This is a genomic window from Yoonia tamlensis (assembly GCF_900115105.1).
Lineage (GTDB): Bacteria > Pseudomonadota > Alphaproteobacteria > Rhodobacterales > Rhodobacteraceae > Yoonia > Yoonia tamlensis.
Genome location: NZ_FOYP01000002.1, coordinates 400743 through 458413 on the forward strand (window position 1 = coordinate 400743; position 57671 = coordinate 458413).

58 protein-coding genes and 1 tRNA gene (2 of these 59 cut by a window edge) are annotated in these 57671 nt (G+C 56.8%); 27 read left to right on the forward strand and 32 right to left on the reverse strand.

Translation table 11 applies throughout. The annotated features are described in order from the left end of the window. The 6 genes in view from lptB to BM320_RS13830 are tightly spaced (at most 56 nt apart) and all read right to left on the reverse strand, a layout consistent with a single transcriptional unit that may run on beyond the window. Positions 1–614: the 5' portion of an LPS export ABC transporter ATP-binding protein gene (gene lptB, locus BM320_RS13805; RefSeq protein ID WP_090201239.1), read on the reverse strand. 136 nt of this gene lie to the left of the window's left edge; the window shows 614 of its 750 coding nt (coding positions 1–614); the start codon lies at positions 612–614; the stop codon falls past the left edge of the window. Beyond that, positions 614–1099, reverse strand: a complete 486-nt coding sequence (gene lptA, locus BM320_RS13810; RefSeq protein WP_242651060.1) for a lipopolysaccharide transport periplasmic protein LptA — start codon at positions 1097–1099, stop codon at positions 614–616. Before lptA ends, lptB begins: the two co-directional genes overlap by 1 nt. A gap of 26 nt (positions 1100–1125) precedes the next feature. Beyond that, positions 1126–1725: a hypothetical protein gene (locus tag BM320_RS13815; protein WP_090201240.1), complete on the reverse strand. Its 600-nt coding sequence runs from the start codon at positions 1723–1725 to the stop codon at positions 1126–1128. Between the two features lies 1 nt (position 1726). Beyond that, on the reverse strand, positions 1727–2695 hold the full coding sequence (locus BM320_RS13820) for a KpsF/GutQ family sugar-phosphate isomerase (protein ID WP_090201242.1): 969 nt from the start codon (positions 2693–2695) through the stop codon (positions 1727–1729). Further along, positions 2695–3306, reverse strand: coding sequence for a ribonuclease D (locus BM320_RS13825; RefSeq protein ID WP_090201243.1), 612 nt, complete (start codon positions 3304–3306; stop codon positions 2695–2697). Before BM320_RS13825 ends, BM320_RS13820 begins: the two co-directional genes overlap by 1 nt. A 56-nt stretch (positions 3307–3362) precedes the next feature. After that, positions 3363–5414: a putative bifunctional diguanylate cyclase/phosphodiesterase gene (locus BM320_RS13830; RefSeq protein WP_090201245.1), complete on the reverse strand. Its 2052-nt coding sequence runs from the start codon at positions 5412–5414 to the stop codon at positions 3363–3365. Between the two features lie 149 nt (positions 5415–5563). On the opposite strand from BM320_RS13830, the gene BM320_RS13835 reads away from it, so the two are divergent. Then, the gene (locus BM320_RS13835) at positions 5564–6907 is read left to right on the forward strand and encodes a polysaccharide biosynthesis/export family protein (RefSeq protein WP_242651061.1); all 1344 of its coding nucleotides are present in this window, start codon (positions 5564–5566) and stop codon (positions 6905–6907) included. On the opposite strand, the gene BM320_RS13840 is transcribed toward BM320_RS13835, so the two are convergent. Further along, a complete protein-coding gene (locus BM320_RS13840) occupies positions 6904–7494 on the reverse strand; it encodes an HD domain-containing protein (protein WP_165615062.1) in 591 nt (196 codons plus the stop codon). The genes BM320_RS13835 and BM320_RS13840 overlap by 4 nt on opposite strands. 110 nt (positions 7495–7604) lie before the next feature. Here BM320_RS13840 and ahcY point away from each other — a divergent pair, with 110 nt between their 5' ends. From ahcY to BM320_RS13855, 3 genes are all read left to right on the forward strand, one after another. Then, positions 7605–8993, forward strand: a complete 1389-nt coding sequence (ahcY, locus tag BM320_RS13845) for an adenosylhomocysteinase (RefSeq protein WP_090201574.1) — start codon at positions 7605–7607, stop codon at positions 8991–8993. 6 nt (positions 8994–8999) lie between these two features. Then, the gene (locus tag BM320_RS13850; RefSeq protein WP_090201248.1) at positions 9000–9770 is read left to right on the forward strand and encodes an extensin-like domain-containing protein; all 771 of its coding nucleotides are present in this window, start codon (positions 9000–9002) and stop codon (positions 9768–9770) included. A gap of 127 nt (positions 9771–9897) precedes the next feature. Continuing rightward, a complete protein-coding gene (locus BM320_RS13855) occupies positions 9898–10239 on the forward strand; it encodes a DUF2853 family protein (protein ID WP_090201250.1) in 342 nt (113 codons plus the stop codon). Between the two features lie 212 nt (positions 10240–10451). Here the strand turns inward: BM320_RS13855 and BM320_RS13860 are convergent, their stop codons facing one another. From BM320_RS13860 to tsaD, 5 genes are read right to left on the reverse strand one after another with little or no spacing between them, the layout of a single operon-like run. Then, positions 10452–10847, reverse strand: coding sequence for a DUF1761 domain-containing protein (locus BM320_RS13860; protein WP_090201252.1), 396 nt, complete (start codon positions 10845–10847; stop codon positions 10452–10454). A 49-nt stretch (positions 10848–10896) separates the two neighbouring features. Continuing rightward, positions 10897–11316 (reverse strand): EVE domain-containing protein, encoded by a 420-nt coding sequence (locus BM320_RS13865; RefSeq protein ID WP_090201254.1) that lies wholly within the window; start codon positions 11314–11316, stop codon positions 10897–10899. Continuing rightward, positions 11316–11588: a YciI family protein gene (locus BM320_RS13870; protein WP_090201256.1), complete on the reverse strand. Its 273-nt coding sequence runs from the start codon at positions 11586–11588 to the stop codon at positions 11316–11318. Before BM320_RS13870 ends, BM320_RS13865 begins: the two co-directional genes overlap by 1 nt. Further along, complete coding sequence (locus BM320_RS13875) at positions 11589–12551, reverse strand: NAD(P)H-dependent glycerol-3-phosphate dehydrogenase (protein ID WP_090201258.1); 963 nt, start codon at positions 12549–12551, stop codon at positions 11589–11591. Continuing rightward, on the reverse strand, positions 12548–13624 hold the full coding sequence (gene tsaD / locus BM320_RS13880) for a tRNA (adenosine(37)-N6)-threonylcarbamoyltransferase complex transferase subunit TsaD (RefSeq protein WP_090201260.1): 1077 nt from the start codon (positions 13622–13624) through the stop codon (positions 12548–12550). The genes BM320_RS13875 and tsaD overlap by 4 nt, the downstream gene beginning before the upstream one ends. 67 nt (positions 13625–13691) lie before the next feature. Here tsaD and BM320_RS13885 point away from each other — a divergent pair, with 67 nt between their 5' ends. The 3 genes from BM320_RS13885 (at position 13692) to BM320_RS13895 (ending at position 17122) form a co-directional block, all read left to right on the forward strand. Continuing rightward, on the forward strand, positions 13692–14405 hold the full coding sequence (locus BM320_RS13885; protein WP_207496927.1) for a uroporphyrinogen-III synthase: 714 nt from the start codon (positions 13692–13694) through the stop codon (positions 14403–14405). Positions 14406–14480: 75 nt separating this feature from the next. Further along, a complete protein-coding gene (locus BM320_RS13890) occupies positions 14481–15653 on the forward strand; it encodes a COG4223 family protein (protein ID WP_090201263.1) in 1173 nt (390 codons plus the stop codon). An 11-nt stretch (positions 15654–15664) separates the two neighbouring features. Beyond that, the gene (locus tag BM320_RS13895; RefSeq protein ID WP_090201265.1) at positions 15665–17122 is read left to right on the forward strand and encodes a heme biosynthesis protein HemY; all 1458 of its coding nucleotides are present in this window, start codon (positions 15665–15667) and stop codon (positions 17120–17122) included. A 6-nt stretch (positions 17123–17128) separates the two neighbouring features. On the opposite strand, the gene BM320_RS13900 is transcribed toward BM320_RS13895, so the two are convergent. Next, positions 17129–18046: a sugar kinase gene (locus BM320_RS13900; RefSeq protein ID WP_242651062.1), complete on the reverse strand. Its 918-nt coding sequence runs from the start codon at positions 18044–18046 to the stop codon at positions 17129–17131. Continuing rightward, complete coding sequence (locus BM320_RS13905; RefSeq protein ID WP_090201267.1) at positions 18047–18739, reverse strand: FCD domain-containing protein; 693 nt, start codon at positions 18737–18739, stop codon at positions 18047–18049. Between the two features lie 261 nt (positions 18740–19000). On the opposite strand from BM320_RS13905, the gene BM320_RS13915 reads away from it, so the two are divergent. The 7 genes from BM320_RS13915 to BM320_RS13945 all read left to right on the forward strand — a co-directional run bounded on the left by BM320_RS13915 (position 19001) and on the right by BM320_RS13945 (position 27624). Next, entirely contained in the window at positions 19001–20023 is a 1023-nt protein-coding gene (locus tag BM320_RS13915) for a LacI family DNA-binding transcriptional regulator (protein ID WP_090201270.1), read from the forward strand. Between the two features lie 98 nt (positions 20024–20121). Then, positions 20122–21417, forward strand: coding sequence for an ABC transporter substrate-binding protein (locus tag BM320_RS13920; RefSeq protein WP_090201272.1), 1296 nt, complete (start codon positions 20122–20124; stop codon positions 21415–21417). 249 nt (positions 21418–21666) lie between these two features. Next, positions 21667–22524, forward strand: coding sequence for a carbohydrate ABC transporter permease (locus BM320_RS13925; protein ID WP_242651063.1), 858 nt, complete (start codon positions 21667–21669; stop codon positions 22522–22524). A gap of 11 nt (positions 22525–22535) precedes the next feature. Next, complete coding sequence (locus BM320_RS13930) at positions 22536–23372, forward strand: carbohydrate ABC transporter permease (protein WP_090201276.1); 837 nt, start codon at positions 22536–22538, stop codon at positions 23370–23372. Then, entirely contained in the window at positions 23372–24793 is a 1422-nt protein-coding gene (locus BM320_RS13935) for a mannitol dehydrogenase family protein (protein ID WP_090201278.1), read from the forward strand. The genes BM320_RS13930 and BM320_RS13935 overlap by 1 nt, the downstream gene beginning before the upstream one ends. Further along, positions 24781–25815 (forward strand): ABC transporter ATP-binding protein, encoded by a 1035-nt coding sequence (locus BM320_RS13940; protein ID WP_090201280.1) that lies wholly within the window; start codon positions 24781–24783, stop codon positions 25813–25815. Before BM320_RS13935 ends, BM320_RS13940 begins: the two co-directional genes overlap by 13 nt. A 177-nt stretch (positions 25816–25992) precedes the next feature. After that, positions 25993–27624: an alpha-D-glucose phosphate-specific phosphoglucomutase gene (locus BM320_RS13945; RefSeq protein ID WP_090201282.1), complete on the forward strand. Its 1632-nt coding sequence runs from the start codon at positions 25993–25995 to the stop codon at positions 27622–27624. A gap of 8 nt (positions 27625–27632) precedes the next feature. On the opposite strand, the gene BM320_RS13950 is transcribed toward BM320_RS13945, so the two are convergent. Beyond that, a tRNA-Arg gene (locus tag BM320_RS13950) sits at positions 27633–27709 on the reverse strand. Between the two features lie 89 nt (positions 27710–27798). Here BM320_RS13950 and BM320_RS13955 point away from each other — a divergent pair. Further along, a complete protein-coding gene (locus BM320_RS13955; protein ID WP_090201284.1) occupies positions 27799–28827 on the forward strand; it encodes a LacI family DNA-binding transcriptional regulator in 1029 nt (342 codons plus the stop codon). 88 nt (positions 28828–28915) lie between these two features. Further along, on the forward strand, positions 28916–29482 hold the full coding sequence (locus BM320_RS13960; RefSeq protein ID WP_311135503.1) for a hemerythrin domain-containing protein: 567 nt from the start codon (positions 28916–28918) through the stop codon (positions 29480–29482). A 50-nt stretch (positions 29483–29532) separates the two neighbouring features. Here the strand turns inward: BM320_RS13960 and BM320_RS13965 are convergent, their stop codons facing one another. The 4 genes from BM320_RS13965 to BM320_RS13980 all read right to left on the reverse strand — a co-directional run bounded on the left by BM320_RS13965 (position 29533) and on the right by BM320_RS13980 (position 33426). Then, entirely contained in the window at positions 29533–30447 is a 915-nt protein-coding gene (locus BM320_RS13965) for a type IV pili methyl-accepting chemotaxis transducer N-terminal domain-containing protein (RefSeq protein WP_165615064.1), read from the reverse strand. Positions 30448–30613: 166 nt separating this feature from the next. Then, positions 30614–32191, reverse strand: coding sequence for a phosphate ABC transporter substrate-binding/OmpA family protein (locus BM320_RS13970; protein WP_090201289.1), 1578 nt, complete (start codon positions 32189–32191; stop codon positions 30614–30616). Positions 32192–32468: 277 nt separating this feature from the next. Next, positions 32469–33167 carry a winged helix-turn-helix domain-containing protein gene (locus tag BM320_RS13975; protein ID WP_207496929.1) on the reverse strand — a complete coding sequence of 233 codons (699 nt, stop codon included), beginning with the start codon at positions 33165–33167 and terminating at the stop codon, positions 32469–32471. After that, entirely contained in the window at positions 33145–33426 is a 282-nt protein-coding gene (locus BM320_RS13980; RefSeq protein WP_090201290.1) for a hypothetical protein, read from the reverse strand. The genes BM320_RS13975 and BM320_RS13980 overlap by 23 nt, the downstream gene beginning before the upstream one ends. A gap of 168 nt (positions 33427–33594) precedes the next feature. Here BM320_RS13980 and BM320_RS13985 point away from each other — a divergent pair, with 168 nt between their 5' ends. The 3 genes from BM320_RS13985 to BM320_RS13995 all read left to right on the forward strand — a co-directional run bounded on the left by BM320_RS13985 (position 33595) and on the right by BM320_RS13995 (position 35972). Beyond that, on the forward strand, positions 33595–34020 hold the full coding sequence (locus BM320_RS13985) for a hypothetical protein (RefSeq protein ID WP_131802425.1): 426 nt from the start codon (positions 33595–33597) through the stop codon (positions 34018–34020). 120 nt (positions 34021–34140) lie between these two features. Further along, positions 34141–34758, forward strand: coding sequence for a ribonuclease HII (gene rnhB, locus BM320_RS13990; protein WP_090201294.1), 618 nt, complete (start codon positions 34141–34143; stop codon positions 34756–34758). Between the two features lie 104 nt (positions 34759–34862). Continuing rightward, positions 34863–35972, forward strand: a complete 1110-nt coding sequence (locus BM320_RS13995) for a site-specific DNA-methyltransferase (protein WP_090201295.1) — start codon at positions 34863–34865, stop codon at positions 35970–35972. 151 nt (positions 35973–36123) lie between these two features. On the opposite strand, the gene BM320_RS14000 is transcribed toward BM320_RS13995, so the two are convergent. Further along, on the reverse strand, positions 36124–37245 hold the full coding sequence (locus BM320_RS14000; protein WP_090201297.1) for an alkane 1-monooxygenase: 1122 nt from the start codon (positions 37243–37245) through the stop codon (positions 36124–36126). Between the two features lie 48 nt (positions 37246–37293). Beyond that, positions 37294–38346, reverse strand: a complete 1053-nt coding sequence (mutY, locus tag BM320_RS14005; protein ID WP_090201298.1) for an A/G-specific adenine glycosylase — start codon at positions 38344–38346, stop codon at positions 37294–37296. A 68-nt stretch (positions 38347–38414) separates the two neighbouring features. Here mutY and BM320_RS14010 point away from each other — a divergent pair, with 68 nt between their 5' ends. After that, positions 38415–38948 (forward strand): DUF721 domain-containing protein, encoded by a 534-nt coding sequence (locus BM320_RS14010; protein ID WP_090201300.1) that lies wholly within the window; start codon positions 38415–38417, stop codon positions 38946–38948. Beyond that, positions 38938–39603 carry a DsbA family protein gene (locus tag BM320_RS14015; protein WP_090201301.1) on the forward strand — a complete coding sequence of 222 codons (666 nt, stop codon included), beginning with the start codon at positions 38938–38940 and terminating at the stop codon, positions 39601–39603. Before BM320_RS14010 ends, BM320_RS14015 begins: the two co-directional genes overlap by 11 nt. Before the next feature lie 48 nt (positions 39604–39651). On the opposite strand, the gene lpxK is transcribed toward BM320_RS14015, so the two are convergent. The 8 genes from lpxK to BM320_RS14055 all read right to left on the reverse strand — a co-directional run bounded on the left by lpxK (position 39652) and on the right by BM320_RS14055 (position 49015). Then, a complete protein-coding gene (lpxK, locus tag BM320_RS14020; protein WP_090201303.1) occupies positions 39652–40638 on the reverse strand; it encodes a tetraacyldisaccharide 4'-kinase in 987 nt (328 codons plus the stop codon). Next, complete coding sequence (locus BM320_RS14025) at positions 40639–41835, reverse strand: 3-deoxy-D-manno-octulosonic acid transferase (RefSeq protein ID WP_090201305.1); 1197 nt, start codon at positions 41833–41835, stop codon at positions 40639–40641. A gap of 17 nt (positions 41836–41852) precedes the next feature. Continuing rightward, complete coding sequence (locus BM320_RS14030; protein WP_090201307.1) at positions 41853–42098, reverse strand: DUF4170 domain-containing protein; 246 nt, start codon at positions 42096–42098, stop codon at positions 41853–41855. Positions 42099–42134: 36 nt separating this feature from the next. Beyond that, on the reverse strand, positions 42135–42926 hold the full coding sequence (locus tag BM320_RS14035; RefSeq protein WP_090201308.1) for a 3'(2'),5'-bisphosphate nucleotidase CysQ: 792 nt from the start codon (positions 42924–42926) through the stop codon (positions 42135–42137). After that, entirely contained in the window at positions 42913–44259 is a 1347-nt protein-coding gene (locus BM320_RS14040) for a TldD/PmbA family protein (RefSeq protein ID WP_090201577.1), read from the reverse strand. Before BM320_RS14040 ends, BM320_RS14035 begins: the two co-directional genes overlap by 14 nt. Positions 44260–44311: 52 nt before the next feature. Next, positions 44312–45835 (reverse strand): hypothetical protein, encoded by a 1524-nt coding sequence (locus tag BM320_RS14045; RefSeq protein WP_131802427.1) that lies wholly within the window; start codon positions 45833–45835, stop codon positions 44312–44314. A gap of 74 nt (positions 45836–45909) precedes the next feature. Further along, entirely contained in the window at positions 45910–47442 is a 1533-nt protein-coding gene (locus BM320_RS14050; protein WP_090201311.1) for a DUF2125 domain-containing protein, read from the reverse strand. Positions 47443–47515: 73 nt separating this feature from the next. Next, on the reverse strand, positions 47516–49015 hold the full coding sequence (locus tag BM320_RS14055; protein ID WP_090201313.1) for a DUF2125 domain-containing protein: 1500 nt from the start codon (positions 49013–49015) through the stop codon (positions 47516–47518). A gap of 127 nt (positions 49016–49142) precedes the next feature. Between BM320_RS14055 and BM320_RS14060 the strand changes: the two genes are divergently transcribed. The 6 genes from BM320_RS14060 (at position 49143) to BM320_RS14085 (ending at position 54829) form a co-directional block, all read left to right on the forward strand. Then, positions 49143–49892 carry an SDR family oxidoreductase gene (locus BM320_RS14060; RefSeq protein ID WP_090201314.1) on the forward strand — a complete coding sequence of 250 codons (750 nt, stop codon included), beginning with the start codon at positions 49143–49145 and terminating at the stop codon, positions 49890–49892. Next, on the forward strand, positions 49889–50521 hold the full coding sequence (locus BM320_RS14065) for an enoyl-CoA hydratase/isomerase family protein (protein ID WP_090201316.1): 633 nt from the start codon (positions 49889–49891) through the stop codon (positions 50519–50521). The genes BM320_RS14060 and BM320_RS14065 overlap by 4 nt, the downstream gene beginning before the upstream one ends. Beyond that, a complete protein-coding gene (locus BM320_RS14070) occupies positions 50518–51684 on the forward strand; it encodes a TIGR03862 family flavoprotein (protein WP_090201317.1) in 1167 nt (388 codons plus the stop codon). Before BM320_RS14065 ends, BM320_RS14070 begins: the two co-directional genes overlap by 4 nt. 54 nt (positions 51685–51738) lie before the next feature. After that, positions 51739–53859 (forward strand): YjbH domain-containing protein, encoded by a 2121-nt coding sequence (locus BM320_RS14075; RefSeq protein WP_090201319.1) that lies wholly within the window; start codon positions 51739–51741, stop codon positions 53857–53859. Beyond that, positions 53856–54509 (forward strand): YjbF family lipoprotein, encoded by a 654-nt coding sequence (locus tag BM320_RS14080; protein WP_090201321.1) that lies wholly within the window; start codon positions 53856–53858, stop codon positions 54507–54509. The genes BM320_RS14075 and BM320_RS14080 overlap by 4 nt, the downstream gene beginning before the upstream one ends. A gap of 104 nt (positions 54510–54613) precedes the next feature. After that, positions 54614–54829 (forward strand): hypothetical protein, encoded by a 216-nt coding sequence (locus BM320_RS14085; RefSeq protein WP_090201322.1) that lies wholly within the window; start codon positions 54614–54616, stop codon positions 54827–54829. 54 nt (positions 54830–54883) lie between these two features. On the opposite strand, the gene holA is transcribed toward BM320_RS14085, so the two are convergent. The 3 genes in view from holA to leuS are tightly spaced (each overlapping or abutting the next) and all read right to left on the reverse strand, a layout consistent with a single transcriptional unit that may run on beyond the window. Beyond that, complete coding sequence (gene holA / locus BM320_RS14090) at positions 54884–55909, reverse strand: DNA polymerase III subunit delta (protein WP_090201324.1); 1026 nt, start codon at positions 55907–55909, stop codon at positions 54884–54886. Beyond that, complete coding sequence (gene lptE / locus BM320_RS14095) at positions 55906–56391, reverse strand: LPS assembly lipoprotein LptE (RefSeq protein WP_242651064.1); 486 nt, start codon at positions 56389–56391, stop codon at positions 55906–55908. Before lptE ends, holA begins: the two co-directional genes overlap by 4 nt. Then, positions 56381–57671, reverse strand: the 3' portion of a protein-coding gene (gene leuS / locus BM320_RS14100) for a leucine--tRNA ligase (RefSeq protein WP_090201326.1). Its footprint extends 1238 nt past the window's final position; the window shows 1291 of its 2529 coding nt (coding positions 1239–2529); its start codon lies off the right edge, out of view; the stop codon is at positions 56381–56383. Before leuS ends, lptE begins: the two co-directional genes overlap by 11 nt.

Sequence of the window (57671 nt, forward strand, 5' to 3'; positions counted from 1 at the left end):
TGCACATTGTGATCCGTGATCAGAACGCCGATCCCGCGGTTTTTTAGATCCGCAACCAAATGCCGGATTTCGCCAACAGCAATCGGGTCAACCCCTGCAAAGGGTTCGTCGAGCAGCACATATTTCGGGCCAGCAGCAAGGCAGCGCGCGATTTCAACCCGACGCCTTTCGCCACCCGAAAGCGCAAGCGCCGATGCGCGGCGCAAGTGTTCGATTGAAAATTCCGAAAGCAATTCCTCAAGCCGTTCGCGCCGCTTGTGACGGTCTTTTTGCGCAATTTCGAGAACCGACATGATATTGTCTTCAACATTCATGCCGCGGAAAATTGACATCTCTTGGGGCAGATAGCCGATGCCAAGCTGTGCCCGACGGTACATCGGAAGCAGCGTGACATCGCGCCCGTCAATGATGACCTTGCCGCCTTCGGGCGTTACCAATCCGGCAATCGCATAAAAACATGTGGTTTTCCCCGAGCCGTTCGGACCGAGCAGGGCCACGACCTCGCCCCGCCCCAGATCAATTGAAACATCGCGGATGACGGGGCGTTTGCGATAGCTCTTGCGCAGATTGGTGATTTTCAGACCCGCGTCTGCGTCAATGGTCGCGCCATCCATCAGTTGCCGCCTTGTTGCAGAACCGTGCGCACGCGCCCTTCCATCCGGGCGGATCCGGTTGTGACGTTCACGACCATATTTTGCGCGGAAATGGCGCTCGCTCCTTGGGTTAACAAAACGTCACCGGAAAGCGTCAACAAACCGGTTGTGATGTCATATTCGGCGCTTTGCGCCTCTGCGGCTTCGGCGGCGGTAACAAATGTCACGCCACCCGTTGCGTTCAACCTGATGATTTCACTGTTTTCGCTGCCATAGACAACCTCGACCATGTTGGCAGACAGGCGCAAATCGCCTTGGCCAATGATCACGTTGCCGGTGAACACGGCAGTGCCTGTTTGCTGGTCAACAGATAGGCTGTCGGCCGTGACTTCGATGGCGGCGGTTGTATCAACGGTCATCCCGCCCAGATCAATGTTGGTTTGGGCAACCGCAGCGGTGCCAAATGACAAAAGGAAGGCCGCCAGTATTGCGAGGTTTCTGATCACTTGGCTGAATTCCTATGCTATGCGTTTCAATCTTGGGGCGTGTATATCAGTTTGACGCCATTGGTGAATAGTATCTGTTGAACGGTGCCGCCATCCGCCATCTGGATTGTCACCTTACCCGCTGACAATTCACCATAGGGCGCACGGATTTCAAGGTATCCGTTTGATGTGATCACACCGGTATCGAGCACCGCAGTAATTTCATTGGTTTCCATCAAGTAGCCTGTCGAGGTCTCGAGCCGCGCAAGCCCGAGAAACCGCGCGGTTCTTTCAGGGCCGTCCAGTTCGCCGCTGGTGGTGGCAACGCGGATATTGCTGCCGTCGGGATTATCCATCTGCAGGCGCATTTCTTCGGTGATGACAACTGACGGATTGGTCGGGCTGGGGCGGGCAGCGCGTGCTGAAATGTTCAGAATGACGCCGTCGTCGGTGACCCCTGAAAAACGTGGCGCTGACAGCCGCTGTTCACGGGCAATTTCGGCGACCTCTGTCAGGTCGATTTGTGTCGGCTCACCAGGTGCGCGCGCAAACAGGAACAGGGTCGAAAGCAGGCCAACAGCACCAATCGGCAGGATAATTTTTGCGAGGCTGACGATTTGCGAGTAAACATTGTCGCGGCCACCCATCTTAGACGACACCGGCGCGCAAACAGTCGTGGATGTGCAAGATTCCAGCCAGTTTGCGCGGGGATTCAGGGTCTGCGGTAAACAGGCAGGTAATTTTGCGTTCGTTCATCAAGGCAAGCGCTTCGGCTGCTAGTGCACCGGTTGAAACGGTCTTGGGGCTTTTGGTCATGACATCACCGGCGACATGGTCAAGCAACCCGTCCATGTGCCGCCTTAAATCCCCGTCCGTCACGATCCCGACAAGCATTTGATCGACGTCAAGAACGGCAACCACGCCAAACCCCTTTTGGCTGATTGTCAGCAATGTGTCTGTCATCGGTGTTTCGACGCTAACCGTAGGCACCGTTTCGCCCACATGCATCAAATCCGCAACGCGGGCCAGCTGCGCGCCCAACTTGCCGCCCGGGTGGAATTCACGAAAGTTTTCAGGCGTGAATTTGCGATGTTCCATCAGCGCAACGGCCAATGCGTCGCCCACCGCAAGCGTCATTGTTGTGGAAGTGGTCGGAACAACGCCTGACCCGCACGCCTCTTCGACTTGCGGCAAAAGGATTTGCACATCGGATTGTTGCATCAATGTGCTTTCGGCGCGACTCGCGATGCCGATCATCGGGATGCCAAAACGGCGGGTAAAGGTCACCAGATCCGCCAATTCAGGAGTTTCGCCGGAATTCGAAAGCACCAACACAACGTCACCGTCGGTCATCATGCCTAAATCGCCGTGGCTTGCCTCTGCGGGGTGCACAAAATGTGCGGGCGTGCCTGTGCTGGCAAATGTCGCGGCGATCTTGCGTGCGATATGGCCTGATTTGCCCATGCCCGAAACAATCACGCGGCCGCGAACCGTTAGCAAAAGCGCAACCGCCTCGGCAAAACCATCGCCCAGCCCGTCGGCCAAGGCTGTCAGGCCCTTTGCCTCTTTGGCAATGACGCGGCGGCCGGTTGCAATAAATTTTTCAGCGTTTTCCATCAGTGCGCGAAAATATCTGTTTCGGCCCAACCTGCAAGGTCAAGCTGTGCGCGCGATGGCAGAAAATCAAAACATGCCTGCGCAATTTCTGTCCGGCCCTCCCGCGCAAGCCGCGCGTCAAGTGCCGATTTTAGCTGATGCAGATGCAAAACATCCGATGCGGCATAGTTTAGCTGCGCTTCGCTAAGTTCGGCACATCCCCAATCGCTTTGCTGTTGGAATTTGGAAATATCAACGCCCACCATCTCTTGCAAAAGAACCCGCAACCCGTGCCTATCGGTATAGGTACGCACGAGTTTTGACGCGATTTTGGTGCAATAGACCGGTGCAGCAAGGGTGCCAAACCTGTGAAAAAGTGCGGCGATATCAAAGCGCCCGAAGTGAAATAGCTTCAGGACCTGCGCATCCGCCAGTATAGCGGACAGGTTCGGGGCTGCGGTTTGTCCATGTGCGATTTGTACCATGTGACAGTCGCCGTCGCCATTTGACATCTGCACAAGGCAAAGCCGGTCACGCCGCGGGTTTAACCCCATCGTTTCACAGTCAATTGCAACGACACCCCCAAGGTCGCACCCATCCGGCAGGTCATTTTGGTACAGATAATTTGCCAACTGTGCGATTCCTTTCGCGAAAGTTATCAATAAGATAGAGAGTGGCGTGTGCTTTCTCAAGGTGATGCGCTGATCTGGACGACGGGCGGCGCAAGAAACAGCGGCACTTTTGCGTGGGCTTTCAGCCAGACACGGAATTCCTCGGCGGGCATGGGTTTGGCATAGCCATAGCCCTGACCAATTGCGCAGCCGCGCTCGTTAAGGTGCTGCGCCTGAATGCTTTCTTCGATGCCTTCTGCGATAACCTGTAGTCCGAGTTCTGACGCGAGCGCAAGGATCGCCCGCACAATGCTATCGGCGCGCGCTTCCGGTAGTGGCGCAACCAGCGAGCGGTCCAGTTTGATCCCGTCGAGCGGCAATTGCGTCAGCTTGGCCAAGGACGCATAACCGGTGCCAAAGTCATCAAGTTCAAGACTGATGCCACATTCGGAAAGGCCGTCAATGTTGATCGCAGCCATGTCATCGGCCCCATTAATGAGCGTCGTTTCAAGGACTTCGATTATTATCTGGTCAACTTGCAGCCCTGATCGCTGCATTTCAAGTAAAAGGCGTTCAATCAAATGCGGATCTGAAATCGTGTCCGGTGCAGCGTTTAGCGATATGCACGGGCGCCACAGGTCCTCTCGTTGCCAAAGAACGGCATGCGCCATGGCGGCACGCCAAATGCTGTGATCCATGTCAACGACAAGCCCGGCACGTTCTGCGGCCGGAATAAAGCGATCAGGCGTTAGCAATCCGCGTGTCGGATGCCGCCAACGTGCAAGCACTTCGGCGCCATGAAGCTGCCCGTCGCAAAGCCGGATCTGGGGCTGAAACCATGGTTCGATGTCGCCTTTTCGGATCGCATCTGCCAGCTCTGCTTGCAGGGTACGCATGTTTTCAACGTCATCGCGCAGTGATCTTTGGAACTGCAACGTTTTGTTTTCGCCTAGATGTTTGGCCGTTTGCACGGCGATCGACGCATCCGCGATGATGTTGATCGGGTCTTGGGTATTTGTGGTCAGAGTGAGATAGCCAATGCTGGCATAAATCGGGATGCGCCTGCTTTTTATCTCAAACGGGTCGGCAAGTGACGCGCGTATCCGTTCGATCATCACCTGCGCGGGTTCATGGCTGACAATGACAAATTCGTCACCGCCGACACGGGCAACGATATTATCGTCATCGACACAGTTTTGCAGTGCCTGACCGACGGCAATCAACAATCCGTCCCCGAAATCATGGCCAGCGGAATTGTTCACTGCCTTAAAATTATCAAGCCCGACATAAAGCACGACCAGTCCAATGCTTTTTTCGCGCCGGTTCATGCGCCGCAGGTACGTCGCGAGCTGTGTGCGGTTTGGCAGCCCTGTCAGCGGGTCTTGGTGTGCGATCTGTTCAAGTTTGCGGTTCATTGCGCGCAATTCGCCCTGCGAATCGCGCAAAGTCTTGGTTTGGTGGTGCAGTTTTCGGATGGTCGACTGCACGGCAAGATGCGTCGGAACGAAAATAAAAATTGCCTCCGCCAAGAGCGCGAAGGCCGAAACGAACAACACATTGCGTTGCCAGTCTGACAGGCGTACCGCGTCAGCACGGGCTTCGCGTTCCATAAGCGCAGCTGCGGCATGCAACCCGTTTCCCAGCCCGCGCGTTGCGTAAAGATCGTTCAATTGTCTGGTGAGCCCTGCATATTGCACGGGCGATGCCGCGCCAAGCCGCGACGCAAGACCGGCATAGGCAATCACCTGTGTATGCAAAGGGTCGGTTGGGCCAAAATAATGGGCGTTTTGTGCGTCGGTCCAAGATGTGCTTGAAACGGTCATCGCATAGGTGCGTTCAAATTGCGCAACTGCTTTTTTAATCGGGCCTGCCGATGTAATGCTGCCCGATGTCATGCGTTCAGCGATCAACAGGATTTCTTGTGCATAGGTGATCTGGGCTTGGGTGTTCTTGATACCCGTTTCCGCGATCAACTGCCGTTCAATTATGTTCCGGTTGATATAATTTGTTGCGCCAAGCAGCCCCAAGATGATCAGCAACGCAACACACGAATGCACCCAGAGCCGTTCTGGGCGGCGCAGGGTGAGTAATTTTAGCGCGCGGTAAGCGTATTTCCGTACAAATTGCATCAACCGAATCCTATTGGTTCGACATGCAAGTTGGACCGTATTGCTTAAAGTAACGTTAGGTGCCGCGCATTTCTGGAAATTAAGACTTCATTAACCACTTTCCGGACATCCTGAGTGGTGGGGATGTAGCTAGGAATAAGATCATTTTGTTGCGTAGATCCAATTGCGGCTTGCGGCTGCTGGCGCTGACCGCGGTGCTTGTGTTGCAGGGGTGCGGGGCCGTTTATGTTTCGCCCGATGTTCATGCGGGGGCTGGCGGTGTCACCGTTGTGCCGATGACGGCCGAATCCGTTCGGCTGGCCAATCAGTCGCCCTATACGCCCCGCGCCATTCCTGTGGCTTTTTCGCAAAACGTTACGCCAAATGACGCGCATGCATCGCGCGCGATCGGGGTGCTGCCGTCGGCGGGCAATGCGCCGCAACCATCGCCGATGATTACGCGGATCCCACCGCAAATTGATCCTGGCCCCTATCGTATCGGCCCTGCAGATGTGCTCCGCCTGACGACCTTGCCCGCAACAAACACCGGTACCGGGCTTGCGGTGCAGGAGGCGCAGACAACATATACAGTGCAGGATGACGGAATGGTCTCGATACCGGCGGTGGGTCGTGTTTTGGTGCAGGATTTGACGCTTGCACAGGCCGAGGCACAGCTATTCGAAAGCTTTGTAAGCGCGCGGATTGACCCGACCTTCAGCCTCGAGATGGCGGAATATCACGCCAGAACCGTTGTGGTCGGTGGCGCGGTCGCGGCCCCTATATCGGTGCCGCTTACGCCGCAGCCATTGTTTCTGGATGCGGCATTGGCACGCGCGGGTGGGGTTGCGGCGGCTGATCTGACGGATGCTTCGATCCGGATTTACCGCGATTCCACGTTATATCAGGTGCCGCTGTCGGCATATCTGGCAACGCCCCAATTTCAAAAAATCCGGCTTTTGGGCGGGGATAGTGTCTATGTTGATACCGGCGTTTCGCTGGATCAGGCGCAGGCATTTTTTGCGCGGCAAATCACATTGGCGCAAACGCGACATCAGGCGCAAGCGCAGGCGCTGGGCGTTTTGAACGCTGAACTGGACCAAAGGCGCGCGACATTGTCGACGCAGCGTACAAATTTTCAGGACCAGTTGGCGCTTGATGCGGTGGCGCGTGATTATGTTTATCTGGCGGGCGAGGTCAGCGCCCCGGGCCGTTTTACATTGCCGTTCGGGCGCGATGCCACGCTCGCAGATGCGCTGTTTTCCGAAGGCGGATTTTCCAGCCAAACCGGCAATCCGGCGCAGATCTATGTCTTGCGGGCGGGCGATGGGGGCGCCGTGACGGCGTGGCAGCTGGACGCGCGTAATGTGGGGAATCTCGTGTTGGCGACGCAGATAAATATGCGCCCAAACGACATCATCTTTATCGCCGAACAACCGGTTACCCGCTGGCACAGGGTGGTGCAGCAAATCGTGCCGTCGCTTATTACCAGTGGCGCGGGGCTGGCTGCGAACTAAAGCGCATCCATCAGTTGTTTGTGGCGGGCGGTGAATTCATCGCGAACTTCCATCGGGGGGCGCAGGCGGATGGTAAGTTTTTCTGTCAGGGCAGGGTCTTGTTTGCCAAAGAACTTATCTGCCTCGGCCTTTGTAAATCCGGCGATCTGCACTGCCTCAAGCCATGCGGACAGTTTATCCGCGCGCTTGATTTGGCGCTTAACGGTCACCGGAATCTGTGCAGGCAGGCCGAAACGCAGATGAATTGCGGCAGTCAGCCGGTCATCCAGCGCGCCGTAATCGCGGCCAACGGCGGCCTTAACAGGGCTGATCATATCGCCGATCACGTATTCGGGCGCATCATGCAGCAGGGCGGCCAATTGCCATTTGACGGGTGCACTTGGCTGTTGCTGCGCAAAAATATCGGTAACAAGCAGCGAATGTTCGGCAACAGAATAGGCAAAGTCGCCGCGCGTCTGGCCGTTCCAGCGGGCCACGAATGCCAAACCATGCGCGATATCGGCGATTTCAATGTCGACAGGTGTCGGATCCAGCAGGTCAAGCCTGCGCCCTGATAACATCCGTTGCCATGCGCGTGGTTGCTTCATAATGATTCTGCCTTAATCCGATATTGAGGGAACTGGATAATACGCGGCTTTGGATTGTGGCAAGCCGCATCCGGTGGTATTGGCGCGCAACCCTTCTAGGAGAATGAATGATGTCGCAAGATTACGTTGTAAAGAATATCGACCTCGCTGCGTTTGGGCGCAAGGAACTGGACATTGCCGAAACCGAAATGCCGGGGCTGATGGCGCTGCGCGCGGAATATGGTGAAAGCAAGCCACTGGCCGGATCGCGGATTGTCGGGTCGCTGCATATGACGATCCAGACGGCGGTATTGATCGAAACGCTTGTTGCGCTGGGTGCCGATGTGCGCTGGGCGTCTTGCAATATCTTTTCGACCCAAGACCATGCTGCGGCTGCGATTGCGGCGGGTGGCACACCGGTATTTGCGATCAAGGGGCAGACGTTGACTGAACACTGGGATTATCTTGACCGGTCGTTCCAGTTCCCCGAAGGCGCGAACATGATCTTGGACGATGGCGGCGATGCAACGCTTTATGTTTTGCTTGGCGCACGTGCCGAGGCAGGCGAAGATGTGCTTTCGGTCCCGACTTCCGAGGAAGAAGAAGTGATCAAGGCCCAGATTGCAAAACGGATGAAGCAGTCGCCAGGCTGGTTCACAAAAACGCGCGACGCGATCAAGGGCGTCTCTGAAGAAACAACAACGGGCGTTCACCGTCTGTATGATCTGCACAAGAAGGGCCAGTTGCCGTTCCCTGCGATCAACGTGAACGATTCTGTGACCAAGTCGAAGTTCGACAATAAATACGGCTGCAAGGAATCGCTGGTCGACGGTATCCGTCGCGCAACCGATACGATGCTGGCAGGCAAGGTCGCGGTTGTTTGTGGCTATGGTGACGTGGGCAAAGGCTCTGCTGCGTCGCTGTCGGGCGCGGGTGCCCGCGTAAAAGTTACCGAGGTCGACCCGATTTGTGCGCTTCAGGCCGCGATGGACGGGTACGAGGTCGTCGTGCTGGAAGATGTTGTGGCAAGCGCCGATGTGTTCATCACCACCACAGGCAACAAAGACGTGATCCGCATCGAGCATATGCGCGAAATGAAGGATATGGCGATCGTCGGGAACATCGGCCACTTTGATAATGAAATTCAGGTCGCCGCGCTGAAAAACCACAAATGGACCAATATCAAAGAACAGGTCGACATGATCGAAATGCCGTCAGGCAGCCGGTTGATTCTGTTGTCCGAAGGGCGTTTGTTGAACCTTGGCAACGCGACAGGCCACCCGTCATTCGTGATGTCTGCATCCTTTACAAATCAGGTTCTGGCGCAGATCGAAATCTGGACCAAAGGCGAAGAATACGCGCCAGGTGTATTTATTCTGCCTAAACATCTGGATGAAAAAGTCGCGCGTTTGCACCTTGACCGGATCGGCGTAAAGCTGACCCAGTTGAAAAAGGAACAGGCGGATTACATCGGCGTCACCGTCGAAGGCCCCTACAAGCCCGAACATTACCGCTACTAAGCGATCATGCGGCACAGCATTCGTCAGGCGAAGGTAAAAGCCGATGAAACCGACAAAAAACGCGCCCGCCCCCGATTGCGTGGGGTGGGCGCGTTTGTCTTTGCGCTTATGATTTTGGCGGGCGGGGTGGGGCTGTTCACGCATCCTGCAACGCCTTTGGCACCGGCATGGAATCCCTTGCAGCCGTTGCGCATTGATGACCCGCTGACGCCATTGACCGGTTGGAAATTGTCGCGCGCGGCCAATGACCCGGCGCAATGTCTTGCGGCATTGGATGGTCATGCCGCAGCGCGCGCGATGCCAGATTTTACCGTTTCTGATCAATGCCATATCCAAACCCGTGTAGATTTGTCGCGCGTCGGCCGCGCACAGCTGACACCGGTTGAAACCCGCTGTGCGATTGCATTGCGCTTGGCCATGTGGGAACGCCACAGCGTGCAGCCCGCCGCACAGCAGCACTTGGGCAGCGCAGTGGATGTCATTAACCATATTGGCAGCTATAATTGCCGCGCAATGCGCACCGCCGATGGCACCAGCACCAGCATGAGCACCCATGCCACCGCCGCCGCGATTGATATCAGCGGATTTGCACTGGCAAATGGCACAAAAATTACCCTGATCGATGATTGGCAGGGGGATACGGCAAATGCGCGGTTCTTGCGGGCCTTGCGTGACGGGGCCTGCCAGTTCTTTCGGCTGACGCTTTCGCCCGACTATAACGCGCTGCACGCAGATCATTTTCACCTGCAATCACGCGGCTGGGGCCTGTGCCGTTAGCGGCGAAACATTGCCATATGTCGGAATTTTTCTTTACGGATTGTCGTTCAGCCCGTTAACGTGCAGCCAACGCGGCAGAATTGCGCGGCGTCGACAAATTGAATAATTCAACTCTGGGGACAATTTAATGGGTAAAAGAGACGACCTTATCGCGAAATATGCGGATGATCTGAAAAATAAATGCGGCATCACACCTGACATGGATCTGCTGACTAAAGTCACAATCGGTTGTGGCCCGGCGATTTATAACGCGGATGCGTCAACAGTCGCAGCCAGCCAGCCTGACGAAATTGCGACCGTTAAGAACAATTTCCTGATCAAGAAACTGGGCCTGAAAGACAGCGCCGATCTGGATGCAGCGATTGATTCTGTTTTGAACACCTATGGCCAGTCCGAGCGCAACAAATACCGCGCCGTGGTTTATTACATGCTGACAAAACATTTCAGCAAAGAAGCCATCTACGGCTAAGCTATTGTTATATTATGTTAAAACGCCCGCCTGCCAGCGGGCGTTTTGCGTTTGAATAAAATACGAAACGCAATTCAATTGCCAGACATCGGGCAATCAAGCTAAATACTCCGCAGGATCAGGAGGTCCGGACCTAGATATTCATATGCGTGTGGTGGCTTGGGAACACGCGGGGTGAAAAGGGGGTTCGGATTCTATCCGCGCCCCCTTTTTCAAAACAACGTCAACACCAGACCGATGATCGCCGCCGACGCAGTTGCATAGCCGCCGTCGATCACGGCCAATTTCCATGGCCGGTCGGAATAACCGGTATTGATGAAAATCCACGGGGTAATAAAGAAAATCCCGATACCAAATCCGGCCTGTAACCCTTTGCCGGCTGTATCGATTCCCGACAGGGCAAACACATGCCGCATCATGCCTGCGACCAGCAAAATGCAGATGAATGACACAATATAGGGCGTTGGGCTGGCGCCGTTTGCCGGTTTGCCGTCATCCCCCACCTTGATGCCTGCGGCGGCCATCCACGGTTTTGCCAGCGCCATGTAATAGGCCGCGCCAAATGCAAATGCCGCGATTGTTGCGACGATAATTGAAAGAATTGCCATCTTTATGCTCCCCGTTTGGGGTGATTATGCGGCGGTTTGCCGCAGTGCGCTAGGGATTTGTGTGCCCAAGCGCGCAGACTATGGCCCATTCTTCATCCGTAACAGGCTGCACCGAAAGCCGCGATGATTTCACCAGCGCCATATCCTGCAACCGCGGGTCGGATTTGATTTGCGCCAATGTCACAGGGGTCGTGAACGGGCGGACCGCCTTGATATCCACGCAGTCCCAGCGCGCATCATCGGTGGTGCTGTCTTGGTGGGTCTCGGCGCAGACTTCGACAATGCCGACAATCTCAAGCCCGCTGCGTGAATGATAGAAAAACCCGCGGTCGCCCATTTTCATCGCCCGCATATTGTTGCGGGCTTGGTAATTGCGCACGCCGTGCCATTCTTCGCCTGCATCGCCTTTGGCGGTCTGTTGATCCCAGCCCCAGACATCCGGTTCGGATTTGAACAACCAAAAGGCCATCAGCCGATGACCTTTTTCCATGCCTGAATACGCACGTCGCTGAACAATCCGGCCTTGGCATAGGGGTCGTTTGCGGCCCAATCCTGTGCTGCGGCCAGATCGGCGACCTCTAGCACGATCAGCGATCCGCACATTTGCTCTGCGGTATCAAGGAACGGTCCGGCCATCTCGACCACGCCGGTTTCGGCGATATAGGCCAGATGCGCGTCGCGGTTATCCAGTCGTACCTGCAGCGCGCCGGCTTTGTCTGTCGTCATGATTGCAAAACGCATTTATTCTTCCTTCAATGGGCGCGATAGCAGCGCATTCAGCGCACGCATCACGTCGGTTTTATTTTCGGTCAGGTCCGCGACCACAGTGCAGATCGGCATATCAATGTCCAGATCATGCGCAAGCTGGCGCACCGCGCGCGCGGTTGCGGCCCCTTCGACGGTGGTGGAGCTGTCAAAGCTTTCCCCGCGCCCGAGCGCAAGCCCGTAGCGGAAATTGCGCGATTGTTCGGATGTGCAGGTAAGCACCAGATCGCCAAAGCCCGAAAGCCCCGACAATGTATCGGCTTGCCCGCCCAATTTGGTCGCCAGCCGCTGCATTTCGGGAAAACCCCGTGTGATCAGCGCCGCGCGCGCGCTTTCGCCAAGGCCCGCGCCAATCGCCACGCCCGACGCAATCGCCATGACGTTTTTCAACGCTCCGCCCAGTTCAGCGCCAATTGTATCCACTGTGCGGTAAAGCCGCAGCGATGTCGTCGAAAGCGCGGTTTGCAAGATCGCCCCTTGGGCGTCGTCAGCGCAGGCAAGGGTTAACGCGGTGGGCAGCCCGCGAGCGATATCGGCGGCAAAACTTGGCCCCGTCAGCATCGCCGCAGTCGCGTCAGGCACCAAATCACGGATCGTGCTGGCAGGGCCTGTCATGCGGGTCAGGTCGATGCCTTTGCAGCAGGCCACCAGATATTTACCCCCAAGCTGTGCGGCATGGGTTTTCAAGAAATCCGGCAGGGTCTGCGCAGGGATCGCTAAAAGCAGCGTGTCGCAGGCAAAAACAGTGCCTAACGTTGCGCAAAAGGTGATATTTTGTGGCAGGGCCACACCCGGCAGTTTGGCGTTCATGCGGGTGGTTTGCATCATTTCCACCGCTGTCGCATCGCGCGCCCAAAGCGCAATTTCATTGCCATCAAGCGCCAGCGCTACCCCAAGTGCAGTGCCAAACGCGCCGCCGCCGATGATCCCGATTTTCATGCCTTCGCCCCTTTTTTTCCTGATCCGAGCATAGGAGCCGCACGTTGGTCAAGCGGCCATCGCGGACGCGCCGAAAGCGTCAGATCATCGCGGTGGCCCGCCTGCATCATTTCGATCCCCGCATAGGCGATCATCGCCGCGTTGTCAGTGCACAGCGCGAGCGGCGGCGCGACAAAATCAGTGTCTAATTCAGTGCAAAGCTGCATTAATCCGTCACGGATTGCCCCGTTTGCCGCAACCCCGCCTGCAATGGCAAAGCTGCGTCGCGCAGGGTTCAACGCCAGATAGATCTGCATCGCGCGGCGGGTTTTTTCGATCAACACATCGGTAACGGCGGCCTGAAATCCGGCGCAAAGATCGGATTGGTCCTGCGCGGTCAGCCCGCCTTTTTCCGCGACGACACCGTCGCGCGCGCGCAAGATTGCGGTTTTCAGACCGGAAAACGACATATCACAGCCGGCTTGGTTCAACAGCGGGCGCGGCAGCGTGAACCGCTTTGGCTTGCCCGATTGCGCGGCTGTTTCGACAGACGGACCACCTGGTTGTGGTAATCCCAAGATGCGGGCGGTTTTGTCGAATGCTTCACCCGGGGCGTCATCAATGGTGCCGCCAATCCGCTGATAGGTGTCATGAGATTCAACAATAAGAAACTGGCAATGCCCGCCGGACACAAGCAGCATCAAAAAGGGATAGGCTACCTGATCTGTCAGCCGTGGAGTCAACGCATGGCCGGCAAGGTGGTTAACGCCAATCAAAGGCAGTCCGGTCGCGGCAGATATCCCCTTGGCGCACATCACGCCGGACAGCACCCCGCCGATCAGTCCAGGGCCTGCGGTCACGGCGATTCCGTCCAGTTCGGCCAGTGTTAGACCCGATTCCTGCAATGCTTGTTCAACGCAGCGGTCAAGCTTTTCGGCATGGGCGCGTGCCGCGATTTCAGGCACGACTCCGCCAAAATCCGCATGCAACGCGGTTTGCCCGTAGACCACAGAGGCCAGTACATCCGTGCCGCGCACCACGGCGGCAGCGGTATCGTCACAGCTGCTTTCGATTCCAAGAAGGGTCAGGGTCATGTCAGGCTCTTTGCTTGCGTGTCTTAGGCAGGTAACATTGCGTGACTTTCCAAACAATGGTGCGTTGATGACCCCGAGTGTGATCGTGACAAGACCTGCGCCGATGGGTGCGCAATTTGCCGGTCAATTGCGTGCGCGCTTTGGGGCGCGGGTGTCGGTGATTGTGTCGCCGCTTTTGCAAATCGAACATCTACCCGTTGTTGATGATTTTACGGGTCTGGAGGGAGCTGTCTTTACGTCGGCGCAATCTGTGGGCGCGGTGCAGCTGCCAGTTGGGATGCAAGCATGGTGTGTCGGGGCGAAAACTGCGGCGCGTGCGCAGGCGGCGGGTTTTCACGTGGCTAGCGTGGCGGATGATGCGCGCGCATTGGTGCGCCAGATTACGCAGGCCGCTCCACGCGGCCGGTTGGCGCATTTTCGCGGAAGGCACGTGCATGAAAACGTCGCCGGACAGTTGCGTGCAGCCCGTATCAATTGCACAGAAGTCATCGCATACGAGCAGCACGCCCTTGGTTTGACCGAAAATGCAAAAACGTCGCTAAACGGGACCGCGCCTGTTGTACTGCCTCTGTTTTCAGCGCGCACTGCCACTATATTGCAAGAACAGGGGCCATTTCATGCGCCTTTACATATCGTGGTAATGAGTAAGCAGATAGAACAGGTTGTGAATGGGCTGAATGCGCAATCGGTGCGAATCGCTGCGCGACCGGATGGGGACGCAATGACGCAGGCAACGGTTTCGGGTTTGGACAGCTTGTTGAAATGTAATACCGATGGTTGAGGGTGCGCAGCCGTAAGAGTAGTGTAATTGAGCAGAAGCGCAAATTGCGCAGGTGTTCGTAAGAAGGGGATTATCTTGGCCAATCAGCCATCCAAAAAGGCGCAAAAATCGCCCCAAAGCACCGCTTCAGGGGCGAATAGCGATAAGTTACCCGTTATTGATGCCATTCCTGCAGAGGTGCACGATGGTGCGCCGGTTTCAGCAGATCCTGCGCCTTCGCCGGCGCAAGCGGTCCCCCAAACGCCGCAAGCTTCGCCAGCGCCAAAACCGCATCCCGTTGCGGAACCCCAAAAACGCGCGACCGGATTTGTGCCATTACTGCTGGGCGGGGTTATTGCCGGCGCGATCGGATTTGGCGTGGCGTCAGTGACCAGACCCGCGGCCGATACATCACAAGCCGATGCATTTGCGACGCAAGCCACTGAAATCGACAGCCTGCGCGCACAGATTGCGGCGATCCCTTCGGTTGATCTGACTGATATTACCTTGAAACAAAACGAACTTTCGGACGCGATTATCGCGCTTGAAACAGAAATGGCGCATGTAGTCGACGCATTGGCGGCGCGTGTCGAAGTGATCGAAAACCAGCCGCGCGTTGTCGGCGAAGGCGCGGCACCTGCGACAGCGGCCTATCAGGCAGAGCTTGACGCGTTGCGCGCCCAGATTTCCGAAATGACCGATATTGCGCAAACGCAATTGGCAACCGCGCGCGCCGAAGCTGCCGCAATTGAAGAAAATGCCGCGTTGGCGGCGCGCAATGCGGCAGGTCGTGTGGCCTTGTCGCGGGTGCAGTCGGGCTTGGAAACCGGCGCACCGCTAGGCGCCGCGCTTGGCGATCTTGAGGCAGCATTGGAACAAAGCGCGCCAGAAGGGCTGTTGGCGGTGCAGGATGGCGTGCCGACTTTGCAAGAATTGCGCGAAACCTATGCAGATGCGGCGCGTGCCGCGCTTGCGACCGCCCGCGCAGAAGGTGTTTCAGGCGAAAGCACAAGCGGGTTTGGCGCGTTTATACGTGATCAACTTGATGTGCGATCAACCAGCCCGCGCGAAGGTGATGATGCGGATGCGGTGCTTTCGCGTGCGGGCGCTGCGATAAATGCCGGAAGGCTTGCCGATGCGCTGGCGGAAATAGATGCGCTGCCCGAAGTTGTGCGCGCGGAAATGTCCGAATGGCGCGCGCGGGCCGATTTGCGCGCCGCGGCGCTTGCCGCTGTTGAACTGCTGTCCACAACCCTTAGTGACAATTAAAGGCGATAAAAATGCTCTGGTCTCTTATCAAAATTATTGCTTTCGTCGCTGCGGTGATCGCGCTGACCTATGGCGCGACGCAATTGGCCGATTTCGAAGGCGGCGCCACGATCGGTTTTGCGGGGGTCGAATTCACGCTAAGCACGCTTGAAATGGTGTTTGCACTGGTGGCCTTGGCGGTTTCTGTCTGGTTGGGGCTGAAACTGTTGGCGTTTCTTGTTGCGGGGTTCAAATTCCTGAACGGCGATGAAACCGCGATTTCGCGCTATTTCGACCGTAACCGCGAACGCAAAGGTTATGAGGCGCTGTCAGAGGGCATGATGGCGCTCGCCTCTGGCGAAGGGCATCTTGCGATGGCCAAGGCAAGCCGTGCCGACAAGTTCCTTAAGCAACCCGAACTGACGAACCTGTTAACCGCGCAGGCCGCCGAAATGACCGGCGACCATCGCAAAGCGGAAGAAACCTATAAGAAGCTGCTACAAGATGACCGGACCCGTTTTGTCGGGGTGCGCGGGATCATGAAACAAAAACTGTCCGAAGGCGACACCACAACCGCTTTGGCGCTGGCGCAAAAGGCTTTTGCGCTTAAACCCAAGCATGAAGAAACCCAAGATGTCCTGCTTCGGTTGCAGGCCGAAAAGGCGGATTGGGCCGGTGCGCGCCAGACATTGGGCGCAAAGCTGAAAGCGGGGAATTTGCCGCGCGATGTGCATAAACGCCGCGATGCCGTTCTGGCCCTGTCAGAGGCGCGCGACATTATGGACGCGGGCAAAACGATCGAAGCCCGCGAAGCCGCAGTAGAGGCCAACCGCCTGTCACCGGATCTGATTCCCGCCGCCGTCATGGCCGCGCGCAGCTATATTGTTGCAGATAATGCCCGCTATGCGACCCGCGTGCTTACCAAGACCTGGAATGTGCAGCCGCATCCCGACATTGCGACCGCCTTTGCCGAAATTGCCCCCGACGAGACCGCGCAGGAACGGCTGAAGCGGTTCCGCACGCTGACCAAAACAACGCAAGACCACCCCGAGACAAAGATGCTCTTGGCAGAGCTGCATATCGCAGCCGAGGATTTTCCGGCAGCCAAGCGGGCGCTGGGCGATCTGAATGACACGGATCCGACAGCGCGCAGCCTGACATTGATGGCCGCAATCGAACGCGGCGCAGGGGCCGAAGATTCGGTTGTGCGTGGCTGGCTGACGCGCGCGTTGACGGCGCCCCGCGGCCCGCAGTGGCTGTGTGAGAACTGCCAGCATATTCACGCGACATGGGCACCGACCTGCACAAACTGCGGCGCGTTTGACACGCTTGCATGGAAAACACCGCCCGCAGGCGAAGTCGCAATGCCGTCCGGTGTGGAAATGTTGCCGTTGATTGTCGGGCAGGATGCTGTGCAGAACCTGCCCGTGCCAATAGACGCGTCCGACGCCGAAATCATCGATCCCGATCCGGCGCCACCCCGCGACTAAACCGCTTTATTCGGGAATAATTGCACCCGGTGCCGCGATGACGCGTCCGGCCAAAGCGTGGCCGGCGGCCATGGCTTCGGGTGCGGTTTGCCCACGCGCGATTGCCGCCAGATAGCCCGCGTTGAAACTATCACCGGCGGCGGTTGTGTCGACGACTTTGATCGGCTCGGCGGGGGTCTTGAAGACATGCGCACCAGCAAGATCAAGCGGACCCTCTTCGCCGCGTTTCATTGCCCCGTTTGTCACGCCCAAGCCTCTGAGCCGCGCGGCGACCGCGTCTGAACCGGCGTCCCCGAAAAGCGCCTGTTCATCATCCGCAGATGGCAAGGCGATATCCACGCGTTGCCACATTTGCGTGTTGATATCGCGCGCGGTTGCGCTGTCTTCCCAAAGCTTTGGCCGGTGGTTGCTGTCATAGACTAACGTGCCACCCGCCGCGCTGAACCGTTGTGCCCAATCCAGCAGCGCTGCCCGCACGGCAGGCGGCAGGATTGCCATCGAAATGCCGGTCAGCAACACCATGTCAAACCCGTCAAGATCGTCAAAGGACACGGTACCACCCGGAGAAAACAACTGCCGCGCCGCCGCCGCAGAGCGCCAATAGCTAAAGCTGCGTTCACCGGTTGCGTCTGTATCAATTGCATATAGCCCGGGCATCTGGCCTTCGCGCCGTTCGATATATGTGGTGTCGAGCCCGTGGCTTTGCACTGCGGTGAGAATGCGGTCTGAATAGGGATCAGTCCCCAACGCCGTGACATAAGAAACGGTGATATCACTGCCCCGCAAGGCGCGCGCCAGATAGACAGCGGTGTTATAGGTGTCACCCGCAACGCCAACGCGGGCGCTGCCATCCTGATGCGCGATCAGTTCGATCATAACTTCACCGATGCAGGCGATTTTGCGGATGGGGCGTTTGGTCGTCATCTAGATATCTCCGAAAGTCAGCCGGACTTGATCCCAAGCCGCGGCAAGATGTGAACGCAACGCCGCTTCTGCGGCATCAGGATCACGTAAAAGAATTGCGTCCACAATCGCTGTGTGCGCAGAAAAATTGATACGGTTGCGGTCGGCAATCCGGGGCATCCGCCCCCATTGCGGCGCAAGCCAGGTGGAGTAGGCGCGGTGTATGGCCGGGTAAACAGGGTTGCCTGGAATGTTGTAAAGGACGGCGTGAAACTCTTGGTCAGTTTGGTAGAATTGCTCGCTATCGTCAATCGCATCACCATTGGCGGCAAGCGCGGCCTTTAACGCTGCGATATCTGTCTTTTTTGCGGATAGCGCTGCTTCGCGGACCAATGACGCCTCGAGCATGATGCGGGTGTTGAACAGATTGCGCACGCCACCGGGTTGTTGCAACAGATTGCCGACAATCGACCCCGCCGCATCAAGCGCCGCCTCGAAACCGGCTTTGCGGACAACAGGACGGTGCCGCGGCTTTGCCGTAACAAGCCCGTGGCTGGCCAGAACACGCACCGCTTCGCGGACAACGGTGCGGCTTATGTCGAATTCGGCCATCAGATCACGTTCCGCAGGCAACAGGTCGCCCGCAGCAAGAACACCGCTGTGAATACGGTTGGTAATCGTCTGTACGACGTTATCCGCTGCACGGCCTGTCATGAATCTCTGCCTCTTTGCTCGACGGTTTTGTATGATGAAAAGCCCAAGTTGTACAAGGTTATCCGGCTTTCTTATGAAGCGTCGGTTTTTGGTATGACAAGACAGCAGGTGCGCCCCATTGCTGCAGAAATATCAAACAGTTGCGCAGGCCTGTTTTTGCCACTGCCCAAAAATTTACAATATTTTCTTGATTCTATCGCGCGGCAAGTTTTGTATAGATTCGAAAGTTTATGCAAAATTTCGAACCAAGGGTGACGCGACATGGGTAGTAAGATCCGCAATATGGAAGAATTCGCCAAGGCCAGCGGTATATCGCGCCCAACCATTTCAAAGTATTTCAACGACCCGACAACTGTCCGTGCCTCGACCCGCGAACGTATCGAACAGGCGCTTGAGACATATGACTATCGGCCCAATATTTTTGCGATGAACCAAAACCGCAAACTGACCCGCAATATTGGTGTCGTTGTGCCGTCGCTTGCCGACCCGTTCTTTGCCGAGATCGCAAGGAACGTCGAACAGCGCTGCATTGATGCGGGGTATCGGCCGACGCTTTATAGTGCGCACGGCAGTCGCGACCAAGAGGTCGAGATTCTGGACAGCCTGCGTTCGCTCAAGCCTGCGGGGCTATTGATCGCGCCTTTAGGGCGCAATTCCGACAAGGCGATGATCGAAAAGTTCACCAAGAAAGTTCCAACCGTCCTGTTTGACAGCCATTTGCCAGACATCGGGCTATCTTTTGGTGGTTCGGATAATTTCCAATTTGGGCGATTGATTGTCGACTACCTGTGCCGAACAGGAGAGCCGCCCTGCTTTTTTGAAATGAAATTCCCCGCAAACCCGAACGCGAACAAGCGCCGGCAGGGCTATATCGCGGCGATGGAGGCGCTTGGCTACGCGCCGCAGGTAATCAGCGTCGAGGGCGAAGGATGGGCTTTCGAAGAAATCGGCCGCCGCGGCGGGCTGGATGTGATCGACAGCGCCGGTTTTCCCAGCAACACCGTTTTGTGCAGTAACGACCGTTTGGCCATCGGGCTTATCGCGGCCTGTTTTGCGCGGAACCAGCCCGTGGGATTCGCGGATGAAGGGGCGATTCGAATCGCTGGCATGGATGATCACCCGTTCTCGCGGTTCACTTGTCCGCCGCTAACCACAATTGCACAGGACTATGAAGCGATTTCGAAACACGCGGTCGAAACTTTGTTCAAAAAGCTGGAAGGTGATGAAGTTACAGACAAAGTTGTGCTTTTTGAGGGCAAATTAATCATGCGACAGTCCGCTTGAAGGCCAATCAAAACTTTCCGCGCGTAAAATTATAGTTGACCGCGCGAATACAATTCCTCAAGGTAAGGCCGTGGAGAAAAGCTTTCGGGAGGAATAATATGAAATCTTTGATGAACACCGCTGTCGGCCTGTCTATGACCGTTGCAACTGCATCAACTGCATTTGCGGAAGGTCACGCGACCGAGCTGACAATCGCGATCGTGAACAACGGTCACATGATCAACATGCAAACAGTCGCCGAAGCGTATACCGCTGAAACCGGTGTGACCCTGAACTGGGTATCGCTGGAAGAAGGCGTTCTGCGCGAGCAGGTAACATCCGACACCGCAACAGGTGGCGGCCAGTACGACATCATCAACATCGGCATGCAAGAAGCACCGATTTGGGGTGCTGCGGGTTGGATTGAGCCACTGAACTTTGGCGCTGACTACGACGTTGACGACATGCTGCCAGCAATGCGCAACGGCCTGTCCGCTGACGGCGTACTTTACGCGGCACCATTTTATGGTGAATCGTCAATGGTCATGTACCGCAAGGACCTGACTGACGCGGCTGGCGTTACAATCGCTGACAACGACAGCTGGGATAACGTGATGGCAGCAGCCGCTGCGATGCACGATCCTGACAACGGCGTTTACGGTGCATGTCTGCGCGGTAAGCCAGGTTGGGGCGACAACATGGCGTTCGTGACAACTGTTGTGAACTCATTCGGTGGTGCATGGTTCGACGCTGACATGCGTCCGACACTGGAATCAGACGAATGGAAAGCGGCGATCAACTTCTACGTTGACCTGCTGGGTACATACGGCCCTCCAGGTTCCGAAGGGAACTCTTTCAACGAGATCCTCGCGCTTTATAACGAAGGAAAATGTGGTCTGTGGATCGACGCGACAATCGCGGCATCTTTCCTTGAAGTAGACGGCGTTGCATACGCACAATCACCAAACGCGGGTAACCCTGTTGGTGCGAACTGGCTCTGGGCTTGGGCGATGGCTGTTCCTGCGGGCACAGACACTGCTGAAGAAGCCAAAGCATTCATCGAATGGGCAACATCCAAAGCCTATATCGAAGCTGTCGGCAACCACCCAGACTTTGGTTGGGGTTCAGTTCCAACAGGTACACGTGCGTCAACATATGCGATTCCTGAATTCCAAGCTGCTGCACCTTTCGCAGCTGCGGAACTGGCAGCGATTGAATCTGCGGCACCAGAAGCCACAGACATCAAGCCATATGTTGGTGTTCAGTTCGCTTCGATCCCCGAGTTCCCAGAAGTCGGTACAGCGGTCGCACAAGAAATCGCAGCGGCATTGTCCGGCGCGAAATCTGTCGATGACGCTTTGGCAGCCGCCCAGTCTGCCGCCGATGCAATCATGTCAGAAGCGGGTTACTACTAATCCCTTTGACTGATTAAGTTCAGGCCCGGTGAACACCGCCGGGCCTGTCCCCCCCCTAACGGTTTTATCGCTCGGGCTTGATCACGGAATTATTGTGCTACGTTGATCGCCAAGAGCGCCCGCTCAAAGAAAATTTACGCAATCCTGAATGAATAGGTGACCAGAGCTATGTCCAAAAGAACGCTCCCTCGTATCCTACAAACGCCAGCAGTCATCCTTTTGTTGATCTGGATGTTGGTCCCGCTGAGCATGACGCTCTATTTTTCATTCATTCGGTATGTGTTGAACAGCAATATCCGGCCTGAATGGACAACACCGGCGCTTAGCAACTGGCGCGGTTTCGGCAACTATGCCTATGTTCTAAAGGCCAAGGATTTTATCTTTGCGATCCAGAACTCGGTTCTGATTGTGGGCAGTATCCTGATCATCACGGTTATTCTGGGTCTCGGGATCGCGGTTCTGATCAACCGTAACTTCCCTGGCCGTGGTATCGTGCGGGTTCTGCTGATTTCGCCTTTCTTTGTGATGCCTGCTGTTAACGCGGTTTTGTGGATCAACATGATCCTTGATCCGGTGCTTGGCCTGCAAGGGATTGCCGTGGGCGGCATCAACAACCTGATCGACGGGCTGCGCGATTTCCCTGTGCTGGGCTGGTTCTTTAACCTATGGCCAACGTTTGAACCGATCTCGTTCCGCGCCACACAGACATCCGCTTATGCGGTGATCATGATGGTGGCCTGGCAGTGGACACCATTTGCGGTCCTGATTTTCATGACCTCTTTGCAGTCCGAAGATGAAAGCCAGAAAGAAGCGGCGACATTGGACGGCGCATCACCTTGGTCACAGTTTATCAACCTGACTGTGCCGCATCTGGCGCGTCCTATTGCGATTGTTGTGATGATCCAGTCGATCTTTCACCTGTCGCTTTACGCCGAGATTGAAATCGTCAGCCGCGGCAACGGCAACAAGAACCTGCCGTATCTGATCGGTGAATTCACATCCAACAACATTGGTGCAGCAAGCGCCACGGGCATCTTTGCCGTCATCCTAGCCAATATCATCGCGATCTTCTTGTTGCGCATGGTTGGCAAAAGCTTGATGGACTAGGGAGAAAGACAATGGCAGCTGTTACAGAACGTTCAAACTTTGGCAAAATCGCATGGCCCGTCGTGGCATGGATCGTCGCCCTTATCTTCTTTTTCCCGATTTTCTGGTTGGTGTTCACCAGCTTTAAAACCGATGCTGATGCGGTAAAGCCCGAACATTTGTTCCGCTTTACACCGACGCTGGAAAACTACACGAACATGACCCAGAACTATGATTACTGGCGGTTCGCGATCAATTCGGTCATCACATCGACCTTTGCGACATTGTTCGCGCTGTTTGTCGGGGTGCCAGCGGCCTATGCGATGGCGTTCAACCCCAGCCGTCACACCAAAGACATCCTGATGTGGATGCTGTCGACAAAAATGCTGCCTGCGGCCGCCGTGCTGTATCCGATGACATTCCTGACCAAGAATTTCCTTGGCATCTTTGACACGCATTTCCTGGTGATTGTGGTCTTGTGCCTGATCAACCTGCCGATCGTCATCTGGATGCTGTTCACCTACTTCAAGGAAATCCCCAAAGAGATCATCGAAGCCGGCAAAATGGACGGTGTGAATACCTGGGGCGAGATCAAGGATATCCTGATCCCGCTGGCATGGGGCGGTATCGCGTCCACGGCGCTGCTGACATTCATCTTTTGCTGGAACGAAGCCTATTGGACCGTGCGTCTGACCACTATTGACGCGGCAACCCTGTCCAAGCTGATCGAAGGCAACCGCGCACCCGAAGGTCTGTTCTTTGGCCGTCTGTCTGCGGTGTCCACAGCCGCGATTGCGCCCATCGTTATCCTTGGCTGGTTCTGTCAGAAACAACTGGTGCAAGGCCTGACATTCGGAGCGGTGAAGTAATGACTACCGCGATCTCTACAAAAATTGCCGCGACCCGCTATGACCGGTCCGCATGTGAAATCGGGATTGTCCACCTAGGGTTCGGTGCCTTCCACCGCGCGCATCAGGCGGTCTATGTCGATGATTATATGGACCGGACGGGCGATCTGCGCTGGGGCATTGCGGCGGTGAATTTGCGCGGCTCTGAATCTGCGCAATTCGCCGCGGCAAAGGCCGATACCACAGGCCATGACGGTTATTTTCTGAAATCCATTTCGGCGGATAACATTGTCGCAATCCGGCGCGTGCGGTCACATGTGAAATTTGTCGACTGGAGCATTGTACCGGCAGAGGCCGAGAATTTGCTAAGTGCGAAATCCGTGCATCTGGTGACAATCACCGTCACCGAAAGCGGCTATTACACCGATCCGAACGGCGACCTAAATGTTGCCGATCCACTGATAGCTGCCGAAGCCACAGGCGCACAGGCGCACAGCGTTTATGGCTATCTGCGCGCGGCATTGCGCGGGCGGATGCAGACAACGGCGGCACCGCTGACAATCGCATGCTGTGACAATATCCGCCAGAACGGCAAGATGTTGCGCCGCAATCTGCTGGCCTATCTGCACGCCTGCAAGGATACGGCGCTGGCTGAATGGGTTGCGCAAAACGTGGCATTCCCCTGTTCGATGGTGGACCGGATCACGCCCCGCAGCGCCCAAGAACTTTGTGATGAGCTTAGCGAGATCGTGGGCGCGAAAGTTACCGCGCCGATTATGGCCGAAGATTTCACGCAATGGGTTCTGCAAAGCAATTTTGCGGCTGACATGCCCGACCTTGCACGCGCCGGTGTGACCGTCACAGCAGATGTTGATCCCTACGAGGAAACCAAAATCCGTGTGCTGAATGGCGGACATACAGCGCTGTGCTATCTGGCCGCGCTCGAGGGTGTCGAAACCTTTGATGCCGCGATGCGGGTGCCGCATTTGAACGCGCATTTTCAGGCCTTCGAAACCAAAGAGGTCTTGCCGGCGCTTACTTTGGCGCTGCCATTTTCAAAAGACGAATATCTGCGCGATATCGCGCGACGTTTTGGCAATCAGGCGATTGGCGACACCGTTGCGCGGATCTGCGCAGACGGCATGGCAAAATTCCCGATCTTTGTGCGGCCCACGCTGGAAGGTTGCCTAAAACAGGGGATCATGCCCGTACATGCGATCCGCAGTATCGCAAGCTGGCATCAGTTTGCGCGGCTTGTCGCGGCAGGCAAGATCCCGTTCAAATATGTCGAACCGAGCTGGGACGATCTTGCGGCTATGCTTGGCACCGAAGACTTCGTTCAAAGCCAACAGCTTTGGGGCGATTTGCCTAAAACCTATCCTGCTTTCGCCGAAAAACTTCGGCATGAAATTTCTGAATTGGAGACACAATGGCCGGTCTAACTTTACGAAATGTCGTTAAGAAATATGGTGAAACACAAGTCATGCACGGTGTCGATCTTGATATCGAGCATGGTGAATTTGTCGTGTTTGTCGGCCCGTCAGGCTGTGGGAAATCAACGCTTTTGCGGATGATTGCCGGGCTTGAAGAAATTTCCGACGGGACTGTCGCGATTGGTGATACTGTCGTGAACGATGTTGCGGCATCAAAACGCGGCGTGGCGATGGTGTTCCAGACCTATGCTTTGTATCCGCATATGACGGTCTATAAAAACATGGCGTTCGGGCTTAAGCAGGCGAAAACCGATCCGGCTGAAATTGACCGTCGCGTCAAAGGCGCCGCCGAAATTTTGCAGCTTGGTGACTATCTTGACCGCAGCCCGCGCAACCTGTCTGGCGGCCAGCGTCAGCGCGTAGCGATCGGGCGTGCGATTGTCCGCGACCCCGAAGTGTTTTTGTTCGACGAACCGCTGTCCAACCTCGACGCCGCTTTGCGGGTGCAAACACGGCTGGAAATTGCGCGTCTGCATGAACGGCTTGGAAATACGATGATCTATGTGACCCATGATCAGGTCGAGGCGATGACATTGGCCGATAAAATCGTCGTGCTGCGCGACGGGCGGGTTGAACAGGTGGGTTCCCCGATCGAGCTATATGAAAACCCGCGCAACGCCTTTGTTGCGCAGTTCATCGGTAGCCCAAAAATGAACTTCTTTGGCGCCGGCGATATTGCCAGTACCGCCGCCGCCGCTCTGGGCAAAGATCTGCCATCCTCCCAAGAGGTTGGTCTGCGCCCAGAGCATCTGACAGTCTGTGATGCGGCCAATGCGGTGGTTTCAGGCAAGCTAGATATCGTTGAAAACCTTGGCGAATACGCGATGGTTCATATGATCACAGACAGCGGCGTGAGCTTTATCGCCAAGACAGAAAAGCCACCACAGGCGCATAAGGGCGATACGATCAACTTTACGATCAAGCCCGAACTTGCGCATTACTTTGACGCGCAGACCGGTTTGCGCGCCTAGCCAGAAATATCGCCGACCAGCGCACAAATTATGCGCTGGTCCGCCACCTTGCATTACGCGCTTGCTGTTTACGGCGTGAAACTGGCTTTCTTCGCTTGCATTGTGTTGTAATACCCAAAAGGCCGCGCCGTGGCGGCCGGTCTGGTGATGTGCTGTCACCGCGACAAGGGATTACAGATGAAAATCAACACAATTGCATGTTCGCCGATTGATGGGCAGGAACCGGGCACCTCTGGGCTGCGCAAGAAAACCCGCGTGTTTATGGCGCCCGGCTATCTTGAAAATTTCATCCAAGCGACCTTTGATGCGATTGGCGGCGGGCAGGGCAAGACCATTGTCATCGGCGGCGACGGGCGGTTTTTTAATACCCAAGCCATCCAGACGATCCTGAAAATGGCCGCTGCAAACGGGGTCACAAAGGCGATTGTCGGCGAAGATGGTCTTTTGTCCACGCCTGCCGCATCGCATCTGATCCGCTTGAATGCGGCTGACGGCGGCTTTATCCTTTCCGCGAGCCATAACCCCGGCGGCATCGACGAAGATTTCGGGGTCAAATTTAACGGGCAAAACGGTGGCCCCGCGCCCGAAGGCCTGACCGCAAAAATCTATGCGGCGACGCAAACGATCACGCAATATCAAACAGTTGAGGGCAATGATATTGATTTATCGGCGCTTGGCACAAGCGCCCTTGGCAATATGTCGGTCGATGTCGTTGACCCGGTCGCGAGCTACGCGACATTGATGCAGGAACTGTTCGATTTTGACGCAATCCGCGCCCTGTTCGCATCCGGATTTACGATGTGTTTTGACGCGATGCACGCGGTCACCGGCCCTTATGCGAAAACGATCCTCGAGGACACATTGGGCGCAGCCGCGGGCACCGTCGTGAACGGCACGCCACTCGAAGACTTTGGCAAAGGTCACCCTGACCCGAACCCAATTTGGGCGAAAACCCTGATGGATTTGATGATGTCGGACGCGGCGCCGGATATGGGCGCGGCCTCGGACGGGGACGGGGACCGGAACATGATTGTCGGGCGCGGAATTTACGTCACCCCTTCTGACAGTCTGGCCATTCTTGCGGCCAATGCGCATCTTGCGCCCGCCTATGCGCAGGGTCTTGTGGGCATCGCGCGGTCAATGCCAACCAGCGCCGCCAGCGACCGCGTCGCGCAAAAACGCGGTATCGCGCTTTTCGAAACACCGACTGGCTGGAAATTCTTTGGCAATCTTCTGGACGCGGGCAAGGTTACAATTTGCGGCGAAGAAAGCGCCGGCACAGGATCCGATCATGTGCGCGAAAAAGACGGGCTTTGGGCGGTGCTGCTGTGGCTGAATATCCTTGCCGTGCGCAAGCAATCCGTGGCCGAAATCGTGCATGATCACTGGGCGACTTACGGGCGCGATTATTATGCGCGCTGCGACTATGAGGCTATCGAAACCCAAAAAGCCAACGCGTTGATGGCCGCTTTGCGCGCAAAACTGCCGGATTTGGCGGGGCAAACCGTCGCAGGTTTGGAAATCTCGGGCGCGGATGAATTTTCCTATGATGATCCGGTTGACGGCTCTGTCAGCAAAAACCAGGGACTGCGGATCACATTCAAAGGCGGCGGTCGCGCAGTATTCCGGCTTTCCGGCACAGGCACGCAAGGCGCAACCTTGCGGCTTTATCTCGAACAATATTCGGGCCAGACCGGCACGGTAACCCGTGAAACCCTTGCAGCACTGCAACCCGTCCGCGATGCGGCGCTTGCTGTCAGCAATTTACAAACGATGATCAACCGCAACGCGCCCGACGTCATCACCTGAAACAAAACTGGTGACCCCGGCAGGATTCGAACCTGCAACCTGCCCCTTAGGAGGGGGCTGCTCTATCCAGTTGAGCCACGGGGCCTGTGCGCTTGGTCAATGCCTGTGTTTGTTCATCTGGTCAACGGGCCAAAGGGTCGCTAACAATGGTGGGCACAATGACAGGATAACGCCGTGACCAGCCGTAACAAACGCCCTTTGACCCTGCGTGATGTATCCGAAGCATCGGGGGTCAGTGAAATGACCGTGAGCCGTGTGCTTCGCAACAAGGGCGACGTGAGCGCCGCGACCCGCCAGAAGGTACAGGATGCGGCCAAGCGTCTGGGCTATGTGCCCAACAAGATTGCAGGCGCACTTGCGTCGCAGCGGGTGAACCTTGTTGCGGTGATTATCCCGTCGCTGGGGAACATGGTTTTCCCCGAGGTTATGGCGGGTATTTCAGAGGTACTAGAGGATACAGTGTTGCAGCCGGTGGTTGGCGTTACCGATTATCTCCCTGAAAAAGAAGAAAAAGTTCTGTTCGAGATGCTTTCCTGGCGGCCGTCGGGCGTGATCATTGCGGGGCTGGAACATTCCGAAGCTTCGCGTGCGATGCTGAAACAGGCGGGCATTCCCGTGGTCGAGATCATGGACGTTGACGGCGAACCGATTGATGCCTGTGTTGGTATTTCGCACCGTCGTGCGGGCCGGATCATGGCCGAAGAAATCATCGCGGCCGGCTACAAGCGGATCGGCTTTATGGGCACAAAAATGCCGCTTGATCACCGCGCGCGCAAGCGGTTTGAAGGTTTCACCCGTACATTGGCCCAATCGGGCATCGAGATTGCAGATCAGGAGTTCTACTCGGGCGGGTCTGCATTGGCCAAGGGCCGCGAGATGACCGCCAAGATGATCGAACGCACTCCTGACCTTGATTTCCTGTATTTTTCCAACGACATGATCGGCGCAGGCGGGCTGTTGTATCTGCTTGAAAAAGGCATCGACGTGCCGGGCAAGATCGGGCTTGCGGCCTTTAACGGTGTTGAATTGTTGGACGGCTTACCAAGCCAGTTGGCAACGATGGATGCTTGCCGGCGCGAAATTGGCGTAAAGGCGGCGCAGATCATTGCCAGCTATCACAGCGGCGAAGACACCCAAGGCGGGAAAATCGTGACGCTAAGCCCCAAGCTTGCCTTCGGTGATACCCTGCGCCGCCGCGGATAACACCTGCGCAGTGGCACATAAGTATCTGACCTGGCCGTCGCGCTTTGCGCTATGATTGGACAAAGCGAACGCGACCGACAGGATGACCATGACCCCAGAGCTAGCCCTTGCTGCACGTGCGGGATTGCCGGATCCGTTGCGGGTATTGATCAAAGAATTCCCGCGCGATGCATGGCAGGACCACCCGCAATATTCACAACTGATCGCATTTTGGTTGGACCGACATCTGATGTTTCGCCGGCTTTTGACGCATCTGAACGATGATCTCGAAGCCATTTTGGACGCGCGCAGTGATACTGACACCTATAAACGCGGTTTGGCGCGCTATGGCGGTATGTTGATCAACCAGTTGCACGGGCACCACCAGATTGAGGATACGCAATATTTCCCCGTGATGGCACAGCTTGATACGCCGGTGGCGCGCGGGTTTGATCTGCTTGATTCGGATCATCATGCGATGGACGGGTTGCTTGCAGGGCTGACGGATGCGGCCAATGGTGTACTAAAGGCAGATGCAGCAGGGCTGCGCGATGCGCTGGGCGGTTTGCACGGTGTATTGGACGGGTTCGGAACGATGCTTAACCGGCATCTTGTCGACGAAGAGGAACTGGTTGTGCCGGTCTTGCTGAAATACGCGCCTGCCCAGTTCCGTTAATGCAAAAAGGGCGCCACATCGGGCGCCCTTTTGTTTCGCTTGTTGGCGCCTTATAGGCCCAGCTTCGAGTTCTTGTCATATTGCACGGTCACGTTGTTCATCCGCGATTCGATGCCGAGGAAGGCAAAGAACAGACGTTGGCGTGCCGCTTGGTCGATTGTTTCGCCGTTTTGGACTTGGGCCAGAAGCGGCTGTACCGCGTCCCATTCTTCAACTGCGAACTGCAGACCTTCTTCGATCCGTTCTGTTGGCGGCGGGCGAACGCCCACGCTTTCCAGACCGTTGCGCAAGGCTGACAGCGTGTCGCTGAACAGTTTGGCGCTCTTGGCAAGCTCTGCTTGGGCTTCTTCGACATTGATCCCCGAAGCAATCAGGCAAACGTTTTTGGACATTTGCGCGGCCAGCGTCCGCTGACGACCGGAAAGGTCGATCAAAAGAGCATCAGCATGCAAAAGTGCTACGGGGTCCGCATATTGTCCGGTGATTTCACTGACAAGGATGTTGGCAGTGCGCAAGAGCGGGTCACTTTGGTCCGCGAGCGCCTTGATTTGCGCCGTATCATCCGCCGCAACAGCGGTTGCAGTGGCCTGTTCAAGAAGCGGGCCCCAAGCTGTGTTCAGCTCGTCGATCACTTGCAAGGTCCGTGCGCGGGTTTCGTCGCCCAACACGCCCATGCCGCGATTTCCGTGAAGCAATGCTTCGCTGATCACACCAAACTGTTGCGCAGAGATTTGCAGAACGGCCTGGCTTTCACGCACGGTGATACCGGAGTTAAGGTTGCAAGCCGATGCAATGATGCGTTGGCTCAGGGTTGATAGTTGACCCGCAATGTTAATGCGTTCGCTGGCACCCACATCGGTTGCGATGCTTTGTGCAGTGGCACCCGTCGCAAGGCAAAGCCCGATCGAGGCTGCTGTAACAATCCGGCTTAGTCCTGAAAACGCGAACCGCCGAGATGCTGTCAACTTTATTGGTAGTTTACTTTGGTTTGACATATCGTTTCCTTTATCGATCCCATCTCAGACGCTGGCGCAGGCAAAGTGAAGTCTTGCGTTGCTAAGCGGCGGCGCTAGGCGGAGCTTTGCCAGTGCTGGCGCGTGATTTGGGTTCGGTTGGTCGTTGGCTGGACAATTACGCGGGTGATTTGATCCAAACTTCGACGCGACGGTTGATGCGGCGGCCTTCTTGGTCTGCGTTACAGCCTGACGGTGCAATTTCCCCATAACCTACGGAAGAGAACGAAATGTTGTTCATCCGGTCGCCAGCAAATGCGATCAGCTCTTGCAAAACTTGCGCAGCGCGCTGTTCTGACAGGTCGCGGTTGCCATCGAACTGACCAACGTCGTCGGTGAAACCGACCAACAGGACTTCTGTGCCAGCAGGTTGTGTTTCAAGATAGCTGACCAGACGGTCACGGTCGATCCGACCACGTTCATCAAGTTGCGCAGAGCCTGTGCGGAAGCGGAAGGTTGTTGACAGGCGGTCATAATCGACCATCTGACCCAACATTGCACGCATGAAGCCTGCTTCGTAGGCATCAGCAGACGGATCAAGCAAGCTAAGCGCGCGGCTGCTGTCCAGCGACTGTTCACGGCGGTCAACACCGAAGCCGATAAAGCCGGCCTTGCCGATCAGGCTATCTGCGGCATTGGATGTCGCGTAGTTCACGAATGCACGTGACTGGTCGGAAATTGTGTCTTCACGTGTGTAGAGATACAAGCGACGCTGCAACGCGTATTCTTCGGTACGTGCCGAGAATGCGTCAGGTGTCATTGTGATCCCGCATTCGTTGATCAGGTTCACAGGGTTCGCGCCACGCTGGAACGAATAACCGACAACGCCAATGGCGCCTTGTGTTTCGTTAACCAGTTGTGAAGCTTCGCCACCGCTAGAAGCAATAACGGCACCGGATGCAAGCGGTGCACCGGCTTCGCCAAAGATACGTTCTTCGAATACGGCACGCGTACCAGAGTCTTCGGACTGTGTAACAACCGTAATCGGCAGATCGGGACCGTCAACTTGTGACCAGTTGCTGATTTCGCCTGAATAGATGGCGCGTACCTGTTCGGTTGTCAGTGTTTCAATCGGGTTTGCCGCATTGGTGATCATGACAAGACTATCGATCGCGATGATATGTTCTTGGGCTGGGTCGACCATGTTGCCGGCACCGGCGTCACGCAGGCTGCGCGCTTCGTCCGGAACGATGCGGCGCGATGACATCGCAATTTCGGATTCATCCGCAAGCAGGATTTCGAAACCTTCTGTTGAGCCCTTTGAATCAACAAGGAAAGATACGATATCGTCGCCAAAGCCCTGATCGGCGGTCAATGTTGCGACCAACTGGCCTGGCTGGCCGGCGTTTTCAGTCGAGGCAGCGTCAAGCGAACCGGCATAGCCTTCGAGAAGCAGCGGCATCAAGCCTGAACCGACAACGTCAGAACCGGCAATTGTAATGTCGGTTTCAACTGCGCCGAATGAAGGGCAGGAATCGCCGGAACAGCTTACGCGGCTGGCTGCAACGCGCAGTTCACCCAGTGCCGTCGAGATAATATAGGCGTTATCCTGAAAATCGATGAACTCACCAGTCATGTTCACTGTGCCGTCAGCAGAGGAAAGTGTGACTTCTCCGGCCTGTGTCATGCCCGCAAAGGCTAGTCCGCTTGCAATGGTAATCATGCCCAATGCAACATGCTTTCGCTTACTCATCATTAATAAATCTCCTCCCTGGGGTTGGTCGTTCGGCGATGGCGATAAACCGCCGAAAACGGGCTCCCAGAATAATGTGTCTAGTAACGACCATTAACAGATTTAATTGTGCGCAAAATGCGGCGAATTTTTTCCAAATTAGAGGAAATGGCGGCAATTCATAGCAAAACGTAAACTTTTTGGATTAAAACGCGCCTTATGGTTGTGTTTGATCCCGTTTTGACGCTCGCGGGCGCGACTCGGTTTGCGCGATTCGTGGATGATATTGCCGCAGGCAGCATCACACCATACGAATGACGTCTTTATCTATCGCAAGCATATATCCCTGACGGGCGATGTTCTTGACCAGCAGTTCGCTGACCATCTGGTTGCCAAGCGTGTCGCGCAGGCGTTTGATCCGTGTGGCGCCGGCGGCTTCTTCACAATCAGAACTGTCGCGCCCTGAAATGACGGCTTCGATTTCGGCCCCAGAAAGCACTTCGTCATCCATGCGCGCTTCGGCCAGAACGGAAAGCGTTTCAATCGCGGCGGGGGTCAGTTTGAATTCAAAGTCGTTCAGATAAACGGCATTTTGGTCACGGCTAATTGTCAGTGAATTCACCTCGATGCCCTGGCGTTCGATGCGGCCCATGCGGCGGTTCAGCATCACCAGCATGGCCAGAAACGCCACGGCCGCGATCAAAAGCGCTGTCGCAAAGACTAGCAACACAAAGATGACAAAGCGGTAGGATGATAAAGTATCGGAAAACGCCGTGCCCGACTGGGCCAGAATTTCAAGAAGCTTGATCTCGGCATTACCGGTTAATGTATCGTTTTCGACAAACAGCCTTTCAACGCGCAGGTTGAACGCGTTGGCATCAGGCAGGTTGATAAACAAAAGAACAGCAGCGATTGCGAGGATCAGCACAATTGCGACGATACCCGTCACAACAATCCGCGATCCGATTTCACGCGCTTCAGTAGCGGAGGAAGTAGTCACCAGCGCTGTCCCTTCTTTCTTCTAGCCCGGCATCTTCAAAGACACCCAGCACATTCAATAATGCCCAACCGTCACTTTGTAGTGCCGGACGTAGCTGTTCTTCGGCTGACTGTATACTACAAGCGCCGCGCACCTGTGTCACACCATAGTGTAGCCGCAATGGGTCGTCTTGCTTGGCCTTATAATCGGCATAGCAATCGGCCTGTGCGGACACCGCTGTCAGACAAAAGATCATGAATGTGTAAGAAAGAAGTTTCATGGTTTTTAACTGACCTCAATGCGCCGTGATATTCAATAACGTCTTATGTTATCGCGCCGGCCATCGCATAACCATCCCCCGATATTGTTTGGCAGCCCGCGGCGGCGGCAATTTCATTTTATTAGCGTCGACCCGATCTCAAAGGCGCAGCAGATGAAAGGAAAACATATGTTTAAATCAGTAATCGCTGGCATCACTGCCCTGTCACTCACCTTTGCGACCGCAATGCCTGCACAGGCAAACGGTTTTGACCGTGATGATGTCGGCAAGATTATAATCGGCATTGCCGCGCTGGCCGCGTTGAATGCGGCGATCGAAAACAACCGTCGTGACCGGCAGCAGCCCGAAACACCCCAACACCCGACCAGCGGCAACAACCAGCAAAGCCTGCCGCAGTCATGCATGGAACGGATCGATACCCGCTATGGCGAACACCGCATGCTGATGCGCCGCTGTTTGCAGCGCAACGATATCCGCGTGCGCGATCTGCCCAACCGCTGCGAAGTGCGCCTGTTCACGGATGACGGCCCGCGCAACGGTTTTGACCCTGCATGTTTGCGTCAGGCGGGCTACCGGATTGATCGGCGCCACTAAGGCGCAGACAGTCAGCGCGGCTTCAGGCCCCGGTCGCCGCGCCACCTTGGGGCAAGGGTTTGATATGGCCCTTGCCCCTTTTTATCTTGAAACCTGATCCGGCTTCTGGTCACTGGCCCCATGACACAACCGGATTACACTTTTGAACAGGCCGCGCGAGATAGCGGCTTTTTGGCAATTGCAGGCGTGGATGAGGTCGGGCGCGGGCCATTGGCAGGGCCCGTCGTAGCGGCAGCCGTGATCCTTAATCCCGCCAATATTCCCGCAGGGCTGAATGACAGCAAAAAACTGACCGCCAAAAAGCGTGACGCGCTTTATGATGCGATCATGGCGGCGGCGGATGTGTCACTGGCGCAGGCGACAGTGGCCGAAATTGATGAACATAATATCTTGCGCGCCTCGCATATTGCGATGGTGCGAGCGATTGCGGGGCTGGCGCGTCCGGCTGACTATGCGCTGATTGATGGCAACCTTGTGCCGCGCGGGTTGGCCATTGCCAATGAAACAATCGTCAAAGGCGACGGGCGCAGCCTGTCGATCGCGGCGGCCTCTGTCATTGCCAAAGTGTGGCGCGATAGACACATGGTGGATTTGGCGCAACAGTACCCCGGCTATGGCTGGGAAAAGAACGCAGGTTACCCGACGGCGGCGCATAAATCGGGATTGGCAAATCTTGGTGTCACCCCTCACCATAGACGTTCGTTCAAACCGGTGCACAATATCTTGTATCAAGAGTAAATTGTAACCCATTGATTCAATAAAGTTTTTGACAGCGAATCGTCTGTGACTCACACTAGGGACAACCAAAGAGCGGATTAACCGCCGGGTGTATGAGGCAGAACATGACGATTAAGACCAAAGCAAAAGGGGCTTCCACGCTCCCTCTGAACACGATCCTTGATGGCGACTGCATTGCGCGGATGAACAGCCTGCCCGAAGGCTCGGTTGACCTGATTTTCGCAGACCCGCCCTATAATTTGCAGCTAAAAGGCGATTTGCACCGCCCCGATAATTCCAAGGTCGACGCGGTTGACGATGCGTGGGACCAGTTCGACAGCTTTAAAGTTTACGACAACTTCACCCGTGAGTGGCTCAAGGCCGCGCGCCGCATTCTTAAACCGAATGGCGCGATCTGGGTGATTGGCAGCTATCACAACGTGTTCCGCATGGGGTCAGAGCTGCAAAACCAAGGTTTCTGGATATTGAACGATGTGGTTTGGCGTAAATCCAACCCGATGCCGAACTTCCGTGGCAAACGCCTGACGAATGCGCATGAAACGCTGATCTGGGCCTCCAAAGAAGAAGCCAGCAAATACACCTTTAACTACGAGGCGCTAAAAGCGCTAAACGAAGGCGTGCAAATGCGGTCCGACTGGGTGCTGCCGATCTGCACCGGTCATGAACGTCTGAAAAACGATGCGGGCGAAAAAGCCCACCCCACCCAAAAGCCGCAATCGTTGCTGCACCGTATTCTGGTTGCGACAACCAACCCAGGCGATGTGGTTCTTGACCCGTTCTTTGGCACAGGCACGACGGGCGCCGTCGCAAAAATGCTGGGCCGTGATTTTATCGGCATCGAGCGCGAAGAAGCCTACCGCAAGGTTGCAGCAAAACGGATCGCCAATACCCGCAAATTTGATAGCGAAGCGCTGGAAGTGTCCACATCAAAACGCGCCGAACCGCGCGTGGCATTTGGTGTGCTGGTCGAACGCGGCATGCTGCGCCCGGGCGAAGAACTGTGGTCGCTGAACGGGCGTCACAAGGCCAAGGTGCGCGCCGATGGCACGCTGGTCGGTGACGACATCAAAGGATCAATCCATCAGGTCGGCGCCCATCTTGAAGGCGCGCCAAGCTGCAACGGCTGGACCTATTGGCAATTTAAACGCGATGGGCAAAAAGTCCCGATTGATCTGCTGCGCCAGCAGATCCGCTCCGAGATGGCGAAGCACTGACGCGGGCAAACACGCGTCGCATTCCCCAACGTTGATACCGCCGGTAATTGCGGTGAACCCTGCCATGGTGGCAGGGGCTGCAATTACGAACTTTGCCCGCCGTCTTTGTACGGCGGGTTTTTTTATCCCGTAAGGTGGATCTTGATCCACCCTACTTTGGTAGCGGGTTGCTTGCCGATTTATATGGACCCCAATCCGTGATTTCAGGGTAGTAGGTCGCGCGCCAGCCTTTGACCCGCGGGTGCATCACCCTGCGCCAGATCGGCGGAACCAGTGCCGCCATCGTCATCACAGGATAACCAAACGGCAATTGCGGGGCGTCTGCATCGGAATAGGTTTGCAGCAGCGGAAACCGCCGGTCGGGTTTGTAATGATGATCGGAATGGCGCTGCAAATTGATCAGCAACCAGTTCGACGCCTTATGTGCCGCATTCCACGAATGATGCGGTTTGACGTGTTCGTATTTGCCATCGCCCAGATGTTTGCGCGTAAGCGCGTAATGTTCAACGTAATTGACCAGCTCTAGCTGGAACACTGCCCAAAACGCTTGCGTCGCGAACAAAAACACACCCCACCAGCCAGCAATGGCCCATGCGAGGACCGCAAAGCCGATCTCAAGCGCCCAAAACCGCCAAAAGGGGTTTGATTTGTGGTGCCACGGCAGTTTTTTGCGCGCCAGCATCGCCTTTTCCGCCGTAAATGCAGAATTCAAACATTGCCACAACACGCGCGGGAAAAAGCGGTAAAAGGATTCCCCATAGCGCGCCGTCACCGGATCGCGTGGCGTGCCGACATAGCGGTGATGCACCAATAGATGTTCCGACCGGAAATGCCCGTATAGCACAGAACCGAGCAAGATATCCCCCAGCCAGCGCTCCAGCTTGGGTTTTTGATGCATCAGTTCATGGCTGTAATTGATCCCGATTGTGCCCGATAAAATCCCCAGCCCCGCAAAAAGTGCCCATTGCGCCACCAATCCCAAATGCCAGGCGGTAGTGACATAGGCCATGATCCCGAAGATCGTGATCAATTGCAGCGGCACCCAGATCAACGTGATCGCCCGATACCAAAACAGGTCTTTGACGTCAGTTTGCGGGTCGTTGTTTTGCAGGTTCAGGCCCAGCAGGAAATCCAGAAAACTGAACAAGAACCACGTACACAGCGGCAAAAGCGCGATCGCCCAACCGCCATAGACCGCGGCAATCACCGCTATCGGGATCAGGACCAGTGACAGCCAGAACGGCAGCGCGGCGGATATCTTGTTGATCGGCATGGGGCACCTCTTGGTTGTTCGAAACCTTATGCAGCGCGTGCTGCGCGCTCAAGTGTTGCGTAGCGTCGGGGCGGCTATGTCAAAAACCTTGCGCATTGCGGTGGGCAGCGCGCCAGCGTCAAAATCAGGCGCCGCGACAAAGCTGCCGCGCCGCGCCTGTGCTCGCGCGTCGACCTTGGCCACCATCACCGTTAGCCGCAGGTGGAAATGCGTGAATGTATGCCGTGCCTGTTCGTTCAACGTTTGCCAATTTGCGTCCAGTGGCGGGGCAGGCTCGGGCGCATCGCCCCATTCTGATCCGGGCCAGCCCAGCATCCCGCCAAGCAACCCGCTTGCGGGGCGGGTTTCAAGCAGCAGCGCCCCGTCCGCGCGCTGCACAACATAGGCAATGCCGTGCCGCGTCGGTGTCTTTTTCTTTGGGGTTTTCTTGGGTAATTCCGCCGCCGTGCCCGCGGCATTTGCGGCGCAGGGTTGCTGCCAAGGACACGCACCGCAAGACGGGTTGCGCGGTGTGCAGATCGTCGCGCCTAGGTCCATTACCGCTTGGGCATAGTCGCCGGGGCGCGTGTCCGGCGTTAACTGTTTGGCGCGCGCGGTGAGAACAGGTTTGGACTTCGGCAGCGGGTCGTGGATATCAAACAGCCGTGCCATCACCCGTTCGACATTCCCGTCGACAACGGTTTCGGGCAGGTCAAACGCAATCGACGCAATCGCTGCGGCGGTATAGGGGCCGATTCCCGGCAGCGTCAAAAGCACCGCATAATCCGCCGGAAAGACACCGCCATGGTCAGCCACAACCGCGCGGGCGCATTTCAACAGATTGCGCGCGCGCGCATAATATCCAAGCCCCGCCCAGGCCGCCATGACATCAGCATCATCCGCTGCTGCCATATCATGGACGCTGGGCCATAGTGCCATGAATTTATTATGGTATTCGCGCACTGCGGCCACGGTGGTTTGCTGCAACATGACCTCTGACATCCAGACAGCATAGGGGTCGGGCAGCGTGCCGTTCTGGCGCGCGTTCGGTGGCACCCGCCACGGCATTTCGCGCGCATTCGCGTCATACCACGCCAAAAGCTGCAAACTGATGTCACGCAATGGTTATTTACCTTTCACAACGAAGGCGCTGACTTGGCGCAACCGTTCACATACAGTAAAGATCAGATATGAAACAGCCACGCCACACTGGCACCACGCGCGGGTTTTCCCGTGCGGCGACGTTGATGCAAACCCGCATCCGCTCTGCGAGCGAAGAGCGCGGCTTTGCGGTGACGCGTCTGTTAACCCATTGGTCCGAAGTTGTGGGCGAAGCCACTGCCAAAATCGCGACACCGGTGACCGTCAGCTACGGCAAGGGCGGCATGGGCGCGACCCTGACGCTCTTGACCACGGGCGCGCAGGCCCCGATGCTGGAAATGCAAAAAGAACAGATCCGCGAAAAGGTGAATGCCTGTTACGGCTACCGCGCGATTGCCCGCGTGCGCATCACCCAAACCGCCCCGACCGGATTTTCCGAAGGGCGCGTGGCCTTTGCCCCCGCCCCGAAAACGCGCGCTGTGCCAAGCCCGGATGTCTGCGCTGCGGCACAATCGCTGGCCGGCCCCGTGCAAAGCGAAGAATTACGTGCAGCGCTTGCCGCGCTGGGCGCAAATGTCCTATCAAAAAACAAAACCCTGAGCAGAGGTGAACATGAAACGTAGAACTTTACTGGCGACCGGTGGTGCAGCCATTTTGACGGTCGGTGCGGGCCTTGGCCTGATGCCGCGCAATCAGCAAACGGGGCTATTGCCCGGCGCCGCAACCGCCCAAGACGCAACCGGTGCATTGCCCGAAGTTTTGGAAATGGTGCAAGGCAACCCGATGGCCAACCTTGAGGTGATTGAATACGCATCATTCACCTGTCCGCATTGCGCCAGCTTTAACGCCAACCAGCACAAGCTGTTGAAAACAAACTACATTGATACCAATAAAATCCGGTTTGTGTATCGTGAAGTCTATTTCGACCGCCCTGGCCTTTGGGCTTCTATGGTGGCGCGTTGCACCGATAATCCTGATTTCTTCTTTGCATTTTCTGATGTGCTTTATGAAGAGCAGCGCAATTGGCTGGCCAGTGGTGATCCGGCGATCATCATCGAAGAGTTGCGCCGTCTGGGCAAAACTGCCGGTCTGGATGATGCTGCGCTTGATGCCTGCCTGAGCGACGCCGCAAAGGCAGAGGCGCTTTATACATGGTATCAGGAGAACGCTGAGCGCGACAATATTTCATCAACGCCAAGCTTTCTGATCGACGGTGAAAACTATTCGAACATGAGCTATGATGAATTCGCGGAAATTCTAGATGAAAAGCTGGGTTAAACCGGCGGGCATCTAAAAAAGGGCGGGCCTTGTGCCCGCCTTTTTGCGTTAAAGCCCAAGCCGATCAAAAGCCGCATCCAGCGGTGCCCAATCCGCGATGCTTAGGCGCACGGGCAGGGTAATCACCTTCATCCGAAAACTATCGGGCAGGCGTACTGCGTCTTTTTCGGTGGTCACAAGCTGCGCGTTGCGGGTATGGGCTTCGATCTCGAGCCGTTTCATCAATGCGTCTGTCAGCGGTTGGTGATCCGCCAGCGCCTCGGCGCGGATCACGTCGGCGCCCATGTCGCGCAATGTCATAAAGAATTTTTCAGGGTGGCCGATCCCGGCAAAGGCAAGCAGGCGCAACCCCTGCCAAGGCATCCCCGTTGGCAGCGGTTCTAGCGCCCCGCGCAGATGCGGCAGGTCAACCGCCCAAGTCTGCGAAAAACCGTTCTGGGCCTTGTTAGACCCTATAGACAACACAAAATCCGCCCGCGCCAGCCCCGTATCAACGGGTTCACGCAATGGCCCTGCGGGGATCACCCGCCCGTTGCCAAAGCCGCGCATCGCGTCGACAACAACGATCGACAGGTCCTTGGCGACGCTCGGGTTTTGGAATCCGTCATCAAGCAAGATAACATCAGCACCGGCGGTTTGCGCGGCAGCCACCCCTGCGGCGCGATCCTTGGATACCCATGTCGGGGCAAAAGCGGCAAGCAGCAGCGGCTCGTCTCCGGTTTCATGCGCCTTATGTTTGCGTTCATCCACCTGAATAGGCCCCGCCAGCGCCCCGCCATAGCCGCGCGTCACCACATGCGGGGTGCGTCCCCGTGCGCGCAGCCGTTCAATCAACGCAATCGTCGTTGGTGTTTTTCCGGTGCCGCCCGCGTTGATATTGCCGATGCAAATCACCGGCACATTGGCGCGCACATCGGGCGGCCTGCGCAAGCGCCGCGCGGTCAGCCCAGCATAGATTGCGGCCAAAGGTGCCAGCAGCCGCGCCGCGATGGCGGGGTGGTCGGGGGCAGTAAACCAAAACAAAGGTGCGCGCATCTAATGCCCCAATTCTTCCAGTCGCAGGCGGATGTAATCGGCGATACGGTTGCTGACGATCGCCCCGCGCGATGTCACATCCCATGCGGCATGCGCCAGTTCGGCTGTCTTATCAACCGCAAGCAGGATTTCCACAATCGCGCCCAAGTCGCTGCTGCTGCGGATCAGCCGCGACGCGCCCGCAGCGTTCAGGCGCGCGGCGTGCCGTTGGAACGGGGCGACCAACGGGCCATATAGCACCGCAGACCCTAGCGCGGTTGCCTCGAACGGATCGCGGCAACCCCCGCCCCGCAGCGTGCCGCCGATAAATGTGATCGGTGCGATGCGGTACCAAAGCCCGAGATCATCATCTGTGTCGATCACATAGACTTGGGTCAGTTCAGTCGGCAGCGGGGTTTGTGACCGCATATCAACATAAAAACCTTTAGCGCGCATTTCATCGGCAAAGGCAGAAGCATCGTTCGGATTGCGCGGTGCGATGACAAACAACAGCCGGTGTGCGCGGCGGCTGGCCTGCTTGTGCGCGCGGCTCAGGTCGTCAAGCTCGGCCAGATGCGCGGCAGCGGCAAGCCATGTCGGGCGGGTGCCGATCGCACTGGCAAGGGCCTGACGGTCGGTTTCATCGCAAGACAAGGGGGGCGGGCAGTCTTCCATTGCGCCGGAAACGATGATTGTTTCGGGCGGGGTGCCCGCGCGGGTCAGGCGATCAGCAGCATTCTGGTCAAGCGCAAGAATCGCCTCGAATTGCGAAAGCAACGACCGCATCGCGCCCGGCACCCAGCCGCCTGTGACCTGTTCAAGCCCGTCACCATTAGCATCAACCAGAATGCAATGCATCTTCGCGGCGCGCATTTCATCCATCAGCAAAGGGTCAAGATCGCCGCGCACCCATATGCCCATGGTGGGTTTCCAATGGTCGATAAATTCGCGGATCGTGTGTTTGCTGCGCGGTTCCTGGATCGCGCGACCGCCGATGGCATGGGTCCATTCACGGATCGTGGGGATGATTGTAATCGGGTCGCCGTCAACGGTAACCTTGCGGCCCAGCGTTTCAATTGCGGTCAACTGATCGGGGTGGGAACAGCGCGCCCAGATCACTACGCCGTCAGGGCGCGCGGGGTACGCCAGCAGGCGTGTAGGTTGGTCGGCCGACCCCCGGCTTGCCAAAAAAGCCGCGATGGAAAGGGATCGTGCCATTTATCTATCCAAAGGGCCTAGTTGCCCAGCTCTTCGGTCGAAGAGGCCGCAATTTCTTCGTCCCGCAGGCGGTGGATATGGGCGATGAAATAGCGCATGTGTGCGTTGTCAACGGTCCGTTGAGCCGCGGCTTTCCACGCATTATAGGCCGTTTCATAGTTTGGAAACATGCCAACAATGTCGATCGCGTCGACATCCTTGAATGCGTTCTTTGTTGGATCGATCAGTTCGCCACCGAAAACGAGATGCAGGCGCTGGGTCATGCGGAAACCTTTGTGAAAATTGCGATTGCGCGCAGTCTAGGGGTTTGCGGGGCGCGGCTCAAGCAGCTCGGCAAGATTGCTGTGCAAATCGGGTCCGGCCGCAAGAACGCCGGGGACTTTGGGGTCGTGGTTGTTGAACCGCAAGATTGCGCCATGCTGGTCTGTGACGCGCGCGCCGGCCTCTGCGGCAATCAGCGCGCCAGCGGCGATGTCCCATTCCCAACTGGGCCGCAATGTGATCATTGCGTCAAACCGTCCTTGGGCCACCAGACAAAGCCGGTAGGCAAGCGATGACCGGAACACCCGTTTGACCGGCGGTGTGATCCCGTCGCGCCAAAAGCGGCCTTCAAAATTCGGCTTGGCGCCCAGCACGGTTGCCCCGTCCAATTGTGCCGCAGATGCGCCGATAGGTGCCCCGTTCAGGGTCGCCCCGCCGTCCAGTGTCGCGGCAAACATAAGTTCGCGCGCAGGTAAAAAGACTGCTGCCGCAGTGACTTGGCCGTTTTCGACAATGGCCAGCGCGTGCGACCAATCTTTGCCGCCTTCGATGAATTCACGTGTGCCATCAATGGGATCAACCACAAACTGGCGCTGCGTTGTGATGCGGTGGCGGGTGTCCTCGGTTTCCTCGGACAGCCAGCCATAATCTTGCCGCGCGTCGCACAGCGTTTCAGACAGCATATGATCCACGGCCAAATCCGCCTCGGTCACGGGGCCCGCACCGCCGGGTTTGTCGGTGACTGCGGGGTTCCGCCGGAAATACCGCATGGCAATGTCGCCCGCCTGACGGGCGGCCGCTGTCAAAAGCGCAAGATCAGTCTCCGGCAAGGGTGAGCCCTTCGACAAGCAGCGACGGCACCACCCGCGACAGATGCGCGCGCCCGTCATTTGCGGGGGTAATCGACATCAGCATGTCGCGCAGGTTGCCCGCGACGGTGCATTCATTCACCGCATAGGTGATTTCACCGTTTTCAACCCAAAACCCCGATGCCCCGCGCGAATAATCGCCCGTGTTGGGGTTGATCGTGGATCCGATCATCGACGTGACCAGCAACCCTGTGCCCATCTGTTTGATCAGATCATTGCGGGACTGGTCCCCTTGGGTCAGGGCAATGTTTGTCAGGCTCGGATTTGGTGGCGCGCCCGTGCCGCGCGCGGCATTTGCGGTGCTTTGCAGCCCCAATTGGCGCGCGGTAGCAAGGTCGAGCGTCCAGCCCGTCAAAACCCCGTCATCGACAATCGCGCGCTGTGATGTTGGCAGGCCTTCGGCATCGAACAGTTTTGATCCGGTGACGCGGGCGCGGTGCGGGTTTTCGATGACCGACAGCCCCTTGGGCAGCACCTGTTCACCGCGCGCATTGCGCAGCCAGCTGGACCCGCGCGCGATCATCATGCCGTTGGTTGCTTGCAACAAATGGCCGATCAGCCCGCTGGCGATGCGTTCGTCAAACAACACCGGATAGGCACCGGTTTTGGGTTTGCGCGCGCCACTACGTTCGACTGCGCGGGCTGCTGCGATTGTGCCGATTTCATCGGCGTCGCGCAGATCGGCCTGAAACACACGGCTGTCGTAATCATAGTCACGTTCCATCGCGGCACCTGTGCCGCTGATCGCAACACATGAAAGCCCGCTGTCGGTGCGTGCGTAGCCTGCGGAAAATCCGTTGGTGGCCGACAGATGAATGCGGCGGCGGCTGTACCCTGCTGATGCGGATTGTACCTGGCTGATGCCCTTGTTGCGCAGGGCGGCGGCCTCGGCCCTTGCGGCGGTGTCTTGCAATGCGGCAGGGTCTGGCTCTTGGCTGGGATCAAATAATTCCAACCGCGCGGTTTCAAGATCGGTCGCCAGTTGCGCAGGGTCCGCCAGACCCGCGTATGGGTCTTCGGGCGCTTCTTTGGCCATTGCAACGGCGCGTTCGGCAACTTGGATCAAAGTATCCGGTTTGGTGTCGGATGATGACACACATGCCTGCCGCTGCCCGACAAAGACGCGTAGGCCGATATCCACGCCTTCGGACCGTTCTGCATGTTCAAGCGCACCTGCGCGCACATCAATCGACACGGATGTGCCGTCCACTGCAATCGCATCGGCGCTATCTGCACCTGCGCGGCGGGCCGCATCCAAAAGCTGCTGGGTCAGGTCGGAAAGTGGCTGGGTCATCGGCAATCCTTTGTTCCCCATGACCTAATGCGCCGCGCCTAATGCTGCAAGCCTATCTGATACGCTCGCCGTTCACATGCACGCTGCCTGTCTCATCAATTTCGACGGCAGTGGTCAGCGTTCCGTTGCCATCATCGCGCGAGAACATACCAACCGCCATGCGCATGCCAAAGGCTTCGTCGGCGTCCAGCAGGTCCATGGCGATCAATGTATCAAGCAGTTCATGCACACCCGACATCGTCGCGCCCGCGGCACCTGTCGGGCGCGGAATACCGTCAAAGGTATCCAGATCAGCCATGTCAAAGGTAAACGCACCCGTCGCCGCAATCGCTGCACCCGCGCCGGAAATGTCAAAGCTGTTAAGCTGTAATTCATGCAGCGCGACAGGGTTTTGCTGGATCATCAACGCGTCTTCGACATTCAGAAAGTCGAGCCATTCAATCGGTGACGAAACACCTGCGGTCAGATCAATTGCAATGTTCATCGGATCGCGGGCGATGGTCATTTCCGGGTTAAGCCGCGCCCATGTTTCATCGGCAATGGTAATGTTATTTCCGTTCAGGCGCACAGCAGCAGTTTGTGGTGCATCTGACGCCAGAACCGGAGCCTGCACATCCACCGTGGCGCGGTCGAATGCAAATTTGCCGCCCCAGTCTGAAGTGAACGCGTCTAAGATCAATACGTCCGCGTCATCGACAGTGATACCAATGCTGATACCGTCTTGCGACAGATCCAAACGGGATTCTGCTGCGCCTCTTGTGACTTCAAATTCATAGCTGGGCCGCCCGTTAAAGAACGTCGTTTCCTTGGTCGACAAGGACGCGCTTTGATAGATGATTTGGGTCGCAAGCCCCGCGCGCAAAGCCGCCGTCAAATTCAGCGCATCAAGCCCGATCTTGGGGATCGTCATGCTGAATTGAACGTCTTCTGCGCCAAAATGATCTTCGGATTGTGAACTAACACCGTCAAATCCCTCATCATCGAAAACCAAATGAGAAGGCAGTGAAGCGGTGCTATTGCGAATTTCAAACTGCGCGCCGTCAGAAACAGTGGTTGTCGCGGTAAAGCCTTCGCTGGACATATCAAAGGTCATTTCAGAGGATACGTCATACATCACATCCTGTGTCCGGATGGATGCGAATATCTCTGTCGGGCCGCTTGATTGTGTATAGGTTATTTGCTTTGGCGTGCCGCTGGCTGTGGTTTGGAACGCTTCGGCCTGTACGGTTATGTCCAAGGTCATCACGACCCCGAGCGATCCGTCAAAATCGGCGACTGCGTCATAATCCATTGTCTTGGGGGTGATGATCGTAACGGTTCCGTCTGTTTCTTCTACCATTGTCATTGGTGGTGCAGCCATGCGGAATGTCCCGAAATACATGGGAAACGCATAGGAAACCGCGACATTTTCATAGAAAACAAAGTTATCTGTGCGCGAAATATCCGCATCGAGCGAAATGCCCAAAACGTCCAATAGCGCGCTTTGGCTCGCCCAGACATCATCAGCGGTAATATCAGCGATTGCGGGTGCGCCGATAACGGCAAGGATGGCGGGCAGGGAATAGCGGCGTGTCACGAAAAATCCTATGATTACAAACAAAAAAGGGCGCGCTGGTTGCCCGGCGCGCCCTGCGGTTGCAACTATGGCGGCTATTTCACGCGTTGTCCATTCACGTGAACCTGCCCTTGGCCATCCACCTCTAGGGTGGTTTCAAGCTGGTCTTCGCCGGTTGTCTGCGCAAACATGCCGATCATCATGCGCGGACCCATGACCTGTTCTTCGGGGACAAGACCGATGGCAATCAGCTTGTCGATTAGCTGGTTCAAGCCGTTAAGTTTTACCTCTGCCTGACCTTCGGGGCGTGGAATGCCGCCAAATGATTGCAGATCGGTCATATCGAACGCAAACGCGCCCGTTGCCGCAAGCAACGCGCCAACACCAGAGATATCAAAGGCATCAATGCGCAGTTCATGCAATTCAACGGGGAACTGCAGGGCCATCAGTTCGTTTTCGATGTTCAGAACATCAAGCCATTCGACATTATGGGTCACACCGGCCGACAGATCGATGTTCATTGCGATTGGATCGCGGTCAAGCGCCTGATCGGGGTCGACCATGTTCCAGATATTTTCGGAAATGGTGAGATCATCAAAGGCAATGTGATAACGCGCGGTTTGGGCCGTGTCCGATTTAAGCAGCGGGATGATGATGTCAGCCACAGTGGCACCGACCAAAATATCGATCGCGCCGGGAATTCCCGCCATCTGGGTCGCTTGGGTTTCCTGGACTGAAATCTCGCAGCCTTCACCGATTCCGGAAAACACCAGCCCTTGATCGGAAAGACCAAAATCATAGGTCGCCGGCCCGCAACGGTGCGCAAGGGCCATGATCGTTTGGCCGTTCGCCATTGTGACCTGTTCGGCTTGCACAGATTCTGTTGTTTGCGTGCTTTGCATGAACATGCCCGCGCGTAACGCAGGGGCGAGGTTCAACAGATCAAACCCTTCGGCAGGGAGCGCGGCGTTTGTGGATGCCTGCATGCGGCCGACATTGGATTTGTTGGTTGATTGCCCTTCGCCAAAATCTGTAACGGTTTCATATGTCATTGGTTCTATAACATATTCAGAGCTGATCGTGATCATTTCGCCTTCGGTGACTGTTGAAACGACCGTATGCCCGCCGCTGTTGACGGTGAAGCCGAAAACCATTTCGGCGACTTCGGGAAATATAGACGCTGATGTCAGGGACGCGGTTCCGGCGCCCGCGACGCTTTCATATGTGATCGTGCCCGGTTCGCCGCTGGCCGTCATCTGCATGTCCGATTGCTGCACGTTCATTGTAGCTTGGTACGGTTCTGCCCGGACCAGTGGTATTGCCGCCACCACCGTGTAATCCAGCGATTTCGGAAATTTCGTTGTGACGGTGCCATCAGCGTGGTCCTCCATCGTCATGGGGGGCATGCTGACCGAGATTTCACCAAATCCCATTGGCAGGGCATAGGTCATGACCATATCGTTTACAAAAACGGTCGACCCTTCGCGGGTGCGATCCGCAGAGACCTGCAGCCCGAAAGCCGTAAAGAGCGCGTTCTGGTTTGCCCAAACATCATCAGCGGTGATGTCAGCAAATGCAGGGGTGCCGAGGGCGGCAATGATGGCGGGAAGGGCATAGCGATGGGTCACGAATTATCCTTTGGCTTAAAAACAAAAAGGCGCGTCGGTTGCCCGGCGCGCCCTTCATTGACATCTATGGCGCTTATTTTACGCGTTGTCCATTAACGAGAACATGACCTTCGCCATTCACCTCTAGGGCGGTTTCAAGCTGATCCTCGCCGGTGGTTTGTGCGAACATGCCGATCATCATGCGTGGGCCCATGACCTGTTCTTCGGGGACCAGACCCATGGCGATCAGATTGTCGATCAGCTGGTTCAGGCCGTTGACCTTGATCGCAACTTCGCCTTCGGGGCGTGGCAATGGCGCAAATGTCTGCGTATCTGTCGGATCAAAGGTGAAATCACCCGCACCGGTGACAGCGGCACCAGCAACAGATACGTTCAGCGTATCAAGCGACAACGTGTTCAGTTCAAACGGAAGGTTGCCAGGCGAAAGCGTGGCTTGTTCCGCAGGGTTCATCATATTGATCATTGGCTGGGCGGTGCCGGACAATGCGATCTGCAATGTCGCAGGATCATGTGGCAATACGCCGCCCGCGTCGATCATGCTCCAGATCATTTCATTGATGGCCATATCAACCAGTGAAATGCTTGCACGGAAGTTTTCAGGCTTGTCGGATTTGCCAAGCGGCATTTCAATACCAATGCCATATTCCGCGAAGGAAAGTTCAATCGGGAACGGCACTTCGGAACCGGTGGCTGCTACTGCAACATCTTTTGCGGAAACGTCATAGGCAACCGCAGCGCTGTTTGCCGCGATGGCGAATTGTGTCGTGCCCATTGTGATCGAACCTGCGATCTGGTCACCGTCGGCGTTGACATCAAAAATGTAATCCGCGCCTTCGACGGTATAGCCGCCATCAATTGCAAAGCCGTTCGCAAATAGCATTTCGGGGTCTTCGAAATCGGCATCAAGCGGCATCGCCACGGTTGCGAGCATGTTCATACCGGTGATCTTGCCGCCGCCGGTCACATATTCGCCTTCACCACCGGGGATCTGGATATCAACCAGCAGATCCATCGAAGCGATGCTCATGTCATAGCCAACAGTCAGCAGGTCGGTTTTGGTGGTAGTGTAATTACCGGCAAGATCATTCAATGTGATCACCGCGTCGCCGGTAAATGTCATGCCACCGTCAACAATATCCTTGAGCCCGATAGAAATGCTGTCGGCGGACATTTCATAGGTCATTGCATCGGCGTCACCGGAAACGACCAGTTCAAGACCGGCGTTAATAGCTTCGAGCGTGATAACCACACCGCCTTCGGGCGTCATCGTGATCGGGTAGGATTCGGACATCGTCACAACAACCGATCCGCCGTCTTCGGTAAAGCGGATTTCGTCGATGCTGTAGTTGGTGCTTATCTCGGGGGATTGCGCCGTGACGGAAAGCCCGCTCACAACCAATGTGTCGCCGGACATTTCTTCTGATTCGATGATGATGTCTGTTTCTGCAAACATGCCCATCTGTTCTTTCCAGCTGTCCCAGACTTCTTGGGCTGTGACATCAGCATGTGCGGCGCCACCGGCAACCAATGCAGAAACACAAACGGCGCTGCGCAATTTCATTGAATAGTTCATTCCAATTCCCTTTCGTTGTAATCAGTCCCGATTCTTGTGCGGTAGGGGCAAGTCGTGCCACTGTTCGGGTATCGAACATTAGCTTAATCACCAAAATTGCGTATCGGAAGGGATCGCCGTGAAAAATATGGATTTGGTCGGGAAAACCCTACTTATTACTGGCGCAAGCAGGGGTATTGGCGCCGCAACCGCCCGTGAATTTGCCGCACGCGGTGCAAATGTCGCGCTTGTCGCGCGCAGCACGGATGAAATCGCGGTGATCGCGGGGGAAATCGGGGAAAAGGCGCTGGCGATTCCTTGTGATGTGTCGCGCCATGCCGAAATAGAGGCCGCCGTGAACGCGACCGCGCAGACATTCGGCGGGCTGGATATTTTGATCAACAACGCGGGCGTTGTGGACCCGATCGGTGATCTGGCCGATGCCGACCCCGATGCATGGGCGCGTGCGATTGATATCAATCTCAAGGGTGTGATGTACGGGATGCGCGCAGCACTTCCGGGCATGATTGCCCAAGGACACGGCACGATCATCAATATATCATCCGGCGCAGCCCACGGTCCCGTCGAAGGCTGGACGGCCTATTGCAGTTCCAAGGCGGGGGCGTTCATGTTGACCCGTGGGGCAGATCTGGAAAACCGCGCCAAGGGCGTACGGATCCTGGGTCTTTCGCCGGGGACCGTGGCGACACAGATGCAGCGCACGATCAAGGCTTCGGGGGTGAACGCGGTCAGCCAACTTGACTGGTCCGATCACATCCCGCCCGAATGGCCTGCAAAAACGCTCGCTTGGATGTGTACCCCCGCGGCAGATACCTATCTGGGGCAGGACGTCAGCCTGCGCGAACAATCAATCCGCGAACAGGTCGGGCTGGTATGATCCGATACGCAGTCACCGGCGATCTGTGGCGCATAACCATTGACCGCCCCGAAAAGGCGGGCGCGTTGACCCGCGATATGCTGGCTGAACTGGCCGAAATCGCGCAGCGTGCGACCCCCGCAAAAGCTGTGGTTTTTACCGGAACAGGCACTGTTTTTAGTGCGGGCGCCGATCTTGATCAGGCGCGCGCGGGGCTGGCGGTCGATCCGGTCTGGGAACAGTTGTCTAATGCTGTGGCCGCGCTGCCCGGCCTGACGGTTGCCGCGCTAAACGGGACTGTGGCTGGCGGGGCGATGGGCATGGTTCTGGCCTGTGATCTGCGGATTGCGGTGCCGGAGGCAAAATTCTTTTATCCGGTGATGAAGCTTGGTTATTTGCCGCAGCCGTCTGATCCGGCACGGTTGGCCGCACTTGTCGGGCCGGCGCGTGCCAAGATGATCCTGATGGCAGGCCAAAAGATCACGGCCCAAGAGGCGCTGCAATGGGGGCTGGTTGATCGCATCGTGCCAGCCGACGCGCTGCCCGACGCGGTTGATACGCTGACCCGCGATGTCATGGCAGCACAGCCTGCCCATATCGCACGGATCAAAGCCATGGTTCCGGCACAGCGCGGCGGTCTTGCAACGTGACAGATGCGCTGGTGATTGGGGCGGGCCCTGCCGGATTAATGGCTGCCGAAGCGCTGGGCAAAGCTGGGTTTGCGGTGACGATTGCCGATGCAATGCCGTCGGTCGGGCGCAAATTCCTGATGGCGGGAAAGTCGGGTCTGAACCTGACCAAAATGGAACCAATGGATGATTTTCTGGCGGCCTTTGGTGCTGCACCGCCGCAGTTGCGTGCCGCGCTGGCAGATTTTGGCCCCGATGCGGTGGCGGATTGGGCAAAGGGACTGGGCCAGCCCTGTTTTGCCGGATCAACCGGACGGCTGTTTCCGGTCGCCATGAAAGCATCGCCATTGCTGCGCGCATGGCTTGCGCGGCTTGACGGTTTGGGCGTGAAACTGCGCACGCGCTGGCACTGGCAAGGCTGGCAGGAAAACGTGGCGGTTTTTGATACGCCCGCAGGGCGGCAGACCGTGTCTGCCAAGGTCACAATCCTTGCGCTGGGTGGGGCGAGTTGGGCAAAGTTAGGGTCGAATGGTGCATGGGTGCAGCATTTCGCGGCAGATGATCTTGCCCCGTTTGCGCCGGCGAATATGGGGATACTGGTTGACTGGTCGGATCACATGCAGCGCCACTTTGGCGCGCCCGTCAAGGCGGTCAAGCTGACGGCTGGTGCGCAAGAAACACGCGGGGAATGCGTGATTTCCGCGCGCGGGCTGGAAGGTGGCGGGATATATATGCTGTCGCGGGCGCTGCGCACGGGCGCAGATTTACATGTTGACTTGCTGCCCGATTGGCCGCTGGCGCGCGTGCGCGCGGCATTGTCGAAACCGCGCGGCAAAACCAGTCTTTCCAATCATCTGCGCAAGGTGCTGAAGCTTGATCCGGTGCGGATTGCGCTAATGTCCGAATTTGGCCGCCCGTTTCCCGATGACATCGCGCCCCTGATCAAATCGCTGCCCGTTGCACATCGCGGCCCGCGCCCGATGGACGAGGCGATATCAACCGCTGGCGGATTGCGTTTTGATGCGCTGACCACAGGGTTTATGCTGCGCAATCGTCCGGGCGTGTTTTGCGCAGGCGAAATGCTTGATTGGGAAGCACCGACAGGCGGTTATCTGATCACGGCGTGTCTGGCTACCGGTGCAAAAGCTGCACAGGGCGCAAGAGAATACGCAGCAGGGCTGTAGCATTCTTTCGGGCGGCGGGTTAGACACGCTTAACGCCAGTACGGAGTACCGATTATGCGAGCAAAAGCATTTCTTGCGACAACCGCTTTGACAACAGTGATTTGCAATCCGGCCACGGCGCAAACTGCTGATTTGAACTATGGGCAGTTCGGCTTGCCGGGGCTGGTCGATATGCCCATCGCGCAAAGCGCTCCTGAAGGCGAAATTGCCAGCACGATTGTGCTGCGCGATGGGTTGTTCCGGCTGAATTTTGCAGGGCAGTTGACCGACCGGCTGTCGGGTAGCGCAAGCCTGACTGTCGCAGATATTTATGACGGCACTGGCATCGGGATCGACGAAGGCGAATTTGAACGGTCATTTAGCCTGCAATACCGGTTGATCAACGAATCCGAATATATGCCGGCAGTGGCGATCGGGATGCGCGACTTTTTGAATCCCGGGCGGTTCCAGTCCGAATATGTGGTGGCTACAAAATCGATCGGTGACAATCTGGCTGTGACAGCGGGGCTTGGCTGGGGCGCCATGGGCACACACGGCGGGTTTGATAACCCGATTGGCAGCCGCCCGACCCGACCCACGTTTGATGAAACCACCCCCGAAGGGCAGCTTGCCACCGACCAGTGGTTCGCAGGGGATGCCGCGTTTTTTGGCGGCGCGTCCTATCAGATCAACGACAAATGGGGCGTTTTGGCGGAATATTCATCCATCGCTTACCCCCAAGAGGCCTACGCCCCCGTTCTGGATGTCAGCAGCCCTTATAATTTTGGCGTGACCTACCGGCCGCTTGATGGTGTGCAGCTGACGCTCGCGTCGCTGCACGGCAGCGCGGTTTCGCTGTCCGGCACATTTGTCCTGAATGCCAACAACCGTCCTGGCATGAGCGGTATCGAAGGTGCGCCCGCGCCGATCAAAGTGCGCAGCGAAAACGCGCGTGCTGCCCAGACATGGGACCGCAGCGCACTGCCTCCGGCGGCCTTGCAGGCTGCGCTACAGGCGCTCTTGGATGTTGAAGGTATCCGCCTGACAGGGCTGGAAATCACCGACACGACGGCACGTGTACGCTATGAAAACAACCGCTACCGGTCACAGGCACAGGCATTGGGCCGCGTGTCACGGATGATGACGCAAATCATGCCTGGCGCGGTCGAAACCTTTATCCTTGAACCTGAACAGCGCGGTATTCCGCTTTCGGCGACGACGATCCGGCGCAGTGATCTTGAGGCGCTTGAAAACCGCGGCGGCGCCTCTGAGGCGATGTTCGCACGCGCGCAATTCTCTGATGCGGGCACAGATGCGGGGCTCACCGAAATTGCACCGCAAACGCCGGCCTTTTCATGGGGGTTCAGCCCCTATTTCGCGCTCAGCTCGCTTGGCTCTGACGGCGGGATGTCGGTTGACGGGGGCATCAAATTGCAGGCGCAATACAGGATTTCACCGCAAACGGTTATTTCGGGCGCAATTGTGCAAAGTCTGTTGAAAAATGACGGGCTTGATCCTGTGGTGGATTCAACCCCGCAATTGCAGAACGTTCGGACCGATGGCGGGTTTTATGGTGATGACGGGGTGCCGGTGCTGCAAAGCCTTGCGATCACCCATTACGGGCGGCCAGGCCCAAATCTTTATAGCCGCGTCAGCGCGGGCTATCTTGAATCCATGTATGGCGGTATATCGACGGAACTGTTGTGGAAACCTGTCGACAGCAGCTTCGGGCTTGGTGCCGAACTGAACTATGTGGCGCAGCGCGATACCGACATGGGGTTCGGCTTTGACGAATATGATTACGACGTGCTGACCGGACATGTATCTGCCTATTACGATTTCGGCGGCGGGTATCATTCGCAGCTTGACGTGGGGCGGTATCTTGCGGGCGATTGGGGTGGCAAGATCACATTGGCGCGCGAATATGATAACGGCGTCGAAATCAGCGCCTATGTGAGCCAAACAGAGGTCAATTACGAAGATTTCGGTGACGGGTCCTATAACAAGGGCGTGCGGATTTCGATCCCGCAGGATTTCCTGACCGGATCACCCAGCCGCAAGGATTATGGCGCCACTTTGCGTTCACGCGTGGGTGACGGTGGCGCGATGTTGAATATTGACGGGCGTTTGTATGACATCGTACGCGACGCGCACCGTGATGATCTGAATGATACTTGGGGACGGTTCTGGCGATGACATATCTGTTGAAAACGGGCGCAGCCTTGGGCGCGTTTCTTGCTTTGGCGTCTTGCGGATCGCTTGGCCAAAGCGGCATTGGCGCACGGATCACGGGGATGATTACCGGTCAGGAGGCGGCACCCGCAGCACCTGAAAACGCGCTGGTCCCGGCCGAAGAAATGCTCGCCAATCCGGGCAAGTATGTGCGGGTCAATATCCGTGACCAAGGTGCGTGGGTCTCGTTGATGCAGGTCGCCCAAAATGGTGCGCGCACGACATGGATCGGCCAAAGTAATATCAGCATGACGTTTGAAAACGGATTGCTTGTCGCGACACGCGGATTGCCACGCGATCTGTTGGGTTCGGATGTGACGCAATCATGGGACGCCATCACAAATGGCGGCGGCAGTGCCGAACGGCGGCAGGACTATATCACGGATCAGGACGGGATATCGGCTGTACTGTTGCAATGTAGCATCGAATCCGAGGGAAGTGAGCAGATCACCCGTGAAGCAATCACCTTTGAAACCACGCGTTTCAAAGAGGTCTGCACCGGAGATGCGCTGACTTTTACCAATATTTATTGGGTTGGCCGGCAAAACAGCATCATCCGCAGCCTGCAGGCCGTATCGCCTGACGCCGGCTACCTGCAAATTGACGTTTTCTAGACGCATTCAAAGCGCTTGGTTTTCGCATTTTGCCCTGATTTAGTTAGGGGTATGTGGACCGCCACGATGTGGCACACCACCCCTGCATGAATTGGAGTACCGATATGCGCCTTACAACGACACTTGCCGCCGCAGCTGCATTGGCTGTTTCCGCTGTTTCCGCTCAGGCAGGCGGCATGACCGCACCCGTCATGGACGCACCGGTCGAGGTTGCCGCAGAACCGGCCCCTGCCGGCTCTTCTGTCAACAGCGCATTTATTGTCATTGGTGTGATTGCGGCGCTTTTGATTGCGTCACAACTGGGCGACGACGAAGATTAATTTCGGGTGATCCGATCAAGATGAAAGGCAGACCCGCGCGTCTGCCTTTTTCGTTTAGCGCCGCGCCATCATGGCCAGCCGCAAAAGCGTGCGCTCCATCAGCGGGCCTTGTGGTGCAGTGCTGGCCGAGCGCAGTTGCAGATCGACATCCGTCAGCGCCGTGAGCGCGCGTTCCAGTCGCGGGCGGCCCCAATGGCTGGCTTGGCGAACGATCTTATCGCGGCGTGGCCCAAACACAGGCGGGCGTAACCGGCCAACCCCTGCAGCCGGACCACCAGGATCAGACGCAGCAGCGTGGAGCCGCCGGAAATGACGCATCGCGCCGATACACAGCGCCACAGGCGTGACCCCTTGCGCGTAAAGGCTGGCCAACACCGGACCAAGCCGATCAGCCTGCCCAAGCGCCACGACCTCTAGCACGTCATCCACGTCAACCTCGGCTGATTGCGGTGCATTGCGCGTGACTTCGGTGACGGTCAACGGGCTGTCGTCGCCCAGCTTGTACAGGTTGATCTTTTCCAACGTCTGCCGGAAATCGCCGGGTTCAAGCGATGTGGCCAGCGCCATCAGCGCATCCATGACATCGCGTTCGGGCTGCGCGATTCCCGCCTGTTTTAACCCGCGTTCAATGTCATCCATCGACGGCGGGTCGTCATAAATCCCGATTGCCATGGCGTTACGATGGTTTTCAAACAGCTTGCGCAGGGCCGATTTGGCCGTCAATTGTCCGGCGGTCACGACAATCTGCGCATCGCCCGGTTTCCAATCGACCAATGCGGCTGTGATCGCCTTGGCGGCGGTGACATCGGTGGCGTCTTCGACAAAGGCAACGCGGTGACCAGGGAAGAACCCTTGCGCCTTAAGCGCATCATCAAGCAGCGCCGGATCCTTGCGCAAATCCGTGGCGGGCAAGCGGGTGAGCCGCATTTCGTCTTCGCCATCGGGACCGATCAGCGCGGCAATTGCCTGCTGGCGTTTTTCGGCCACGCGCATCGGGTCAGCGCCAAAAATCAGCAGCCCCGTATGGGTTGGGTCAGGCTTGCGGCAATAGGCTGTAGCGGCAGCACCTGACAGCTTCATGGCGTTAACTGCGGTTCAAGGATCAAAAGGCGGTCCACAACCATATCGGCCAGAATAACCGATAACCGCGCGTCGGCATCCACTGTTGCAGTTTGGGTCGCGACGGTTGACCCGGTTGCAGAATAGCTGGTGAACGCGTCAACCTGCCCCTGCGCGACCTCTTCGCTGCTTGCGCTATCTGTCAGGGTCCAGCGCGCGGTTCCGGTCACGTTATAACGCGTTGTGTCGCCGTCCTCGGCGATGGCGGCGCTGCGCTGTGCGCGGGTTTGTGTGACCCGCAAAAGATAGCGCGGGGCCGTTGCCAGCCCCAGCCGTTCTTCAAGCTGCGCGCCAAACCGGTAGCCCGCAACGGTTTCATCTGTCTCGAATGCGATCAGGCCCCGCAATCCGGTTCCATTGCCATAGACAGGCGCAAAACCGCAGCCACCCAAGGCCAAAAGCCCGAGGATGGCAAAACGACGCGATGGCAGGTTAGATGACAATGTTCACAATCCGTCCCGGTACAATGATCAGTTTCTTTGGCGCGCCGCCGTCCAGCGCCTTTTGCACGGCGTGGTGGTCCATCACGATAGCTTCAATTGCGGCTTTGCTGGCATCTGCGGCAACCTGAATTTCGCCGCGCCGCTTACCATTGATCTGGATCGGCATCGTGACGGTATCTTCAACCAACATGGCCTCGTCTGCAACGGGCCACGGGGTTGTCGCAATCAAACCTTCGCCGCCCAAGAGCGCCCAGATTTCTTCGGACAAATGCGGGGTCATCGGGGACATCAGTTGCGCAAGGGTGCGCATGGCTTGGGTCTTGGCGGGTTTTCCGGCTTTGGATTTGGAAATCACAGCAGTGAACCCGTAAAGCTTTGCAATTGCGGCGTTAAACCCAAATGTTTCGACACCCATCGTCACATCGTGAATCGCCTTATGCATGGCGCGCAACAAATCATCATCGCCTTGACCTGCGCCGTCTTCCATCGCCGCGATATCACCCGCAATGCGGAACACGCGCGACAGGTGTTTATGCGTGGCTTCTGCGCCAGATGCAGTCCATTCAACGTCCCGTTCTGGCGGGCTGTCGGATAGCACGAACCAACGCGCGGTATCAGCGCCGAATTTGGCAAGAATGTCGTCGGGGTCGACCACGTTTTTTTTCGATTTCGACATTTTCGCAGAGGGGATGATTTCAACCGCGGTACCGTCTGCCAGTTTCCCGTCTTTCACATCCTCGGGGAAGTGATAGGTCGGGCGGCCATCGGTGCCGGTGGTCTGGTAAATCTCGTGCGTCACCATGCCTTGGGTGAACAGGGCATTGAACGGCTCTTCGCAGCCTTGCGGAAGGTGCCCCGTCATACGCATCGCGCGCGAAAAGAAGCGGCTGTAAAGCAGGTGCAGAATCGCATGTTCGATCCCGCCGATATATTGGTCGACGTTCATCCAATAGGCGGCGTCATCCAGATCGGTCGGGGTGTCTGCGTTTGGCGCTGTAAACCGCGCGTAGTACCAGCTGGAATCGACGAATGTATCCATCGTGTCGGTTTCACGCTGGGCGGGTTTTCCGCAAGACGGGCAAGCGCAGTTGCGCCATGTCGGGTGACGGTCAAGCGGGTTGCCAGGGATGTCAAACGTCACATCGTAGGGCAATTCAATCGGCAGGTTTTCTTTCTTTTCAGGCACGGCGCCGCAGTCGTCACAATGCACGATCGGAATCGGGCAGCCCCAATAGCGCTGGCGGGACAGACCCCAATCGCGCAGGCGGAATTTGGTGACG

Bases quoted from the DNA above. Each gene is read 5' to 3' on its own strand.
- BM320_RS13815 (WP_090201240.1), bottom strand. From the start codon at position 1,725: ATGGGTGGCCGCGACAATGTTTACTCGCAAATCGTCAGCCTCGCAAAA.
- BM320_RS13820 (WP_090201242.1), bottom strand. From the start codon at position 2,695: ATGGAAAACGCTGAAAAATTTATTGCAACCGGCCGCCGCGTCATTGCC.
- BM320_RS13830 (WP_090201245.1), bottom strand. From the start codon at position 5,414: ATGCAATTTGTACGGAAATACGCTTACCGCGCGCTAAAATTACTCACC.
- BM320_RS13840 (WP_165615062.1), bottom strand. From the start codon at position 7,494: ATGAAGCAACCACGCGCATGGCAACGGATGTTATCAGGGCGCAGGCTT.
- ahcY (WP_090201574.1), top strand. From the start codon at position 7,605: ATGTCGCAAGATTACGTTGTAAAGAATATCGACCTCGCTGCGTTTGGG.
- BM320_RS13850 (WP_090201248.1), top strand. From the start codon at position 9,000: ATGCGGCACAGCATTCGTCAGGCGAAGGTAAAAGCCGATGAAACCGAC.
- BM320_RS13855 (WP_090201250.1), top strand. From the start codon at position 9,898: ATGGGTAAAAGAGACGACCTTATCGCGAAATATGCGGATGATCTGAAA.
- BM320_RS13860 (WP_090201252.1), bottom strand. From the start codon at position 10,847: ATGGCAATTCTTTCAATTATCGTCGCAACAATCGCGGCATTTGCATTT.
- BM320_RS13865 (WP_090201254.1), bottom strand. From the start codon at position 11,316: ATGGCCTTTTGGTTGTTCAAATCCGAACCGGATGTCTGGGGCTGGGAT.
- BM320_RS13870 (WP_090201256.1), bottom strand. From the start codon at position 11,588: ATGCGTTTTGCAATCATGACGACAGACAAAGCCGGCGCGCTGCAGGTA.
- BM320_RS13875 (WP_090201258.1), bottom strand. From the start codon at position 12,551: ATGAAAATCGGGATCATCGGCGGCGGCGCGTTTGGCACTGCACTTGGG.
- tsaD (WP_090201260.1), bottom strand. From the start codon at position 13,624: ATGACCCTGACCCTTCTTGGAATCGAAAGCAGCTGTGACGATACCGCT.
- BM320_RS13885 (WP_207496927.1), top strand. From the start codon at position 13,692: ATGACCCCGAGTGTGATCGTGACAAGACCTGCGCCGATGGGTGCGCAA.
- BM320_RS13895 (WP_090201265.1), top strand. From the start codon at position 15,665: ATGCTCTGGTCTCTTATCAAAATTATTGCTTTCGTCGCTGCGGTGATC.
- BM320_RS13900 (WP_242651062.1), bottom strand. From the start codon at position 18,046: ATGACGACCAAACGCCCCATCCGCAAAATCGCCTGCATCGGTGAAGTT.
- BM320_RS13905 (WP_090201267.1), bottom strand. From the start codon at position 18,739: ATGACAGGCCGTGCAGCGGATAACGTCGTACAGACGATTACCAACCGT.
- BM320_RS13915 (WP_090201270.1), top strand. From the start codon at position 19,001: ATGGGTAGTAAGATCCGCAATATGGAAGAATTCGCCAAGGCCAGCGGT.
- BM320_RS13920 (WP_090201272.1), top strand. From the start codon at position 20,122: ATGAAATCTTTGATGAACACCGCTGTCGGCCTGTCTATGACCGTTGCA.
- BM320_RS13925 (WP_242651063.1), top strand. From the start codon at position 21,667: ATGACGCTCTATTTTTCATTCATTCGGTATGTGTTGAACAGCAATATC.
- BM320_RS13930 (WP_090201276.1), top strand. From the start codon at position 22,536: ATGGCAGCTGTTACAGAACGTTCAAACTTTGGCAAAATCGCATGGCCC.
- BM320_RS13935 (WP_090201278.1), top strand. From the start codon at position 23,372: ATGACTACCGCGATCTCTACAAAAATTGCCGCGACCCGCTATGACCGG.
- BM320_RS13940 (WP_090201280.1), top strand. From the start codon at position 24,781: ATGGCCGGTCTAACTTTACGAAATGTCGTTAAGAAATATGGTGAAACA.
- BM320_RS13945 (WP_090201282.1), top strand. From the start codon at position 25,993: ATGAAAATCAACACAATTGCATGTTCGCCGATTGATGGGCAGGAACCG.
- BM320_RS13960 (WP_311135503.1), top strand. From the start codon at position 28,916: ATGACCCCAGAGCTAGCCCTTGCTGCACGTGCGGGATTGCCGGATCCG.
- BM320_RS13970 (WP_090201289.1), bottom strand. From the start codon at position 32,191: ATGATGAGTAAGCGAAAGCATGTTGCATTGGGCATGATTACCATTGCA.
- BM320_RS13980 (WP_090201290.1), bottom strand. From the start codon at position 33,426: ATGAAACTTCTTTCTTACACATTCATGATCTTTTGTCTGACAGCGGTG.
- BM320_RS13985 (WP_131802425.1), top strand. From the start codon at position 33,595: ATGTTTAAATCAGTAATCGCTGGCATCACTGCCCTGTCACTCACCTTT.
- rnhB (WP_090201294.1), top strand. From the start codon at position 34,141: ATGACACAACCGGATTACACTTTTGAACAGGCCGCGCGAGATAGCGGC.
- BM320_RS13995 (WP_090201295.1), top strand. From the start codon at position 34,863: ATGACGATTAAGACCAAAGCAAAAGGGGCTTCCACGCTCCCTCTGAAC.
- BM320_RS14000 (WP_090201297.1), bottom strand. From the start codon at position 37,245: ATGCCGATCAACAAGATATCCGCCGCGCTGCCGTTCTGGCTGTCACTG.
- BM320_RS14010 (WP_090201300.1), top strand. From the start codon at position 38,415: ATGAAACAGCCACGCCACACTGGCACCACGCGCGGGTTTTCCCGTGCG.
- BM320_RS14015 (WP_090201301.1), top strand. From the start codon at position 38,938: ATGAAACGTAGAACTTTACTGGCGACCGGTGGTGCAGCCATTTTGACG.
- lpxK (WP_090201303.1), bottom strand. From the start codon at position 40,638: ATGCGCGCACCTTTGTTTTGGTTTACTGCCCCCGACCACCCCGCCATC.
- BM320_RS14025 (WP_090201305.1), bottom strand. From the start codon at position 41,835: ATGGCACGATCCCTTTCCATCGCGGCTTTTTTGGCAAGCCGGGGGTCG.
- BM320_RS14030 (WP_090201307.1), bottom strand. From the start codon at position 42,098: ATGACCCAGCGCCTGCATCTCGTTTTCGGTGGCGAACTGATCGATCCA.
- BM320_RS14040 (WP_090201577.1), bottom strand. From the start codon at position 44,259: ATGACCCAGCCACTTTCCGACCTGACCCAGCAGCTTTTGGATGCGGCC.
- BM320_RS14055 (WP_090201313.1), bottom strand. From the start codon at position 49,015: ATGAACTATTCAATGAAATTGCGCAGCGCCGTTTGTGTTTCTGCATTG.
- BM320_RS14060 (WP_090201314.1), top strand. From the start codon at position 49,143: ATGGATTTGGTCGGGAAAACCCTACTTATTACTGGCGCAAGCAGGGGT.
- BM320_RS14065 (WP_090201316.1), top strand. From the start codon at position 49,889: ATGATCCGATACGCAGTCACCGGCGATCTGTGGCGCATAACCATTGAC.
- BM320_RS14075 (WP_090201319.1), top strand. From the start codon at position 51,739: ATGCGAGCAAAAGCATTTCTTGCGACAACCGCTTTGACAACAGTGATT.
- BM320_RS14080 (WP_090201321.1), top strand. From the start codon at position 53,856: ATGACATATCTGTTGAAAACGGGCGCAGCCTTGGGCGCGTTTCTTGCT.
- BM320_RS14085 (WP_090201322.1), top strand. From the start codon at position 54,614: ATGCGCCTTACAACGACACTTGCCGCCGCAGCTGCATTGGCTGTTTCC.
- holA (WP_090201324.1), bottom strand. From the start codon at position 55,909: ATGAAGCTGTCAGGTGCTGCCGCTACAGCCTATTGCCGCAAGCCTGAC.